The following is a 54548-nucleotide window of genomic DNA, read 5'->3' as shown; positions in this document are numbered from 1 at the left end:
AGGTGGCCGAGGAGTCGCTGGCGGGTGCGCAGCGGTTCGCCGGGGGAGCGGGCCGGCACGGCGCTCAGGCGTGAAGGCGATGCGCTAGCCCTTGGTGACAGTGTTGCCGGTACCGGTGTTGGTGACCTTCGGCGACCCGTCCTTGTAGGTGACGGTGGCGTGCATGCCGACGACGTCGAGCTCGTCGACCTTTTCGAACGTCACCTTGTTGTCGGTGCCGCCGATGTTCGCCTTCGCGCAGGTGCCCTTGACGGTGAGCGTGTTGTTGGCGCCGCCCACGGTCAGCGATTTGCCGGTGCCGCAATCGAGGTCCCGGGTGGTGCCCACCGCGCTGTAGTTGATGGTGTTGCCGACCTCGACCTGCGCGGTGGTCGGTGCCCCAGAGACACCGCTGGTGCCTCCCGCAGCCGAACTGCCGCCACCGGTCTTGCTGTCCTGCGATCCGCAGCCGGTCAGTACCAGAGCGGCAGCGGCGACGGCGGCGGCCGCAATCGCGATTCGGTTGGGGTTCATACGGTGTCCCTCCCTGTCGGCGTTACCGGCACCCGATGCCTTACCCGGTCAGGGGATCTTGTTGAGCCGGTTGCCCAATCCCAGTTGGTGACCGATGTCGATGAGTGCCGGATCCCCATTGTGGAATATGACCGTCTGATTGAAGCCGTAGGCGGTGACGTCATTGACGATCGTGTCGGCGATGACGGTGTTGGACGAGCCCTGCACGGTCACCGCCCAGCAGGTCCCGAACGCGGTGACGGTGTTGCCGCTCCCGTTGACGAACAGGGTGCCGCCGTGGCAGTCGATGGTCTGCGAGAGGCCCGTGCCGATGATGTGCGTGTCGTCGTTGACCGCAGCGGCGTCAGGCGCGCTGACCGTGAACGGGACCGTCAGCAGTCCGGCAACCAATGCGGTTCCCCACGCTTTGCGAATCACGATGGTCCCCTTCGTTCTGCTCTGGCGGTGATGTGCACCGTGGTGCGGTATCTGGGAGCCTACGTTGCGGGGTAGGTGCCGCGGAGGAGGTTGGTCCGTTCTGTGGGACTTGCCATGAGACGCGGTTACAAGATTCGCCCAAATGGCCATGAATCTGCAGCGTCTAGAGGTTAGAGTCATTAGTTAACTCGCCGCGCCGCGGCCGGTTGAACTCAAAGATAGAGCACCGGAGGATCGCGCAGATGGCACCTCGCCCAGAGTCGCAAGCCGTTGGGGATGCCCGACCGGCTGCGCCGGCGCGGTCGCGGGCGACTGCGCGCGCCACGAAGCTCAGCCGGGACTCTATCGTCAGCGCGGCCTTGACGTTCTTGGACCGCGAGGGCTGGGATGCGCTGACCATCAACGCGCTGGCCAATCAGCTGGGCACCAAGGGGCCGTCGCTGTACAACCACGTGCAGAGCCTGGATGACCTGCGGCGCACGGTCCGGATGCGTGTCATCGACGACATCATCGGCATGCTCAACACAGTGGGCGGGGGTCGGAGCCGGGACGACGCCGTGATGGCGATGGCCAGCGCCTATCGCAGCTACGCGCATCACCATCCGGGCCGGTACTCGGCGTTCACCCGGATGCCCCTGGGCGGCGACGACCCCGAATACACTGCGGCGACACACGCGGCAGCCGGACCCGTGATCGCGGTCCTGGCGTCCTACGGACTCGACGGCGAGAACGCCTTCTACGCAGCGCTGGAGTTCTGGTCCGCCCTGCACGGCTTCGTGTTGCTCGAGATGACCGGTGTGATGGACGGTGTCGACACCGACGCGGTGTTCACCGACATGGTGGTGCGACTGGCGCGGGGGATGAACGAGCGCGACTCGGCTTGATCGGGGAACCGCGCGATGCCTGAAGACCAAAGCGGGTGGCAGCCGCCCCAGCCGCCGCCCTCCCCGGAGACGCCGCCCGGCTTCGTGCCGCCGGGATTCCCGCCGGGACCGCCGCCCGCCTGGCGGCCGCCACCGCTCGCCCCCGCCCACTCCGGAGTGCCCCGGTGGCTGGTGGCCCTGGTCCTGGCAGTGCTGGTCCTGAGCTATGGGGTCACGGTGTTCGTGACCAGGGACATCTGGCGCCCCGGCGCACCCCGACCGGTCGTGCAGGCGTCGTTCGAGATTCAGCCGCTGCCCGGCACGGCGCCGACCCCCGACGCGCTGGCGCAGACGCGGAAGATCGTCGAATCGCGGATCGGCCACCTCGGCGGACACGACGTGGCCGTCGGGCTGGACGGAAACACCCTCAAGGTCACGGCCACCGACGTGACCGAAGCTCAACTGCGGGGCGTCACCGCCATCGGCCGCCTCTATATAAGGCCGGTGATCCATGCGATTGCGGCGAACTCGGACACGGCGCCCGCACCGCGGACCCCGCCGGTGGCCGACAGCCGGCGCATCGCTGATGAAAAGGCGCTGCGGCAGAGCACGCAGCCGCAGATCCAGCTGCTGGCGCTGCAGTTCCAGGCGACCCGCTGCGCGCAGTCGGACCTGCTGGCCGACCAAGACGACCCGAATCTGCCGCTGGTCACGTGCTCGGACGACCACAAGCAGGTGTATCTGCTGGACAAGTCCATCATCAGCGGCGATCAGATCAAGGAGGCCTCGGCCCGGCAGGGTGGGCAGCGCGGCGACTACGTCGTCTTCGTCACGTTCGACGACAAGGCTGCCGGCATCTGGTCGACGTTCACCGGTGTCAACCTCGGCGCCCGGACCGCCTTCACCGTCGACACCCAGGTGGTCAGCGCGCCGGCGCTGCTCGAGCCCATCACGACCGGGCGCACGCAAATCCATGGCCAGTTCACCGCCGATTCGGCGAAGTCGTTCGCCGCGGTGTTGGCCGGCGGGGCGCTGCCATTGCCGGTATCGGTGCAGGCGATGCAGTCGAAACAGATCGCTCCGACGTTCTGGACGCTGCCACGGATCGCGGTTCTCGGCGGCGGTGTGGTGGTGATCTTCGCGGTCATCCTCGGGGTGGTTCTGATGGCCCGACAGGCGTACCGTCAGCCATAAGGTGTTGATCACGGTCCGGGCCGAACCCCTCTGACCTGCGGCTTGAGTGCTCTGGGCGGGTTTGGATCGTGGCGGTCCGTACTGGTATCGTGGTGGTTCGTGCCTGGCCGACTGGGCGCTTGCATTCATTGTGTTTGCGGGCAAGCCTGCACGCCGGGCCAATTCGCATGTCCGTGGTGCACCGCAAGGTTTGTGCCTGGCCGCGTGCGACACGCCCGGACGCGGGGTATGCGATTGGGCGAAAACCGCAGTACAGAGACTTAAACCGCAGTACGACACGCAATAGAGAAAGCCGATAGATGCCAACCATCAACCAGCTGGTCCGCAAGGGTCGCCACGATAAGACCACCAAGGTCAAGACCGCGGCACTCAAGGGCAGCCCGCAGCGCCGTGGTGTGTGCACCCGCGTGTACACCACCACCCCCAAGAAGCCGAACTCGGCTCTGCGCAAGGTCGCCCGCGTGAAGCTGACGAGCCAGGTTGAGGTCACGGCCTACATCCCGGGTGAAGGCCACAACCTGCAGGAGCACTCGATGGTGCTCGTGCGTGGCGGTCGTGTGAAGGACCTCCCCGGTGTGCGCTACAAGATCATCCGCGGCTCGCTGGACACCCAGGGTGTCAAGAACCGCAAGCAGGCACGCAGCCGCTACGGCGCCAAGAAGGAGAAGAGCTAATGCCACGCAAGGGCCCCGCGCCGAAGCGGCCGCTGGTCAACGACCCGGTCTACGGTTCGCAGCTGGTCACCCAGCTCGTCAACAAGGTGCTGCTGGACGGCAAGAAGTCGCTGGCCGAGCGCATCGTCTATGGCGCCCTGGAGCAGGCCCGTGAGAAGACCGGCACCGACCCCGTCGTGACGCTGAAGCGCGCCATGGACAACGTCAAGCCGTCCCTCGAGGTCCGCAGCCGCCGTGTCGGTGGCGCGACCTACCAGGTGCCGGTTGAGGTTCGTCCGGACCGCTCGACCACGCTGGCGCTGCGCTGGCTGGTCAGCTTCTCGAAGGCTCGCCGCGAGAAGACCATGGTCGAGCGCCTGGCCAACGAAATCCTGGACGCCAGCAACGGTCTGGGTGCCGCCGTCAAGCGACGCGAGGACACCCACAAGATGGCCGAGGCGAACCGGGCCTTCGCGCACTACCGCTGGTGACTCAATCGCCGGCCGCCAATGTCGGCGGCCGGCGCATCTGATTCACAACTGACCGCCCTTCCGGGCGACGCGGATTCACCAAAGCAACTGAAAGAGTGGGAACCAAGCCGTGGCACAGGACGTGCTGACCGACCTGAACAAGGTCCGCAACATCGGCATCATGGCGCACATCGACGCCGGCAAGACGACGACGACGGAGCGCATCCTCTTCTACACCGGTATCTCGTACAAGATCGGTGAGGTCCATGACGGCGCGGCCACCATGGACTGGATGGAGCAGGAGCAGGAGCGTGGTATCACCATCACCTCCGCTGCCACCACCTGTTTCTGGAACGACAACCAGATCAACATCATCGACACCCCGGGCCACGTCGACTTCACCGTCGAGGTGGAGCGTTCGCTGCGCGTGCTCGACGGTGCCGTTGCCGTGTTCGACGGCAAAGAAGGCGTGGAGCCGCAGTCCGAGCAGGTGTGGCGCCAGGCCGACAAGTACGACGTGCCGCGTATCTGCTTCGTCAACAAGATGGACAAGCTGGGCGCCGACTTCTACTTCTCGGTCCAGACCATGAAGGACCGCCTCGGCGCGAACGTCATTCCGATCCAGCTGCCGATCGGCTCCGAAGGTGACTTCGAGGGCGTCGTCGACCTGGTCGAGATGAAGGCCAAGGTCTGGCGCGGCGAGACCAAGCTCGGTGAGAAGTACGAGACCATCGACATCCCGGCCGACCTTCAGGAGAAGGCCGCCGAGTACCGCACCGCGATGATCGAGGCCGTCGCCGAGACCGACGACGAGCTCATGGAGAAGTACCTGGGCGGCGAAGAGCTGACCATCGAGGAGATCAAGGGCGGCCTGCGCAAGCTGACCGTCACCAGCGCCGCCTACCCGGTGCTGTGTGGTTCCGCGTTCAAGAACAAGGGTGTGCAGCCCATGCTCGACGCGGTCATCGACTACCTGCCGACCCCGCTGGACGTGCCGGCCGCCGAGGGCCACGTCCCGGGCAAGGAAGACGAGATCATCTCGCGCAAGCCGTCGGCCGACGAGCCGTTCTCGGGCCTGGCGTTCAAGGTTGCCACGCACCCGTTCTTCGGCAAGCTGACCTACGTGCGCGTCTACTCGGGCAAGGTCGACTCCGGTGCCCAGGTCATCAACTCGACCAAGGGCAAGAAGGAGCGTCTGGGCAAGCTGTTCCAGATGCACTCCAACAAGGAGAACCCTGTGGACTCGGCCGCGGCCGGTCACATCTACGCGGTCATCGGCCTCAAGGACACCACCACCGGTGACACCTTGTGCGACCCGAGCAACCAGATCGTCCTGGAGTCCATGACCTTCCCGGACCCGGTCATCGAGGTGGCCATCGAGCCCAAGACCAAGAGTGACCAGGAGAAGCTGGGCACGGCGATCCAGAAGCTCGCCGAAGAAGACCCGACCTTCAAGGTGCACCTGGACCAGGAGACCGGCCAGACCGTCATCGGCGGTATGGGCGAGCTCCACCTGGACATCCTGGTGGACCGCATGCGTCGCGAGTTCAAGGTCGAGGCCAACGTCGGCAAGCCGCAGGTTGCTTACCGCGAGACCATCCGCAAGGCCGTGCAGAACGTGGAGTACACCCACAAGAAGCAGACCGGTGGTTCGGGCCAGTTCGCGAAGGTCATCATCAGCATCGAGCCGTTCGTCGGCGAAGATGGCGCGACCTACGAGTTCGAGAACAAGGTCACCGGTGGCCGCGTTCCGCGTGAGTACATCCCGTCGGTGGATGCCGGTGCGCAGGACGCCATGCAGTACGGCATCTTGGCCGGCTACCCGCTGGTGAACCTGAAGCTGACGCTGCTCGACGGCGCGTACCACGACGTCGACTCGTCGGAAATGGCCTTCAAGGTCGCCGGTTCGCAGGCGCTGAAGAAGGCTGCACAGAGTGCGCAGCCGGTCATCCTCGAACCGATCATGGCCGTCGAGGTCACCACGCCCGAGGATTACATGGGTGAAGTGATCGGCGACCTGAACTCCCGCCGTGGCCAGATCCAGGCCATGGAGGAGCGCAGCGGTGCGCGTGTCGTCAAGGCACAGGTTCCGCTGTCCGAAATGTTCGGCTACGTCGGCGACCTCCGGTCGAAGACCCAGGGTCGAGCGAACTACTCCATGGTGTTCGACTCGTACGCCGAAGTTCCGGCGAACGTGTCGAAGGAGATCATCGCCAAGGCGACGGGCCAGTAGTCTCTGACCGGCGTCCCTGGCGGACCACACAACTGAACACTGTTAACACACCTGCTTAACCAAGCACCAACAAGTCCAGGAGGACACAGAAGTGGCGAAGGCGAAGTTCGAGCGGACGAAGCCGCACGTCAACATCGGGACCATCGGTCACGTTGACCACGGCAAGACCACGCTGACTGCAGCAATCACCAAGGTTCTGCACGACAAGTACCCCGATTTGAACGAATCGCGTGCATTCGACCAGATCGACAACGCGCCCGAGGAGCGTCAGCGCGGTATCACGATCAACATCTCCCACGTGGAGTACCAGACCGAGAAGCGTCACTACGCGCACGTCGACGCCCCCGGTCACGCTGACTACATCAAGAACATGATCACCGGTGCCGCCCAGATGGACGGCGCAATCCTCGTGGTCGCCGCCACCGACGGCCCGATGCCGCAGACCCGTGAGCACGTGCTGCTCGCCCGCCAGGTCGGCGTGCCCTACATCCTCGTCGCGCTGAACAAGTCCGACATGGTTGAGGACGAGGAGCTCCTGGAGCTCGTCGAGATGGAGGTCCGCGAACTGCTGGCCGCTCAGGACTTCGACGAGGACGCCCCCGTGGTCCGCGTCTCGGCGCTGAAGGCGCTCGAGGGTGACGCCACCTGGGTGAAGTCGGTCGAGGAGCTCATGGAGGCCGTCGACGAGTCCATCCCGGACCCGGTTCGCGAGACCGACAAGCCGTTCCTGATGCCCGTCGAGGACGTCTTCACCATCACCGGTCGTGGCACCGTGGTGACCGGCCGTGTCGAGCGTGGCGTGATCAACGTCAACGAAGAGGTCGAGATCGTCGGCATCCGCCCGACCACGACCAAGACCACCGTCACCGGTGTCGAGATGTTCCGCAAGCTGCTCGACCAGGGCCAGGCCGGCGACAACGTCGGTCTGCTGGTTCGTGGTATCAAGCGCGAAGAGGTCGAGCGTGGCCAGGTCGTCGTGAAGCCCGGCACCACCACCCCGCACACCGAGTTCGAGGGCAGCGTCTACATCCTGTCCAAGGACGAGGGTGGCCGCCACACGCCGTTCTTCAACAACTACCGTCCGCAGTTCTACTTCCGTACCACGGACGTGACGGGCGTTGTGACCCTGCCCGAGGGCACCGAGATGGTGATGCCCGGTGACAACACCGACATCTCCGTCGTGCTGATCCAGCCGGTCGCCATGGACGAGGGTCTGCGTTTCGCCATCCGTGAGGGCGGTCGTACCGTCGGCGCGGGTCGCGTTACCAAGATCATTAAGTAGGCTTCGCCTACTGCGATCCTCTAAGTGATCTAGTTTTTCCAAGCGGAGCGCCGCTCACCTTCGGGTGGGCGGCGCTTTGTTTTGCGACGAGAAAGAGGTGTCGACGCGTGGTACTTGTGGGCAAGATGGCAGGATCGTTCGCGATGGAGGGGAACGCGATGAGGGGTGGCCTGTCGTGCGAGTGAACGTGCGGGCATTCACCGACACCGGACTACGGCGCAAGCGCAATGAAGATGCCGTGATGGTCGGCGGCTGGGTCAGCCAGACACACAACGGTGTCCTGGTGGACATGCGGATGCAGCCCGGGTTTCCGTTCGTCTGCGCGGTGTGCGACGGCATGGGCGGGCACGTCGGCGGCGATGTCGCCAGCCGGACGGCGCTCAGCATGATCGCGACCATGTCGCCCGGCTGGACCGGTGGAGACGACATCGCGTCGTCGCTGTCGTACGTCAGCGACTGGCTCTACGACATGGGCCGTGACACCGAGCTGGCCGGCATGGGGACGACCATCGCGGGCGTGTGCCTGACGGCGGACGAGGTGATCGTCTTCAACGTCGGAGACAGTCGCGTGTATTCGATCGACGGGGAGACGCTGACCCAGGTGTCGGTCGACGACGCCGTGCTCGACGCGTCGGGACGGCCCACCAACATCATCACGCAGTCGCTGGGCCAGGGCGTGCCCATCGCCGCCCACCTGACCGCGACGCCGCTGCAGCCGGGTAGCTACCTGATGTGCTCGGACGGTGTGCACGGCCAGATGGAGCATCACGACCTGCAGGCGGCCACGTCGTGCAATGACCGGGCCGATGGCGCGGCGATCATCATCGGGACGGCCCGGACCAACGGTGCCGCCGATAATTTCTCCTTCATCTTGTTGGACGTCCTCGCGGACTGACGCGACACTAGAGTTCCTCGCAGCGGTTCGGCTGATCCAAGGAGCGTGGCTGAAATGTTGGTGCGTTACCTCAAGGCTCAGGCCATGGTGCTGCTGTGCGGCGGGCTCGTGGGGCCGATCTTCCTGGCGGTGTACTTCTTCTCCGGCCAGGACGAGCTGCTGAAGTGGATGTTCTGGACCGGTCTGCTGGTCACGGGCATCGACGTACTGGTCGCGCTGGCACTGGCGAACTTCGGCGCCAAGCAGTCGGCGGAGCTGCAGGCGCTGGAAGCCGGTGGGGCGCTGGGGCTGGCCGAGGTCACCGGGATGGGCGAGACGGGCACGCGGATCAACGAGCAACCTCTGGTGAGGCTCAATCTGCACATATCGGGACCGGGCCTGGCTCCGTTCGATGCCCAGGACAAGGTGCTCGCGTCGGTGAGCCGGTTACCGATGCTCACGGGACGCAAGCTGGTCGTGCTGGTCGACCCGGCCACCAACAAGTTCCACATCGACTGGCAGAGAAGCGCCTTGGTGTCGGGCATGATGCCGGTGCGGTTGACGTCGGAGCAGGACGGCCGCACCTACGATCTGACCGGGCGTGCGGGCCCGATCATGGATATCCTGCAGATCTTGAAGGCCAATGGGGTGCCGCTCGACGGCATGGCCGATCTCCGGTCGAATCCGGCAGTGCGGCAACAGGTCATGGACGTGGTGCGGCGGGCCACGGCGGCCGAGCGCGAACCCGCGGCGGCACCTGCCGCCGCGGCGCCACCCGTCGTGCCGCAACCGACGCCGTCCGCCTCGCAGCGGCTGCAGGAGATCGAGACACTGCGCGCGATGGGCACCATCAGCGAGGCCGAGTACACCGCGAAGCGCGCCCAGATCATCGCCGAGCTCTAGCTGTCCCGCTGTCCGGACATTACTAGAACACGTTTCAGTTTTGCTGCTAGCCTGGCTAAGAACTCGCGCGAACTGTGATGGAAGGACTGGCAATGGCGGCAGGCGGAGCACTCGAAGGCAAGGTGGCGTTTGTTACCGGGGCGGCCCGGGGCCAGGGCCGGGCGCACGCCATCCGGTTCGCGCGCGAAGGCGCCGACGTCGTGGCCATCGACATCTGTGGTCCCGTGTCGGACACCATCACCTACCCCATGCCGACGTCGGACGACCTCGCCGAGACCGCGCGCCTGGTCGAGGCCGAAGGCCGCAAGGTCCTCGCCCGTGCGGTCGACATCCGCGACCTGGCCGCCCAGAAGCAGGTCGTCGCCGACGCCGTCGAGCAGTTCGGTCGGCTCGACATCCTGGTCGCTAATGCGGGCGTCCTGAGCTGGGGGCGGCTGTTCGAGATGGACGAAGACCAGTGGGACAGCGTCGTCAACGTCAACCTGTCCGGCACCTGGCGCACCATCCGGGCCGTGGTGCCCGCGATGATCGAGGCCGGCAACGGTGGCTCGATCATCATCGTCAGCTCCTCGGCGGGCCTCAAGGCGACGCCGGGCAACGGCCACTACGCGGCCTCCAAGTTCGGCCTCGTCGGTCTGACCAACGCACTGGCACTCGAGGTGGGCGAGTTCGGCATCCGGGTCAACTCGATCCACCCCTACTCGATCATGACGCCGATGATCGAGCCGGAGGCCATGGGCGCGATCTTCGCCAAGTACCCGAACTACCTGCACAGCTTCGCGCCGATGCCGTACAAGCCCGTCTCACACGACGGCAAGGCCGGCCTGCAGGAATTCATGACGCCGGAAGAGGTCACCGACGTGGTGACCTGGTTGGCCGGTCCGGGCGCGGGGACCATCTCCGGTTCCCAGATCGCCGTCGACCGCGGCGTCATGAAGTACTGAGCTACCCGCACCGTCCGGCCGTCGTCGGTGAATGTGGCGTCGATCCCGCCGACGCGGCTCCAGGCGTTGAAGTTCGTCGGCTCCGGTGGGTGCGTCGGCACGATGGTCAGGCCGTTGAACGGTGTTGTCGTCGTTCCGTCCTGGGGCGTGCCGTTGCTGCGGGATAGCTTTGTGACGACGACGGTGCCGCTCGCCACGAGGATCACCACGGCCAGTACCACGCCGCCGACAATCAACCATTTGCGTCCATCGGGCCGGTGTGGTGGGCCTGGTTCTGTTGGGGCGTAACGGTATTGGTCGTCCACCCAGAGTGCCCATCCAGGCGGTGGCAGCGGCCACGACGGATCCGGCTGCCAGTCCGGCCCGGGTTGCCAGTCGGGTGGAAACGGCGGCCAGTTGGGTGGCGGGTTGAAGCGCTTCCTATGGGTCTACCACCGCGCTGTCGGCGGTTCGGCCAGCACCTCGGCGAATCGGTCCATCGCCCAATCGATTTCGGTCGGGGTGATCACGAGCGGCGGGGCGAACCGCAGCGTCGGGCCGTGCGTGTCCTTGGTCAGCACACCGCGCTCGGCGAGCCGCAGACTGACCTCTCGTCCCGTGCCGACGGCGGGGTCGAGGTCGACGCCGGCCCACAGGCCCAGCCCGCGCACGGCGGTGATGCCCTGCCCGATCATCGCGGTCAGACGCGCGTGCAGGTGCCGGCCGAGTTCGGTTGACCTGGACTGGAATTCGCCGTGCTGCAACATGCCGACCACGGTGGTGCCGATGGCCGCGGCCAGCGGATTGCCGCCGAATGTCGACCCGTGCTCGCCGGGGTGCAGCACACCGAGCACGTCGCGGTCGGCCACCACCGCCGAGAGCGGCACGACGCCCCCGCCCAGAGCCTTGCCCAGCAGGTAGACGTCGGGTACGACACCCCAGTGGTCGCAGGCGAACGTGCGGCCGGTGCGGGCCAGGCCGGACTGAATCTCGTCGGCGATCATCAGCACGTTGCGTTCGGTGCACAGGCCGCGTACCCGGGGCAGGTAGCTGTCCGGCGGCACGATGATGCCGGCCTCGCCCTGGATCGGTTCGATCAGCACCGCGGCGGTGTTGTCATCGATGGCCTTGGCCAGGGCATCGGCGTCCCCGAACGGCACCGAGCGGAAGCCGGGCGTGTACGGGCCGAAGCCCTGCCGCGCGGTCTCGTCGTCGGAGAAGCTGATGATCGTCGTGGTGCGGCCGTGAAAATTGCCCTGCGCCACAACGATGTTCGGTTCTGTCACGCCTTTGACGTCCCGGCCCCATTTGCGCGCGACCTTGATCGCGCTCTCGACGGCTTCCGCGCCGCTGTTCATGGGCAGCACCAGATCTTTGCCGCACAGCTGGGCGAGTGCCGCGCAGAACGGACCGAGGCGGTCGGAATGGAATGCGCGGCTGACCAGCGTCACGGTGTCCAGCTGAGCGTGGGCGGTCGCGAGGATCTCAGGGTTGCGGTGACCGAAATTGACCGCCGAATACGCCGCGAGGCAGTCCAGATAACTGCGGCCCTCGGGGTCGGTGATCCACACCCTGTCAGCTGATGCCGCGACAACCGGCAGCGGGGCGTAATTGTGTGCGGCGTAGCGGTTCTCGAGGTCGATCAGCGCAGCCGTGCTGCCGGATGACCCCGGCGTTCCCGCAACGGCTGTCAGCATGACGTCGAGTACACCTCCAGCGTGCAGCACTTCACCGAACCGCCGCCCTTGAGCAATTCGGACAAGTCGACACCGACTGGCCGGAAACCAGCGGCGGCGAGTTGGGCGGCGAAGCCCGTGGCCGCGGCCGGATGCACCACGTTCAGTCCGTCCGATACCGCGTTGAGGCCGAGCACGTCGGCGTCGGCGTCGGCGACCTCGATGGCGCCCGGAAACATCTTGCGCAGCAACGCCACCGACGTGGCGCCGAAGGCCGGGGGATAGAACGCGATGGTGTCGTCGTCGAGGACGGCCAGGGCGGTATCGAGGTGGTAGAAGCGGGGGTTGACCAGCTGCAGGCTGACCACCGGCAGCCCGGACAACTTGGCGACCTCGTCGTGCGACTGGCGGTCCGTCCGGAATCCATAGCCGGCCAATATCTTCGAGCCGATGATCAGCAGGTCACCCTGGCCCTCGTTGGTGTGCTCGGTGTACAGCGGGCAGTACCCGTGGTCGAGCAGCCAGCCGGCGTAGGCCACCGATTCGCCGGTCCGCTGGGGGTAGGTGAATCTGGCGATGATGGCGACCTTCTCGAACCCGTCGTCGAGCACCAGTCCGCCGTTGGCCGCGTACACCATGTCGGGCAGTCCGGGGATCGGGTCGACTAGTTGGACGGTATGGCCCAGGCTCCGATATGTCTGAACCAGACGCTCCCACTGCCGCACCGCCAGCGCGGTATCGACGCTCTCAGCAGTGTCCATCCAGGGATTGATCGCGTACTCGACGGCGAAATGCGTCGGCCGGGTCATCACGTAGTGCCGAGGGCGGGCTACCCGGTCTGGTCGCCAACCCGCGTTTGGTGTCGCCATCTTGACGACATCAGTAATCGTCATATTTCGATGGTAGGAGCACTATTGCGTGCAAGCAATCGATGCTTGTTGCGCGTGTGTAACAGATCTATTGTTTGATGACTCGCGATTCGACAATCTATTGCGTGACGGAGGTGCGCGGCCGGTGGAAACTGTCGACGAGACCGATGAGCGCATCCTGGCCGAATTGGCGGACAACGCACGCGCCACGTTCGCCGAGATCGGCGAACGGGTAGGCCTCTCCGCGCCCGCGGTCAAGAGGCGCGTCGACCGGCTGCTCGCCACCGGCGTCATCCGCGGCTTCACCACCGTCGTCGACCGTAATGTAATCGGTTGGGGGACAGAGGCATACGTCCAAGTGTACTGTCAGGGCACCATCACACCGGCCCAGCTGCGGGAAGCCTGGGAGGGCATTCCCGAGGTGGTCTCGGCCGCGACGGTGACCGGCACGTCCGACGCGATCCTGCATCTGGTGACCCGGGACATGAGGCATCTGGAGGCGGTGCTGGAGCGCATCCGGGGTAGTGCGGCCATCGAACGCAGCGAGAGCATCGTGGTGCTGTCGAACATCGTGGAGCGCAGGGTGCGCGGGGGTTGGGGGCACGGCTAGCCCCGAGACCTGGTGCTCTGCTGAGCAGCGAAGGACAGGGTGGCCGACCTCCGGTCGGCTGCATCGTGTAAGAAAGCCCACGTGACTACAAACGGAGGCATCGTCATCGTCGGTGGCGGTCTGGCCGCCGCGCGTACCGCCGAGCAACTGCGCAAGGCCGAGTACGCCGGGCCGATCACCCTGATCAGTGATGAGGTCCATCTGCCTTACGACCGGCCGCCGCTGTCGAAGGACGTGCTGCGCGCCGAGACCGACGACACGACGCTCAAGCCGGCCGAGTTCTACGACGAGAACAACATCACGCTGCTGCTGGGCTCGGGCGCGGTCAAGCTGGACACCGACGCCCAGACCGTGACCCTCGCGAGCGGTGACGTCGTCGCCTACGAGGAACTGGTCATCGCGACGGGTCTGGTGCCCCGGACCATCCCGTCGCTGCCGGCCCTCGACGGCATCAGGGTGCTGCGCACCTACGACGAGTCGGTGGCGTTGCGTGAGCACGCCGGTTCGGCCAAGCGCGCGGTGGTGATCGGCGCCGGGTTCATCGGTTGTGAGGTGGCGGCCAGCCTGCGCACGCTGGGTATCGACGTGACCATCGTCGAGCCGCAGCCCACGCCGCTGGCGTCGGTGCTGGGCACCGAGATCGGCGAGCTGGTGGCACGCCTGCACCGCGCCGAGGGCGTCGACGTGCGGTGCGGCGTCGGGGTCACCGGCGTGACCGGCACAGATCATGTCGAGAAGGTGCAGCTGGCAGACGGCACCGAACTGGATGCCGACGTCGTCGTCGTCGGTATCGGTTCGCGCCCGTCCACGGACTGGCTGGAGGGCAGCGGCATCGCGGTCGACAACGGCGTCGTGTGCGACGCCGCCGGCCGCGCCAGTGCGCCGAATGTCTGGGCCATCGGTGACGTGGCCTCGTGGCGCGATGCCGCCGGACACCAAGTGCGGGTGGAACATTGGAGCAACGTGGCCGAGCAGGCGCGGGCGATCGTACCGGCGATACTGGGCCAGGAGTCCAACCCGGCCGTGGTGGTGCCGTACTTCTGGAGCGATCAGTACGACGTCAAGATCCAGTGCCTCGGTGAGCCCAAGGCCGGCGACACCGTGCACATCGTCGAAGACGACGGCCGCAAGTTCCTGGCGTTCTACGAGCGCGACGGGGCGGTCGCCGGCGTGGTCGGCGGCGGCATGCCGGGCAAGGTGATGAAGAACCGGGCCAAGGTCGCGGCCGCCGTCCCGATCGCCGACGCGTTGTAGCGATTTCTAGCGATTTGTGCACGAAAAGGTGCGGTGAACGCACCTTTTCGTGCACAAATCGCGAGAATGCTGGGCATGCGCGCGGCGGTACGCACTTTCGAACCGGGCTACTTCGCGGTGGTGATGGCGACGGGCATCGTGTCGACGGCGACGCGCCTGCTGAAGCTGCACACGCTTTCGGCTGTACTGCTGTGGATCGCCGGAATCACCTACGCGGCGCTGGTGGTCGGCAATCTCGCGCGAATCGTCCTGTTCGGTAGAGACTTTCGGGATGGCCTGACCGATCCGGAACGCGGTTTCACGCTGTTCACGTTCGTCGCAGGCACCGATGTCCTGGGCGCCCGGTTGCTGCTCGACGGCCACGTCGCACCGGCGGTCTGGCTGACGATCGTCGGAAGCGCGGCCTGGCTGGTGCTGGGATACCTGATTCCGTGGACGGCGGTGCTCAGCCATCCGGGGCAGCCGACGCTTTCCTGCGTCAACGGCACGTGGTTCCTGGCCGTGGTCGCCGCCCAGTCGGTCGCGGTCATGGCTGCCGGACTGCAGCCGCTGCTCGGCGAGACGAACCGGCCAGTGGCGCTCCTTGCAGTGCTCTGCTGGTCGGTCGGCGTCTTCTTGTACGCGGCCGCCGGCATCCTGGTCGTGCTCCGCATGCTGTTGTATCCGGTCGCAGCGCAAGAACTCACGCCGCCCTACTGGATCGCCATGGGCGCCACCGCGATCACGGTGTTCGCCGGCGCCCGCATCGTGCAGATGGCCGATACTCCGGTGGTCGTGGCCACGCGCGGACTGATCGCCGGGGTGGCCGTCTTGTTCTTCGCCTTCGGTACCTGGCTGATCCCGGTGCTGATCGCGGCCGGCTTCTGGCGGCACCTGGTTCGACGGGTACCGCTGCGATATACCGCGGCGTTCTGGAGCATGGTGTTCCCGCTGGGGATGTACGCGGTGGCGGGCCACTACCTGGGATTGGCTGACGGATTGCCCGCGCTGACCGACATCGGTGACCTCGCAGGCTGGGTCGCGTTGGGCGCGTGGACGCTGACGTTCCTCGCGATGTGTGGCTCGGTGGGCGCGAAAACCCGCGTAGCACGCGGGCTTTCGCGCACCGATCAAAAAGCTCCGAGGTAGAAGCGCGCGCCCTGGTCGTCGGTGCACAGTGCTGACATCCCGTACGGCTGCCGAGACGGTTCGTCGATGACGGTGCCGCCGGCCTCGCGGACCCGCGCTACCGTGGCGTCGACGTCCGTCACGGTCCACATCGGGACGGCGACGGTCTGCGCCGCGCCGCCCGCCATTCCGGACATCGGGTGGCACTCCTGCACCGCCCACCCGTCCTCGATCCGGCCGGGTTCGAACCTCCAGCCCAGCACCGCGCCGTAGAACTCCTGGAAGGCGGCCGAGTCCGGCACTTCGTAGGTCAGATACGAAAGTTCGCCCGGGCCGGCACCGTTCAGCTCGGGACGGGGGATGCCCGGCGTCGCTTGGAACACCGCGAAGTCGGTGCCCTGCGCGTCGGTGGCATCGAGCGTCGCACCCCACTCGTGCTCCTCGGGCGTGCTCACCTGACCGCCGGCGGCCAGGATCGCCTGCCGCGCGGCGTCGAGATCGCGCACGGCATAGCAGCAGAACACGGTCTGAGGACCGGTGGTCTCGAAGATGCCGGTACGCATCCGGGTGTTCGTCACCTGCCGTGTGATGGGGTCGTAGACCCAGCCGAGGACATGCCCATAGAAGGTGGCGGCCCGCTGGGCGTCCGGCGTCTGCACCGAGATGTAGCCGATGTCGCCGTGCCGGATGGGTACGACGGCGCCGGGTATAGGCCCCGCGAGCATCCAGCGGTGGCCGAACGGGTCGATCACCACGGCAGTCCGCGAGCCGTGGGCTTCGTAGGGCTCTCGCTGCACCTGTGCGCCGTGCCGCCGGGCCTGCGTCAGGGCAGCGTCGGTATCCGGCACCGCGAGCATCAGGCTGACCGAAACCGACTGGGGAGCAGGTGCTTTCAGCCCGATCTCGGGAAATTCGTCGGCCAGGTACAGCACGCCTCCGGCCAGCGCCAGCTCGGCATGCCCGATGCGGCCGTCGTCCATGACGATCGGTTCCCCGACCATGACGGCACCCAGCGCGTCGACGTACCAGGTGATCGCAGCCCGGGCGTCCGTGACGGCAAGGTAGGGCAGGGCCGCCGGTCGAGGCACGTCGATGGTGGCGGCAGCAGGTGCATTCAGTTCGGCGATGGCGGTGTCGGTTCCACTCATGACAACTCCTTTCGGGAGGGTGACGGCGGCTGCCAACCGTTCGCGCAGCCGGACCGCGAAAGCCGGGTCGGGCTGCACGGGAAGTTCGCCGCCGGCCAGGACCGTCAGCGGGTCGTGACTGTTGTGCATGGTCATGACGCACCTCCGTCCTGGTATTCGGTTCGGAATGCCCGCCGGGCCCGCACCAGTAGTGCCTCGGTGGCGTGCACAGTACGTCCGATCAATGCGGCGCATTCGGGCACCGGGCGGTCATCCAGATATCGCAGTGTCAGCACCACGCGGTGCTGTTCGGGCAACCGGGCCAGCGCAGCCTCGGCGACCAGCCGGTCCAGTTCGGCATCCCAGTCATCGAAAGGCTCTGCGGGCTCGGGTGTTTCGGGAACGGGGACGGTGAAGCGGTCGTGTCTGCGGCGGTAGTGATCGGCGAGCTTGTGCCGGGCCACGCCGATCAGCCACGGCACCGAGATCACCGGCGGGGAGTCGCGACGGGCGGCATCCATCGCCGCCAGAAACGTCTCCGACGTCAGGTCCTCCGCGGTGCCCCGATCGCCGCAACGCCGCACGAAATACCCGTAGACCACGGGCAGCGCCGAGTCGTACAGCGCCAGCAGCGTCTGCGGAGCATCACCGTCTGATTCGCCCCTCACACCCTTATCGTCGCGGCAAGCGACGACTTTCCGACGCCCCTGCCGCAATTTCCTGCGATGTGTGCACAAAACGGTTCGCTCAGCGCGCCGAACCGTGCACATATCACACGGCGCGCAGGCCGCCGCGGACGACGTCGAAGGCCTCGCCGAGGGCATGGGGCAAGGAGACGGTCTCGTCGGCCAGCCACTGTTCGTACGCGGTCAGCGCCACGCCGAGCACTGTCCACGCCACGGTCTGGGGAACGAGGTCCGTCGGTTTGGCGTCCAGCCGGCGCGCGACGAACGCCGCGATCACGCCCCGCCAGCCCGCGTACATCGTCATCGAGTACGCCTGCAGCGCATCGGTCTGCAGGATCACCTGCATCCGGCGTCGGTGCCGGGGCGTCTCGGCCTCGTCAAAGCTGTTGAACTCCAACAGAGCTGACCGCAGCGCAGCGTCCAGCGGCATGTCGTGGGGGACGGCATTCAGCAGGTTCCGCAGCTCCGTCAGGCTGGCGTCGAAGTCGGCCCAGGGAATGGCGTTCTTCGACGAGAAGTACCGGAACAGCGTGCGTCGGGATATTCCGGCGGCGTGGGCGACGTCGTCGACGCTGACGTCGTCGAAGCCGCGGGTCGCGAACAGTTCGAGCGCCACATGGGTGATGTGGTCGCGCGTGGTGGAACGGCGACGGCCCACCCGGCCGTGCTGTGGGACGGTCCCGGCGCCCGGCCCGGGACGCTCCGATTCGGTCCGCATCCGACCCGCCCTTCCTTTTCGGCACTCGATGCCATATTCTTGCGACTTGGATCACAGTTGTCGAGTACCGGCAACTGACACGGTAGCGAAAGGGGCGATCCATGGACTCGAATCAGCACGCCGAGGTTGACACTGCAACCGGCTCCGATCTTGTCACCGAGACTCTGGTCGAAGAGGTCTCGATCGACGGTATGTGCGGGGTCTACTGACCGTGTCTGCACCAGCCGCGGCCCGGACCGGGTCAGAGGTGGCCTTCGATCCTGACCGCGGCTGGCGGCTGCACCACCAGGTCGCAGTCCGTCCCGAACCATTCGGCGCCTTGCTGTATCACTTTGGTACGCGCAAACTTTCGTTCCTGAAGAACCGGACCATCGTTGAGGTGGTCAACTCGTTGGCCGGCCATCCGGACGTCCGCAGCGCCCTTCGCGCCGCAGGCATCGACGACGCCCAGCAGGGGCCGTATCTGCACGCGTTCGGCGTGCTGGTGCAGTCCAAGATGCTGGTTCCCGCCGAACAAGACAGCGCAAACAGCCCAGAAGGATCCATCACTTCATGACCGCAACGGCACCCGTGCCCCGGCTGATCGAGCAGTTCGAGCACGGCCTCGACGCGCCCATCTGCCTCACCTGGGAACTGACCTACGCCTGCAACCTGTCTTGCGTGCACTGCCTGTCATCGTCGGGCAAGCGCGACCCGCGCGAGCTGAGCACCCAGCAGTGCAAGGACATCATCGACGAGCTGGAACGCATGCAGGTGTTCTACGTCAACATCGGCGGCGGCGAGCCGACGGTGCGGTCGGACTTCTGGGAGCTCGTCGACTACGCCACCGAGCACCATGTCGGCGTCAAGTTCTCCACCAACGGCGTGCGCATCGACGAGGCCGTCGCTGCCAAGCTCGCCGCGAGTGACTATGTGGACGTTCAGATTTCGCTCGACGGCGCCACCGCGGAGATCAACGACGCGGTGCGTGGACCGGGCTCGTTCGCCATGGCGATCCGCGCGCTCGAGAACCTGTCCGCTGCCGGTTTCAAGGATGCCAAGATCTCGGTCGTGGTGACCCGCCACAACGTCGACCAGCTCGACGATTTCAAGGCTCTCGCCGACAACTACGGTGCCACCCTGCGCATCACCCGCCTTCGCCCCTCCGGCCGTGGCGCGGATGTGTGGGACGACCTGCACCCCACCGCCGAGCAGCAGGTGCAGCTGTACAACTGGCTGGTCGCCAAAGGGGAGCGGGTGCTCACCGGAGACTCGTTCTTCCACCTCTCGGGCCTCGGCGAGCCGGGTGCGCTGGCCGGTCTGAACCTGTGCGGCGCCGGTCGCGTGGTGTGCCTGATCGACCCGGTGGGCGATGTCTATGCCTGCCCGTTCGCCATCCATGAGCGCTTCCTGGCCGGAAACATCTTGAGCGACACAGGTTTTGGGGCTGGTTTCCAAAACGTCTGGCAGAACGCCCCACTGTTCCGCGAGCTTCGGGAACCGCAGTCGGCGGGTGCCTGCAGCAGCTGCGGGCATTACGACAGCTGCCGTGGTGGCTGCATGGCGGCCAAGTTCTTCACCGGTCTGCCGATGGACGGCCCGGACCCCGAGTGCGTCCAGGGCTTCGGTGAGCCTGCGCTGGCGCAGGATCGTGACAAGCCGAAGTCCCACCTCGACCACTCCCGTAGCGGGGGCCGCAAGGGACCCGTCCCGCTCAAACTCCTGGCCATGCCGGCCAAGGCCCCGCAAAAATTCTGTAACGAAAGTCCTGTTTAGATCATGGCTCGTGATACCTGGTTCGAAACCGTCGCCATCGCGCAGGAGCGCGCGAAGAAGCGGCTTCCCAAGTCCGCCTACTCCTCGCTGATCTCGGCGAGCGAGAAGGGACTGACCGTCGCCGACAACGTCGCCGCGTTCGGCGAGCTCGGCTTCGCGCCGCACGTCATCGGTGCGCTGGACAAGCGCGAAATGGCCACAACTGTTATGGGGCAAGAGATTTCACTGCCCGTGATTATTTCTCCCACCGGTGTGCAGGCCATCAACCCCGACGGCGAGGTCGCCGTCGCACGCGCGGCCGCGGCCCGCGGTACCGCCATGGGGTTGTCGTCGTTCGCCAGTAAGCCGATGGAAGAGGTCATTGCGGCCAACCCCAAGACGTTCTTCCAGATCTACTGGCTCGGTAGCCGCGACGACATCGCGGCCCGGGCCGAGCGCGCCCGCGCGGCCGGCGCCAAGGGCCTCATCGTCACCACCGACTGGAGCTTCTCGAACGGCCGCGACTGGGGCAGCCCCAAGATCCCGGAAAAGATGGATCTCAAGACCATCGTCAAGATGAGCCCCGAGGTCATGACCAAGCCGCGCTGGCTGCTGCAGTGGGCCAAGACCATGCGGCCGCCGGCCCTGTCGGTCCCGAACCAGGCGACGGGTGGGCAGGCCGCGCCGCCGTTCTTCCAGGCCTACGGCGAATGGATGGGCACCCCGGCGCCGACCTGGGAGGACATCGCCTGGCTGCGCGAGCTGTGGGGCGGGCCCTTCATGCTCAAGGGTGTCATGCGCATCGACGATGCCAAACGTGCTGTGGACGCCGGTGTTTCGGCCATCTCGGTGTCCAACCACGGCGGTAACAACCTGGACAGCACCCCGGCGTCAATCCGGGCGCTGCCGGCCATCGCCGAGGCCGTCGGCGACCAGATCGAGGTTTTGCTGGACGGTGGTATTCGCCGCGGCAGCGACGTGGTCAAGGCACTGGCGTTGGGCGCCCGCGCGGTGATGCTCGGCCGGGCCTACCTGTGGGGGCTGGCGGCCGAGGGGCAGACCGGCGTCGAGAACGTGCTCGACATCATGCACGGCGGTATCGACTCGGCACTGCGGGGTCTGGGCAAGGCCTCGATCCACGACCTGGGGCCGGACGACATCCTGGTACCGGAGGGCTTCACCCGGCGCCTGGGCGGCTGAGGCGGTCCCGCGGATCCCGGGATTCGACGGGTCCGCTGATACGCGCGATACTGACGTGGCTGACGTGGTGGTCAATGGGGTCTTGACAACCACGTTGATTTGACCATTCGCTACGAATCGTTGCGCATACGGCAACAATTGGCGCACAGCAGGCAAATTCGGCTTACCATCGGCGAGTGCCTTTTCCCAGCGAGCTCGGGAACTCGACGTCGAGGCAGTTGCAATCCATGCAGCCTTCGTTGATCGTCCCGCTTGGTTCCACCGAGCAGCATGGGCCGCACCTGCCGCTGGACACCGACACCCGGATCGCGGAGGCGGTGTCGCGGTCCGTGGCCGTGCAGCTGCGTGAGACGACGACGCCCGGCGTCGACCGGCCCACGTGGCTGGTCTCGTCAGCCATCAGTTACGGCGCGAGCGGTGAGCACGAGAGCTTCCCCGGCACCATCTCGATCGGCCTGGCCGCGTTGGAGCATTTGCTGGTCGAGTTCGGGCGGTCGGCCTGCAACTGGGCCGGCCGGATCGTGTTCGTCAACGGTCACGGCGGCAATGTGGCAGCGCTGACAGCGGCGACGGCCTTGTTGCGGGCCGAGGGGCGCGACGTGGCCTGGTGCCCGTGTACGGCCGCGGGCGCGGACGCCCACGCCGGCCATACCGAAACGTCTGTACTGCTGCACCTTTCACCGGCCGATGTCTGGCTGGAGGAAAGCGTCGTCGGCAACACCGCGCCGTTGCCAGAGCTGCTGCCGGCACTGCGCAGCGGCGGAGTGGCCGCGGTCAGCCCCGTCGGCGTGCTGGGCGATCCGACGACTGCCACCGCGGACGAGGGGTCCCGTATCTTTGCAGAAATGGTCGGCGGCTGCGTGCGCAGGATCAGCACGTGGCGGCCGGGCCCGGGGGGAATGCTCGCATGATGGGGGTGGGACAGTGACGGGGCCGAGGCTGCCCGACGGCTTTGCCGTCCAAGTCGATCGACGGGTCAAGGTGCTGGGTGAGGGCGCCGCGCTGCTCGGTGGCTCGCCGACGCGGTTGTTGCGGCTGGCTCCGGCGGCGCAGACCATGCTCGACGGCGGCCGGCTGGAGGTTCACGACGCCCAGAGTGCGCAGCTGGCGCGCACCCTGCTCGACGCCACGGTGGCCCACCCGCGGCCGGCCACCGGTCCGTCGCATCTCGACGTCACCGTCGTTGTTCCGGTACGCGACAACGCAGTTGGCGTCACGCGGCTGGTGCGATCGTTGCGCGGCATGCGCGTGGTGGTGGTCGACGACGGGTCGGTGGTGCCGCTGCAGGCCGCCGATTTCTGCGATCTCGCCGGTCACTGTGACGTCCGGGTGCTCCGGCACGATGTCAGCCGCGGTCCGGCTGCGGCCCGCAACACCGGGCTGGCCGCCTGCGAGACGGATTTCGTGGCTTTCCTGGACTCGGACGTGGTGCCTCGTCGCGGGTGGCTGGAAGCGCTGCTGGGGCACTTTTGCGATCCGGCTGTCGCGCTGGTCGCACCTCGCATCGTCGGCCTCCACGAGCCCGACAATCTGATCGCGCGCTACGAGGCCGTGCGCTCGTCGCTGGACCTCGGCATGCGGGAAGCGCCCGTGGTGCCCTATGGCATGGTCGCCTACGTACCGAGCGCGGCCATCATCTGCCGCCGCGCGGCGCTGGACCAGGTGGGCGGGTTCGACGAGTCGCTGCAGTCCGGCGAGGACGTGGACCTGTGCTGGCGGTTCATCGAGGCCGGAGCCCGGCTGCGGTACGAACCCATCGCACTGGTCGGCCACGATCATCGCACCGCACTGGGAGAATGGTTCGCCCGCAAGGCCTTTTACGGTTCCTCGGCAGCGCCGTTGTCGGTCCGGCACCCCGGCAAGACCGCGCCGCTGGTGATCTCCGGCTGGACTCTGGTGGTCTGGGTACTGCTGGCCATGGGCTCCGGCGTCGGGTACCTGGCCTCGACCATCGCCGCCGCGATCACCGGCCGCCGCATCGCCAACTCGTTGCGCTCCGTCGACACCGAACCACGCGAAGTCGCCGCGGTGGCCGCGCAGGGCCTGTGGGCCGCGGCGCTGCAGCTCGCCGCGGCGCTGTGCCGGCACTACTGGCCGGTGGCGCTGGTACTGGCAGTGTGTTTCCGGCGCTGGCGGCAAGTGGTGCTGATTGCGGCAATTGTGGATGGCGTCGTCGACTGGGCCCGCCGCCACCACACGGTGGACGACAACACCCAACGCGTGGGCCTGCTGGCCTACCTGCTGCTCAAGCGTCTCGACGACATCGCCTACGGCCTGGGGCTGTGGGGTGGCGTCGTGCGTGAGCGGCACCTGGGTGCGCTCAAGCCACAGATCCGGACTTGAGCTCGCCGCACGATGACGTCCTGATCGTCGGGGCGGGCAGTGCCGGCTGCGTTCTGGCCGAGCGCCTTTCGGCCGATCCCGCATGTCAGGTGACGCTGCTGGAGACCGGCGGTACGGTCCGTCCGGAACCGGGCTGGGTGCTGCCCATCGGCGTCGGCAGTACCGTGGCGCGACAGCACCGCACGACGTTGACACAGAATCCGGTGCGGTCCGTCGACATCGTGAGAGGACGCGTCCTGGGCGGGTCCGGGGCCATCAACGGCGGCTATTTCTGCCGGGCGTGGCCGGCGGATTTCGAGGCCTGGGCGGTGCCGGGCTGGGCTTGGTCCGACGTCCTGCCGCACTACCGCGCCATCGAGACCGACCATGACTTCGGCGGAGCCGAACATGGATCGAGTGGCGGAGCCGAACATGGATCGAGTGGCGGAGCCGAACATGGATCGAGTGGCGGAGCCGAACATGGATCGAGTGGCGGAGCCGAACATGGTTCCGCCGGTCCGGTCCCGGTGCGCCGAATCAGCGATTTCGCGGCATCCTCACAGGCTTTCCGGGACGCGGCCGGTCTCCGGTACCCATGGATCGACGACCTCAACGCGGTCGCCGGGGTGCGGCCGGGCCTCGGCGCGGTGCCGCTGAACATCGACGACACCGGGCACCGGCACGGCCCCGGCGAGGTCTACCTGACGGCCGCGCGCGGCCGCGACAACCTCACGGTGCTCGCCGGCACGCGCGCGCTGCGGGTGCTGTTCACCGGTGACCGCGCGGTGGGGGTGCGGTGCCTGGGGCCGGACGGCGTGGTGGATCGGTACGCCGATCGGATCGTGTTGTGCGCCGGGGCAATTGAGTCGGCACACCTGTTGATGCTGTCCGGGGTCGGGCCCGCCGCACAACTGCGAAGCGTCGGTGTGCCCGTGGTGGCCGATCTTCCGGTGGGCGCCGCGTGCGCCGATCACCCGGAATGGGTCGTGCCCACCACGTGGCCCGCCGAGCCCGGCCGTCCGCCGCTCGAACTGCTGCTCACCACCGAGCACCTGGAAATCCGGCCGTACACGTCGGGTTTCGCCGCCATGACCGGTGGGGCCCCCGGCGACGCTGACCCGGTGCACCTCGGGATCTCCCTGATGCGGCCCCGCGCGCAAGGGCGGGTTCTGCTGGTGTCGGACGATCCCGACGTGCGGCCGGCCATCGAGCATCGCTACGACGCCGACCCGGCCGATGCCGCCGCGCTGCAGGCCGGCTACGAACTGTGCCGCGACCTGTTCGGTGCCGCCGTCACCGAGGTCGAACCCGCGTGGTCCACCGCGCAGCATCTGTCGGCCACCGCGCCCATGGGCACTGACGGTGCGGAACGCGCCGTGCTCGATCCGCACTGCCGGGTGCGCGGTATCGACGCACTCTGGGTCGCCGACGGCGCCGCACTGCCCGGCATCACCGGCCGGGGCCCGCACGCGACCATCGTCATGCTGGCGCACCGAGCGGCCCGATTCATCCTGTCCTAGCGGTCATTCGGTGGTGTGCGCTCGCGGCCGGGCGCCCAGAATGCGGTCAGTACACCGGCCACCGCGGTGATCGAGGCCAACACCACCAGCGATGTCTGCATGGCATGCAGAAACGCCACCCTGGACGCTTCGACGAGCTGGTTGCCGATCGGTCCCAGATGCGGTGCGGCGGCCACCGCACCGGCCAGTGAGCCGCGCGCGGCGTCCTGCACCGGACCTGGAAAACCGGCCACCGCGGGCCCGATGTGCGTGGTGTAACCCGTTGCCAGCAGCGAGCCGGTCAGCGCGATACCGAGGGCGGCGCCCACTTCCCGCGTGGTGTCGTTGACCGCTGACGCGACGCCTTGCTTGTCATCGGACACCGACGTCATGATCGCCGAAGTTGTTGGTGCGGTGAATAATCCGACTCCTGTACTGATCACGAGCAGGGGCAACGCCAAGTCCCAGTACGACGAGCCGACCCGCACCTGACACATGAGCAACAGACCGGCCGACAGCAGCCACAAACCGGTGAACACCACCAGGCGTAGCCCCACCTTGGGCAGATACCAGGACGACAGCGGGGACAGGATCAGCACCGGGACGGCGAGCGGGGACAGAGCCAGTGCGGTGCCGATCGGGCTGTAGCCCATGACCAGCTGCATGAATTGCATGGACAGGTAGAAGAAGCCGAACAACACCATGAAAAGCACGGTGATGGCGGCGGCCCCGGTACCGAACTGGCGGTCGAAGAACAACCGGACATCCAGCAGCGGATATCTCGTGCGCAGCTCGAGGACAGCGAACACCGCGGCCAGGATGAGCCCGACGGTGATGCCACTCAACACCACCGGATGGGTCCAGCCCCGGTCGGGTGCGGCCAGGATGCCGTAGACCAGGGACGCCACCGCCACCGCGATGACGACGGCGCCGGTGACGTCCAACGGCTTGGCTTCCGGGTCACGGGAGCTCGTGATGGTCGTGGCCAGGACGACGAGGGTAAGGCCCGAGGCGGCGAAGGCCCAGAAGATCGACTGCCAGGGCCAGAAGTGCAGCAGCACACCGGATCCGAGCATGCCGACCACCGCGCCGCAGCCGGAGATTCCGGCCCAGATGCCTACCGCCTTGGTGCGCTGGTCCGTCGGGTACGACGCGGTGATCAAGGACAGGGTCGCGGGCATCATGAACGCGGCCCCCGCGCCGGCCCCCGCGCGGGCGGCGATGATGTGCGTGGGCGCGGTGCTCAGGGCCGGAACGATCGAGGCCAGCGCGAAGATGACGAGGCCGAACAGCAGTGCACCGCGGCGGCCGTAGCGGTCGCCGATGGCTCCGGCAGGCAGCAACAGGCAGGCCAGGACCAGTGTGTAGCTGTCGATTATCCAGGTGAGTTGGGTCTGGTTGGCCGATGTCGCCACGGCGATGTTACCGAGCGCGGTGTTGAGCGCCACCATCGACGAAATCACCATCAGCACACTGCAACACGCCACGCAGAGGGTCCAGGTGCGGCGACGCGAGGTGGGTGCGGGGTCCGTCGTCGGAGCGATCTCGGGGCTGGTGTCCGCGCTCACTAGACTCGCCGCACTCACCTTGTCGACCATGCACCCACCTTCCGGTAGTTTTCAGACTGATGGTCTCTCAACGAGACTAACAGTCTCGTTTGTCATCCGGAGGTGATTCGGTGGTGTCCAGCGAACACGGTGATCCTCGGCCGGTGCGCTCGCGGGCCCGCTTGTTGGAAGCTGCGACCGCGTTGCTGCGCTCCGGTGGCCCGAGCGCCGTCACGGTCGACGCGGTGATCCGCGCGTCCAATGTTGCCCGGGCGACCCTCTATCGCCACTATCCCAGCGGAAATGACTTGCTGGCGGCAGCGTTTCACGCGCTCATCCCGCCGGCCCCGGTACCGCTCGCCGAGGGCGACCTGCGCGAGCGGTTGATCGCGCTCGTGCACGCGCAGGCGGAACTCATCGCCGAGGCGCCGGTCAGCCTGGCGGCCATGTCGTGGCTGGCGCTCGGCGGCAACCTCGAACACCTGCCATGGGGCACGACTGGGACCGAGAGTGTCGAGGTCCGCAACCTGAGGGAACGAGTAGCCGAGCAGTACGCCGTCCCGTTCGAGGCGGTGCTGTCCAGCCCTGAGGCCGTCGCCGAGCTTGGCGACGTCGACCGGGTCCACGCTGCGGCGTTGCTACTCGGCCCGATCGTGCTCGGTAAGCTCAGTACGCTGCCCGATTTCGACTACCGCGAGATCACCGTCGCCGCCGTCGACGGATTCCTCGCGACTCACCGAATCAGCGCAGCGAGTACCGGATCGGCAGGTGCTTGAAGCCGCCGACGAATGTGGTCGCGGAAAGCTTCGGGGTACCGGCCAGCTCGATCGAATCGAGCCGGGACAGCAATTCGCTGAACAGGCTGTTCATCTCCATCCGGGCCAGCGCGGCACCGAGGCAGAAGTGCACGCCGTAGCCGAAGGCCAAGTGCTTGTTCGGCTCGCGCCCGACGTCGAACCGGAACGGATCTTCGAACACTTCTTCGTCGCGGTTGCCGGAAACGTAAGCCAGATAGACGGATTCGCCCGCTGCGATCGGCACGCCGCGCACGACGGTGTCGGCGGTCGCGGTGCGCATGAACTCCTTCACCGGCGTGCTCCACCGGATCATCTCCTCGACCGCGGTCGGCATCAGGTCGGGGTTCGCCTTCAGCCGAGCCAGCTCGCCGGGGTTCTGGATCAGCGCGTGCAATCCGCCGGAGATGGCGTCCTTGGTGGTGTCGTGCCCCGCGCTGGCGACGATGACGTAGTAAGACGCGGTGTCCATGTCGCTGAGGGGTTCGCCGTCAATGCGGCCGTTGGCGATCGCTGACGCCAGGTCCTCGGTGGGGTTGGCTCGCCGCGACGCGGTCAGCGCGGCGAAGTACCCGAAGAAGTCGAGCAGCACACTGAACAGTTCCTCGGGGGACTGGCCGCGGCTGTACTCGTCGTCGTCGCCGCCGAACAGTTCCTGGGTGAGGGTGTGCATGCGGTCGTAGTCCTCCTCGGGCAACCCGAGTAGCGACATGATGACGTAGAGCGGGAACTGGATCGCGATCTCCTCGACGAAGTCGCATTCCGGGCCCGCATCGCGCATCCGGTCGACGTATCGCTTGGCCAGTTCGTCGACGCGGACCTTGAGGTCGCGCATGGCTTTGGGGCGGAACCAGTCGGCGCCGATGGCGCGGATTTTGCGGTGGTGCGGATCGTCCATGTGAATCAAGGTCCGTAACCCCATGCCGGCGTCGGCCTGTGCCTTCAGCAGATCTTCGGCGTCGGCCTTCATGAGCAGCGGGCGGGGCTCGCTGATGAAGAGGTTGTTGTCCCGCTCGATGGCCATGATGTCGGCATGCTTGGTGATTGCCCAGAACGGCCGGTACGGCGGACTGTCCACCCAGGCAACGGGATTGGTGGCGCGGAGGTGAGCCAGTGCTGTGTGCAGCCGCTCGTCGTCGGCGTAGGCGGTGGGGTCGGCGAGGACCTTGGCGGCCTCGTCGGTGGTGGGTGCAGTCATTGAACTCCTCACGCGGGCGCGAAACTTGACAGCTGTCAAGTGGAGTGTAGGTCGTTCTGTGCCCGGTGGGGAGGGGGTCGCCGGAAATATTTCCGGGCTGTGGGCGGCAGGGGTTCAGTAGGCTGGGTGCTCGTGTCGTCTGTCCGCCCGCGTCGGCTGCTGCAGCGTGCTGCAGCAGCGGCCGCTGCGGTGCTGCTGGTGGCCGGCTGCGGCCTGGATCCGCACAGTGACGGTGCCACGGCCGTCGCGCCTGATGCGGTGACGGCGGATCCGGCGTTGGTGCATATCGCATCGGGAACGGTCCGCGGGACGGTCAATCCGGACCTCCGCTTCTTCGGCGGAATCCCTTATGCCGCACCGCCGGTGGGTCCTCTTCGCTTCCGTCCGCCGGCCCCGGCGCTCCCGTGGGACGGGGCGCGTGACGCCGCCAAGCCGGGGGCGCGCTGCATCCAGGACCCCAAGGGCGACCTCGAGATGGGCCGGAACACCAGCGAGGACTGCCTGACCCTCAATGTCTGGACGCCGCCGGTGCAGGCATCGGGGGCGCGCCGGCCGGTGCTGGTGTGGCTCCACGGCGGCGGGTTCATCAACGGCTCCAGCAGCATCTACAACTCGACGCGGCTGACCACTCGTGGCGACATCGTGGTCGTGACGGTCAACTACCGACTCGGCGCCCTCGGGTTCCTGGCCCATCCCGCACTGGGCGTCGGTCCCGACGTCGGCAACTACGGACTGGCCGACCAGCAGACCGCGCTGCGCTGGGTGCGCGACAACATCGCCGCGTTCGGAGGCGACCCCGACAAGGTGACGATCGCCGGCGAATCCGCCGGCGGGATGTCGGTGTGTGACCACCTCGTGGCTCCCGCGTCGGCCGGTCTGTTCCGGGGCGCCATCATCGCCAGTGGGCCGTGTCAGGCGCAGGTCGCGCTGCCCGAAGCCACCCGGTCCAGCCTGGCGTATGCGAAGGCCGCGGGGTGCGGCGATCCCGCGGACGCGGCAGACTGCCTGCGCCGGCTGCCGGTCGACAAGCTGCGAAAACCAGTGTGGTACTACGGAATCGGCGAGAATATGCTCAGCGGTCCGGTCGCCGGGACGACGCTGCTGCCGGTCGACCCGATGCAGGCCATCGGCACTGGCGCTGCCGCCCGGGTGCCGGTGATGATCGGCACCACGCGTGACGAATTCACCCTTTTCGTCGCACTGCAATATCTGCGCGCGGGCAAACGGTTCCACGCCGACGGTTACCCGCGCCTGCTGGAATCCACGTTCGGCGCCGGCGCCCCCGCCGTGTCGGAGCACTACCCGCTGGACCGCTACGGCGGCAGCGCTGCGGTCGCGTACTCGGCCGCGGTCACCGACGGGGCGTTCGCCTGCGTCGCCGACCGCATCGGCGACGCGCTGGTCGCCGACGGTCCGGTGTACGGCTACGAGTTCGCCGATCCTGCGCCCCCGACGCCGGATCCACTGCGCCAGTTGCCTTTCCCTGTCGGCGCCAGCCATTCGCTGGATCTGCGCTACATCTTCAACATGGGCGGGGCGCCGCCGCCCACACCGGAACAGATCGCCTTGTCTGATCAGATGATCGACTACTGGAGCTCTTTCGTCCGTGACGGCCGGCCCAGTGCCGAGGGAGCGCCGGAATGGCCGGCGCTGGCCGGGGACGAGCACGACAGCCGGATGTCTCTGCGCCCCGACGGAAGTCGCGTGGTCACCGACTACGACCAGGTGCACCAGTGCGCGTTCTGGGCGAGTCTGCAGCACTGACCGCTACGTCGAGTGTGGGGGATTCTGGTGCCGTCATCGGCGTGTCATCTCGTGACGTCGCACGCTCGACGTGTGCGGAAATCACTTGCCGACGCAGCGCAGCGTCGACTTCGATAGGGCGGCATGACGATTCCCACTCCCGAGGAATTCGCCCGCGACTGGTGCGCGGCCTGGAACGCTCACGACGTCGAGGCGGTCCTCGCACACTTCCACGACGACGTCGTCTTCACCTCACCGGTCGCGGCGCGCGTGGTGCCGGAGTCCGGGGGAGTGGTGCGAGGTAAGGACGCGCTGCGCCGGTATTGGGTCGCCGCGCTCGCCGCGCTGCCCGACCTGCATTTCGAGGTCGTGGCCACCTATATAGGGACGAACTCTCTCGTCATCAATTACCGGAACCATCGCGGCCAGCTGGTCAACGAGGTGCTGATCTTCGACGGCGAGCTGGTGCACGAAGGTCACGGCACCTACCTCGATTGAGCACCGGCCCGATCAGGCGGGTGTCACCCACGTCGTGATGTCGGCGTGCACGACCTCTTCGCCCGAGGCGTCGACCACCGAGACCGACACCACGACGTCGGTGCCCTTGGTCAGGGTGTCGAAGTCGGGGACATCGACCCGCGCGTGCGCTCGCAGCGACGTGGTGGCCTTGGCCAGGTACCGCACGTTCATGGCTTTGGGGATCCAGCGGTGAGTCGTCGGCACCGTTGCTTCCATGGCCATCCCCATGGCGGCTTCGGCCGCGTTGCACGACGCGATCGCATGCACGGTGTGCAGATGGTTGTAGACGAAGAACCACTTCGGGACCGCCACCTCGGCGTAGCCCGGCTCCATCGTCACCACCCGGGGCAGGACCGAGGCGAAGTACGGCACCCGCACCATCGCGGCGGCGGAGAACATCAGGCTGCCGCCGGGCCGTCCCGAGAGCTGCCTCCAGGCGCGGTACGTGGGGCTCAGTGTCGACATATGGCTATCTTACTCAGAAGTAAGTTGGGTGCCGACGCTGATTCTGCGGTCCGGGCCCGAGCCACTCGTACGTTCCCGCCGCCAGCACAGGGTCAGCGCGAAGGGTGCCCTGGCCGCGCGTTGATCCTGTGGCCAGGGTGCTGGCCACTCGAACTCTTGCGCCGTGGATGCAGGATCAACTGGGCGCCTCGGTTCACTCCGTAACGGCGGTGCAATCCGGTCGAACATCACCGCCCTCGCCGCAGAATCACCGCAGGACCGGCCGCGAAACCCGGGCGCGGCGGAAGGCTCCGCAGCGGATTTGGAGCGAGCCCCGATCTGGGGCATACTGTTCGGGTTGCCTTGCGCCGGGTTCGCCCGCTGCGGGCAGACGACCGGCGCCCATCACGGGCGCATCCGGTCCCAGCATCGCCCACGATGGATTTCCAGCGCGGACGACTGTGCGCAAAGGCGACACGCCCGAGCGCGGGGGTCGGTGAACCACAGAAACGTAAAGAGCGGCGGCATAGCCAGCGCGCGCCATCGGGTGTCCCGGGGCGTGCGTATTGAAGACCAGGCCCGAGCGCGGGCCCGTGACAGTTAGGTAGGAGAAGCGTGGCGGGACAGAAGATCCGCATCAGGCTCAAGGCCTACGACCACGAGGCGATTGACGCCTCGGCGCGCAAGATCGTTGAGACGGTCACCCGTACGGGAGCAAGCGTGGTCGGCCCGGTGCCGCTGCCGACCGAGAAGAACGTGTACTGCGTTATCCGGTCTCCCCATAAGTACAAGGACTCGCGGGAGCATTTCGAAATGCGTACCCACAAGCGCCTTATCGACATCCTCGACCCCACGCCGAAGACCGTTGACGCCTTGATGCGCATCGATCTGCCGGCGAGCGTCGACGTCAACATCCAGTAGGAGACCCAGAAAAATGGCACGTAAAGGCATTTTGGGCACCAAGCTGGGCATGACGCAGGTGTTCGACGAGAACAACAAAGTCGTCCCGGTCACGGTCGTGAAGGCCGGCCCCAACGTGGTGACCCGTATCCGCACCACCGAGCGCGACGGCTACAGCGCCGTGCAGCTCGCGTACGGCGAGATCAGCCCGCGCAAGGTGAACAAGCCGGTCACCGGCCAGTTCGCCGCTGCCGGCGTCAACCCGCGCCGTCACCTGGCTGAGCTTCGTCTCGACGACGAGGCCGGGGCCGCCGAGTACGAGGTCGGCCAGGAGCTGACCGCCGACATCTTCGCCGACGGCGGGTATGTCGACGTGACCGGCACCAGCAAGGGCAAGGGCTTCGCTGGCACCATGAAGCGCCACGGCTTCAAGGGCCAGGGCGCCGCGCACGGTGCGCAGGCTGTGCACCGTCGTCCCGGTTCGATCGGTGGCTGCGCCACCCCGGGCCGTGTCTTCAAGGGCACCCGCATGTCCGGCCGTATGGGTAGCGACCGCGTGACGACCCAGAACCTGAAGGTTCACAAGGTTGACGCCGAGAACGGTGTGCTGCTCATCAAGGGCGCCATCCCGGGCCGCAACGGTGGACTGGTGGTTGTCCGCACCGCAATTAAGCGAGGCGAGAAGTAATGACTCTCAAGATTGACGTCAAGACCCCGGACGGCAAGAAGGACGGCTCTGTCGAGCTGCCCGCCGCGCTGTTCGACGTCGAGCCCAACATCGCGCTGATGCACCAGGTGGTGACGGCCCAGCTGGCCGCAGCTCGCCAGGGCACGCACGCCACCAAGACCCGGGCCATGGTGTCCGGTGGTGGCAAGAAGCCGTACCGCCAGAAGGGCACCGGCCGCGCCCGTCAGGGTTCGACCCGCGCCCCGCAGTTCACCGGTGGTGGCGTTGTCCACGGCCCGCAGCCGCGTGACTACAGCCAGCGGACCCCGAAGAAGATGATCGCTGCTGCCCTGCGCAGCGCGCTGTCGGACCGGGCCCGCAACGAGCGCATCCACGCGATCACCGAACTGGTGGCCGGTCAGAACCCGTCGACCAAGAGCGCCAAGTCGTTCCTGTCGTCGCTGACCGAGAACAAGAAGGTGCTCGTCGTGATCGGCCGCAGCGATGTGGTCGGCGCCAAGAGCGTCCGCAACCTGCCTGGCGTGCACGTGATTTCGCCGGATCAGCTGAACACCTACGACGTGCTGCACGCCGATGACCTGGTGTTCAGCGTCGAGGCCCTCAACGCGTACATCGAGGCCAACACGAAAGAGGAGGTGTCGGCCTGATGGCAACCGTGACTGATCCTCGCGACATCATCCTGGCCCCGGTCATCTCGGAGAAGTCCTACGGACTCATCGAGGACAACACGTACACGTTCATCGTGGCACCGGAGTCCAACAAGACGCAGATCAAGATCGCCATCGAGAAGATCTTCGACGTGAAGGTCGACTCGGTGAACACCGCGAACCGGAAGGGCAAGCGCAAGCGCACCCGCACCGGTTTCGGCCAGCGCAAGAGCACCAAGCGCGCGATCGTGACCCTGTCCGCCGGCAGCAAGCCGATCGAACTGTTCGGAGCTCCGGCCTGATCGGCCGGGAGTTAAGGGATTAACTGATAATGGGAATTCGCAAGTACAAGCCGACGACCCCGGGTCGTCGCGGTTCGAGCGTCTCCGACTTCGCCGAGATCACTCGTTCGACTCCGGAGAAGTCGCTGGTCCGTCCGCTGCACAGCACCGGTGGCCGTAACGCGCACGGCCGCATCACGACTCGTCACAAGGGTGGCGGCCACAAGCGTGCCTACCGCGTCATCGACTTCCGTCGCCATGACAAGGACGGCATCAACGCCAAGGTCGCGCACATCGAGTACGACCCCAACCGCACCGCGAACATCGCGCTGCTGCACTTCGTGGACGGCGAGAAGCGCTACATCCTCGCCCCCAAGGACCTGAAGCAGGGCGACGTCATCGAGCAGGGGCCGAACGCCGACATCAAGCCGGGTAACAACCTGCCGATGCGCAACATCCCGGCCGGTACCGTCATCCACGCTGTGGAGCTGCGTCCGGGCGGCGGCGCCAAGCTGGCCCGCTCGGCCGGCGTCAGCGTCCAGCTGCTCGGTAAGGAAGGCGCCTACGCCACGCTGCGTATGCCGTCCGGTGAAATCCGTCGCGTCGACGTGCGCTGCCGCGCCACCGTCGGCGAGGTCGGCAACGCCGAGCAGGCGAACATCAACTGGGGTAAGGCCGGCCGTATGCGGTGGAAGGGCAAGCGCCCGACCGTCCGTGGTGTCGTGATGAACCCGGTCGACCACCCGCACGGTGGTGGTGAGGGTAAGACCTCCGGTGGTCGCCACCCGGTCAGCCCGTGGGGCAAGCCTGAGGGCCGTACCCGCAAGCCCAACAAGCCGAGCGACAAGCTCATCGTCCGCCGCCGGCGCACCGGCAAGAACAAGCGCTAGGCCGGAAAGGAATAGACGATGCCTCGTAGCCTCAAAAAGGGTCCGTTCGTCGACGACCATCTGTTGAAGAAGGTCGACGTTCAGAACGAGAAGAACACCAAGCAGGTCATCAAGACCTGGTCCCGTCGGTCGACCATCATCCCCGACTTCATCGGTCACACCTTCGCCGTCCACGACGGTCGCAAGCACGTGCCGGTGTTCGTCAGCGAAGCGATGGTTGGGCACAAGCTCGGCGAGTTCGCCCCGACGCGGACCTTCAAGGGTCACATCAAGGACGACCGGAAGAGCAAGCGCCGCTAATGACTACCGTTACTGAATACCCGTCCGCGAGCGCCAAAGCGCGCTTCGTGCGTGTGTCGGCGAGCAAGGCCCGCCGGGTCATCGACCTGGTCCGTGGCAAGAGCGTCGAAGAGGCGCTCGACATCCTGCGGTGGGCACCGCAGGCTGCCAGCGAGCCGGTCGCCAAGGTGATCGCCAGCGCTGCCGCCAACGCGCAGAACAACGAGGGCCTGGACCCGACGACCCTCGTGGTCGCCACGGTCTTCGCCGACGAGGGCCCGACCGCCAAGCGCATCCGGCCGCGCGCCCAGGGGCGTGCGTACCGAATCCGCAAGCGCACCAGCCACATCACCGTGGTCGTAGAAAGTCGGCCGAGCCGTTCCGAGGGCGGTTCGAAGGCTGCTTCGGCCGGTGCTGCGCGCTCTCGTCGTGCGCAGGGCAGCAAGGCCGCTGCGGCTAAGACCGAGACGAAGGGAGGCTCGGAGTAGTGGGCCAGAAAATCAACCCCCACGGCTTCCGCCTCGGTATCACCACCGAATGGAAGTCCCGTTGGTACGCCGACAAGCAGTACGCGGACTACGTCAAGGAAGACGTTGCCATCCGTAAGCTGCTGGCCACCGGCCTGGAGCGCGCCGGCATCGCCGACGTGCAGATCGAGCGCACGCGTGACCGCGTCCGGGTGGACATCCACACCGCACGTCCGGGCATCGTCATCGGTCGCCGTGGCACCGAGGCCGACCGCATCCGCGCCGACCTGGAGAAGCTGACCGGCAAGCAGGTTCAGCTGAACATCCTCGAGGTCAAGAACCCCGAGGGCGTCGCGCAGCTGGTGGCGCAGGGCGTCGCCGAGCAGCTGAGCAACCGTGTCGCGTTCCGTCGTGCCATGCGCAAGGCCATCCAGTCGGCCATGCGTCAGCCCAACGTCAAGGGCATCCGGGTGCAGTGCTCGGGCCGCCTCGGCGGTGCTGAGATGAGCCGCTCGGAGTTCTACCGCGAAGGTCGCGTGCCGCTGCACACGCTGCGCGCCGACATCGATTACGGCCTGTACGAGGCCAAGACCACATTCGGCCGTATCGGCGTGAAGGTGTGGATCTACAAGGGCGACATCGTCGGTGGCAAGCGTGAGCTCGCCGCTGCCGCTCCCGCCGCCGACCGTCCCCGTCGGGATCGTCCGTCCGGTACCCGTCCGCGTCGCAGCGGTGCGTCGGGTACCACGGCGACCAGCACCGAGGCCGGCCGCGCTGTGGACGTCGCTGTTGAGACCCCCGCCGGCGATGCGCCGACGGAAGCAACGGAGAGCTAGTCATGCTGATTCCCCGCAAGGTCAAGCACCGCAAGCAGCACCACCCCGAGCAGCGCGGTATCGCCAGCGGCGGCACCTCGGTCAGCTTCGGTGACTATGGCATCCAGGCCCTGGGCCACGCCTACATCACCAACCGGCAGATCGAGTCCGCTCGTATCGCCATCAACCGGCACATCAAGCGTGGCGGCAAGGTCTGGATCAACATCTTCCCGGACCGCCCGCTGACCAAGAAGCCTGCCGAAACCCGCATGGGTTCCGGTAAGGGTTCGCCGGAGTGGTGGGTCGCCAACGTCAAGCCGGGTCGTGTGCTCTTCGAGCTCAGCTACCCCGACGAGAAGATCGCCCGGGAGGCGCTCACCCGCGCCATCCACAAGTTGCCGATCAAGGCGCGCATCGTGACTCGAGAGGAGCAGTTCTGATGGCAGTTGGAGTTACGCCTGGTGAACTGCGTGAGCTCACCGAGGAAGAGCTGACGACGCGTCTGCGCGAGTCGAAGGAAGAGCTGTTCAACCTTCGCTTCCAGATGGCGACCGGTCAGCTGTCGAACAACCGCCGGCTGCGTACCGTGCGGCAGGAGATCGCGCGGGTCTACACCGTCCTGCGCGAACGTGAGTTGGGCCTGGCGTCCGGGCCGGTTGGTAAGGATTAGTCATGGCAGAAACTAAAGGCCCCAAGCACACGCCGGCCACCGAGACCGAGCGCGGCAGCCGCAAGACCGCCATCGGCTACGTGGTGTCGGACAAGATGGAAAAGACCATCGTGGTCGAGCTGGAATCTCGTAAGAGCCACCCGCTCTACGGGAAGATCATCCGGACCACCACCAAGGTCAAGGCGCACGACGAGAACGGCGATGCCGGTATCGGCGACCGCGTCTCGCTGATGGAGACCCGTCCGCTGTCGGCCACCAAGCGCTGGCGTCTGGTCGAGGTGTTGGAGAAGGCGAAGTAGGCTTTCGACAGACATAGAACTGCCCCTCTTCTTCGGAAGAGGGGCAGTTTTGTATTCGGCTGGAAATGCCGTCGGCACAACCAGTCTGGACCATCATCGGTGCTGAACAGTGGGCAGGTGCGCGCTCGTGCGGATCGGACTGTTGCCGGCCGCCGGCTCGTCGCGAACGTCAATATCGCGGGCGCGGCACAGGCCGCGGGTGTAGTCTCCGGGCGATCGCCGAGATCGGCGAGCGCTGAACGGGACGAGGCGTCATGGCAATTGAATTCCAGGGCAAGATCAAGCTCGACATCCGCGACTCGGAGCCCGACTGGGCGCCGTATGCCGCGCCGACGGCTCCGACAGGTGCGCCCAATGTGCTGTACCTGGTGTGGGACGACACCGGCATCGCCACCTGGGACTGCTTCGGCGGTCTGGTCGACATGCCGGCCATGCGCCGCATCGCGGACAAGGGCGTGCGCCTGTCACAGTTCCACACCACCGCCCTGTGTTCGCCGACCCGGGCTTCTCTGCTGACCGGGCGCAACGCCACCTCGGTCGGCATGGCCACCATCGAGGAATTCACCGATGGTTTCCCGAACTGCCACGGCCGCATTCCTTTTGAGACGGCACTGCTGTCCGAGGTGCTGGCCGAGAAGGGGTGGAACACCTACTGCGTCGGCAAGTGGCACCTGACGCCGTTGGAGGAGTCGAACCTCGCGTCGACGAAACGACACTGGCCGCTGGCGCGCGGCTTCGAACGTTTCTACGGGTTCATGGGCGGCGAGACCGACCAGTGGTACCCGGAACTGGTGTACGACAACCACCCCGTCGCCCCGCCGGCCACTCCCGAAGAGGGCTACCACCTGTCAAAAGACCTGGCGGACAAGACCATCGAGTTCATCCGCGATGCCAAGGTCATCGCCCCGGACAAGCCGTGGTTCTCCTACGTCTGCCCGGGCGCCGGACATGCGCCCCACCATGTCTTCAAAGAATGGGCCGACAAGTACGCCGGCAAGTTCGACATGGGCTATGAGGCCTACCGCGACCTGGTTCTGGAAAATCAGAAGCGCCTGGGCATCGTGCCGCCCGACACAGAGCTCTCGCCGATGAATCCGTATCTGGACGTCAAAGGACCCAATGGCGAGCCGTGGCCGCTGCAGGACACCGTGCGTCCCTGGGGCGGGCTGAGTGACGATGAGAAGCGGCTGTTCGCCCGCATGGCCGAGGTGTTCGCCGGATTCTTGTCGTACACCGACGCGCAGATCGGCCGGATCCTCGACTATCTCGAGGAATCGGGCCAGCTGGACAACACCCTCATCGTCGTCATCTCCGACAACGGGGCCAGCGGCGAAGGCGGCCCGAACGGCTCGGTCAACGAGAACAAATTCTTCAACGGCTACATCGATACCGTCGAAGAGAGCATGCGGTACTTCGACAGCCTGGGTTCGCCGGACACATACAATCACTATCCGATCGGCTGGGCGATGGCCTTCAACACGCCCTACAAGCTGTTCAAGCGGTATGCCTCCCACGAGGGCGGCATCGCCGATACCGCAATCATCAGCTGGCCCAACGGAATCGCCGCACACGGCGAGGTGCGGGACAACTATGTCAACGTCGCGGACATCACTCCCACGGTCTACGACCTGCTGGACATCGAGCCGCCCACCGAGGTCCGGGGAGTTCCGCAGCGCCCGCTGGAAGGGGTGAGTTTCAAAGCGGCCCTGAAAGACTCGGATGCCGCCACCGGCAAGACGACGCAGTTCTACTCGATGCTCGGCACCCGCGGAATATGGCACAACGGCTGGTTCGCCAACACCGTGCACGCCGCCACACCGTCGGGCTGGGCGCATTTCGACAAGGACCGCTGGGAGCTGTTCCACATCGAGTCCGACCGCAGCCAGTGCCGTGATCTGGCCGCCGAGGACCCGGCCAAACTTGCTGAAATGCAAGAGCTCTGGTTCTCCGAGGCCGCCAAGTACAACGGCCTGCCGCTGGCCGATCTGAACGTCTTCGAGATGCTGCTGCGAGAACGTCCTTACCTCATGGGAGACCGGCGGACCTTCACGTACTACCCGGACGCCGCCGAGGTGGGCATAGGTGCTTGCGTCGAGTTGCGGGGACAGTCGTTCTCCGTCCTGGCCGAAGTCGACGTCGAATCGGCGGGTGCCGAAGGCGTGCTGTTCAAGCAGGGCGCCGGCCACGGCGGCCACGTGCTTTTCGTCCAGGACGACCGGCTGCAATATGTCTACAACTTCATGGGTGAAGACGAGCAGTGGCTCTCCGCGCCCGATCCGTTGCCGCTCGGACGCCATGTGTTCGGGGTCCGGTACGAGCGGACCGGCACGGTGGAGGGTAGCCACACCCCGCTCGGCACCGTCGAGTTGCGCATCGACGACGCTGTGGTGGCGACCCGGCCGGACGTTCGCGCCCACCCCGGTTCCTTCGGCCTCGCCGGTGGCGGAGTGGCGGTCGGACGCAACGACGGTCAGCCGGTGTCGAACCGTTACCGGGCACCGTATCCCTTTGCCGGCGGAGTTATCGCCAAGGTTGTCGTCGACATCTCCGGTACGCCGTACCTCGACGTCGAACGAGAATTGGCGCAGGCATTCTGCAAGGACTAGGGCCGAAGATGGGCGGAACGATCTTCCGGTTTGTCGCCGTGGCCTCAGCGGCCGCCGTGCTGGCCGCATGCAGCGGCAAAGGTGGCGAGAAGCCTTCCGGCACAACGCCACCCGGCGGGACTGTCTCCGCGGCGACGAGTTCGTCCGCCACGTCCTCGGCGTCGGCGTCGGTGTCGACCATGCCCGATCTGCCGGCGTACGGGGTGGTCGAGACCACCAAACGTCCTGTCGCGGCGGGGGAGCAGACCTGCGATCCGCCCAGCCCGCCCGCGCAGACCATGACGGCGACGACGGGAGCGTCCGGTGCGCCGAGCGTCGTCGTCGCGGTGCCCGACGGCTTCAGCCAGGGGGCGCCGCCGTCCGGCGACGTCGCCCTGAACCTGACTGGACCTGACGGCCTGACCGGCACCGTGACGATCACCCGGACCACGCAGGATGCTGCGTCGGCGTTCCGGCAATACGCCGATACCCGCACCGCGGGACACGAATACAACAGCGTCAGCATCCTGCCCGACGAATTGTGTGGCTACAGCGGCCAGAAGCTGATGGGTGTGCTGGGGGACAGGCCCGGCTCCGGTAATGACTATGCCGATCGCATCGTGCATGTGTGGACCAACAACGGGGACTACCTCATCGCACTGCGGCTGCAGGGACCTACTGGCTCGAAAGGCATCGATGCGGCCAAGCCTGTCCTGCTGGGGGACTTCGGCATTCGGATGGGCTGAGCGGCCTGCGTCATCGCCGCTACGCCGAGACTCGTGCTGACCGACCTGATCGAACTGCCCGGCCGTCGCTAGATTCACGCCGATTTCATCGGTGGTCCCGCGTGTTCCGCTGCCGCACCATGAGCGGAAATCGGTGACGGGAGAGTGCAGTGACAGAGTCGAAAGGGGCGACGAGCTGGGTATCCCGGCTCGGGACCGATTGGTGGGCAACGATTCTCGGCCTTGCGGTGACAGCGCTGGCAGTGGCCGGCGTGTTGCCGAAGATCGTGTGGTGACGCGGTGAGCGTGGAGACTGCCGGCCTGGCCGACCAGTTGGAACCGGCGCCCGAGGACGATACCGAAGAGCGCACCGGTGCCCGGCGGTTCCTCGATTACCTGCCCGGCCTGCTGCTGCTGACAGCGGTGGGCCTGGCCGGCAAGTACGCCGAAGTCGGCTGGCTGGCCCTGGCCAAGCACGAGCACTGGCGCGTGCCCGATATCGAATATGTGCTGTGGGCCATCGCTTTCGGGTTGGTGATCACCAATACCGTTGGTCTGCACCGGATCTTCCGACCCGGTGTCGGCACGTACGAGTTCTGGCTCAAGATCGGCATCGTCCTGCTGGGCGCGCGGTTCGTCCTCGGTGACGTCCTCAAGCTCGGCGCCACCAGCCTGCTGCAGATCCTGATCGACATGACCGTCGCGGGCGCCATCATCATCGCCGCGGCCCGGTGGTTCAGCCTGTCGGGCAAGCTCGGCTCACTGTTGGCCATCGGAACATCGATCTGCGGGGTGTCGGCCATCATCGCGGCCAAGGGCGCCATCCGGGCGCGCAACTCCGACGTCAGCTATGCGATCGCGTCGATCCTGGCGCTCGGTGCCGTCGCGCTGTTCGTGCTGCCGCCGCTCGGCCACGCCATCGGCCTCACCGACCACGAATTCGGGCTGTGGGCCGGCCTCGCGGTGGACAACACCGCCGAGACCACGGCCACCGGCTACCTCTTCTCCGACGAGGCCGGCAAGACCGCAGTCCTGGTGAAGTCGGTGCGCAACGCGCTCATCGGCTTCGTCGTCCTCGGCTTCGCGATCTACTGGGCCGCCAGGGGAGAGGCCGACGCCGTTGCCTCCGGCGTGCGTGCCAAGTCCGCGTTCGTCTGGCAGAAGTTCCCGAAGTTCGTGCTCGGCTTCCTGGCGGTCTCGGCCGTCGTCACCGCCGGGCTGCTGAGCAAGGGACAGGTGGCCAACCTCGGTGCCGTCTCCAAATGGGCGTTCCTGCTGACCTTCGCCGGCGTGGGGCTGTCCACCGACTTCCGGCAGATCGCGCGCACAGGCTGGCGGCCACTCGTCGTCGCGGTGATCGGTCTGGTCGTGGTGGCTACGGTGTCGTTGGCTTTGGTGCTGCTGACGTCGCGGGTGCTGGGCTGGGGTGTCGTCGGCTGACCGACCCCACGAGATCGACGAAATGGTCGCTGCCAACGAATGGCAGCGACCATTTCGTCTGTTTCGGGGGTGGATTGAGCAGCGATTTGGAGCGTTATGGCTGCTCGCCTAGTATGTAGGGGTTGCCCAGGGCAGACCCCGGTCATCACGTGGCTTTGCGTGCCCTTGGACAACAAGACCGCGCACGTCCAGGTCGGTATCTGGCGTGCATACAAAACCCAGGTCAGGAGATCGAGTGATTCAGCAGGAATCGCGACTCAAGGTCGCCGACAACACGGGCGCAAAGGAAATCCTTTGCATCCGCGTGCTCGGTGGCTCGTCGCGGCGCTACGCCGGCATCGGCGACATCATCGTGGCGACCGTCAAGGACGCCATCCCGGGCGGCAACGTCAAGCGTGGTGACGTGGTCAAGGCCGTCGTCGTGCGCACCGTGAAGGAGCGCCGCCGGCCGGACGGCAGCTACATCAAGTTCGACGAGAACGCCGCCGTCATCATCAAGAACGACAATGACCCCCGCGGTACCCGCATCTTCGGGCCGGTCGGTCGCGAACTGCGCGAGAAGAAGTTCATGAAGATCGTCTCGCTGGCCCCGGAGGTTTTGTGATGAAGGTGCACAAGGGCGACACCGTGCTGGTCATCGCCGGCAAGGACAAGGGTGCCAAGGGCAAGGTCATCGAGGCCTACCCGACCCGCAACAAGGTGCTCGTTGAGGGCGTCAACCGGATCAAGAAGCACACTGCGCAGTCTCAGAACGAGCGCGGTGCATCGTCGGGTGGCATCGTCACCCAGGAGGCGCCGATCCACGTTTCGAACGTGATGGTGGTCGACTCCGACGGCAACGCGACCCGCATCGGCTACCGCGTCGATGAGGAGAGCGGCAAGAAGGTCCGTATCTCGAAGCGCAACGGCAAGGACATCTGAGATGACCACAGTGGAAAAGACTCAGCCCCGGCTGAAGACGCGCTACCGCGAAGAGATCCGCGACGCGCTCAACAACGAATTCAACTACGCCAACGTCATGCAGATCCCCGGCGTGGTCAAGGTTGTCGTCAACATGGGTGTCGGTGACGCCGCTCGCGACGCCAAGCTGATCAACGGCGCGGTCAACGACCTGACGCTGATCACCGGTCAGAAGCCGGAAATCCGCAAGGCCCGCAAGTCCATCGCGCAGTTCAAGCTGCGTGAGGGCATGCCGATCGGCTGCCGCGTCACCCTCCGTGGCGACCGCATGTGGGAGTTCCTGGACCGCCTGATCTCCATCGCACTGCCCCGTATTCGCGACTTCCGCGGTCTGTCGGCCAAGCAGTTCGACGGCAGCGGCAACTACACCTTCGGCCTCAACGAGCAGTCGATGTTCCACGAGATCGACGTCGACTCGATCGACCGCCCCCGCGGCATGGACATCACGGTCGTCACCTCGGCCACCACTGACGACGAAGGCCGTGCGTTGCTGCGGGCCCTGGGCTTCCCGTTCAAGGAGAACTGACAATGGCAAAGAAGGCTCTGGTCAACAAGGCCAACAAGAAGCCGAAGTTCGCAGTGCGTGGCTACACCCGCTGCAACCGGTGCGGCCGCCCGCACTCGGTGTTCCGCAAGTTCGGCCTGTGCCGAATCTGCCTGCGGGAGATGGCCCACGCCGGCGAGCTGCCCGGCGTGCAGAAGTCCAGCTGGTGACTCTGCCCGTCTCATGACGCTGTAGAAAGCCGCCCCGGTCCTCGTGACCGGGGCGGCTTTTGCGTTCTGCTCGTCGCATGTGCCCCCACATCGCGTCGCGAGTCGGTCTTGCGACGGACGTTGCGCGCCCGTGCAGACAGCGGCCCGGCTCGAGAAAATACGTAGCTTCAATTCCGAGGCACTGGCAGCCATGGTGATTGAAGCGAGGGACGTTTTCGGGCCGTCGGACGTCCCTGAGTGCAAAAACCGCAAGCACGTTGCCCCACGATTGAACTCACGTACTTGCTAAGCGGATCTGTGATTCGTGTGCAGGCCAGGCACACCCGCAAATGCCGTGAATGAGAATGTGCGGGGAAATCGCCAGAGTCTGCGCGGCAATCCACCGGTCCGGTCGCATATTTGTCACTGCAAGCCCTGCCTTGGACGATTTGGCCCTGAGCTGCGCATTGTCTACACTGGGCAGGTTGCCATGGGCGTTTTCGTCCAATGGCCGATCGGTATGTGCCTTCTGAAGCTGGATTGCACTACCGATGCACGGCCCCTGACCGCACTCGGTCAGATAAGGGAAAACACTTCGTAGCAGGCCCACGACGTGACGTGCCGAGCCACCGAGAGGTGGGACCAGCACGGGCGTGATGTATGGGAAACCGCAGCGAGAAAGGTTGATCAACGCTGTCATGACAATGACGGATCCGATCGCAGACTTCTTGACACGTCTGCGCAACGCCAACTCGGCGTACCACGACCAGGTGACCCTGCCCCATTCGAAGATCAAGGCGAACATCGCCGAGATCCTCAAGAAGGAGGGTTACATCACTGACTACCGCACCGAGGACGCCCGCGTGGGCAAGAACCTCGTTGTGTCCCTCAAGTACGGCCCGAGCCGCGAGCGCAGCATCGCCGGCCTCCGCCGGGTGTCCAAGCCCGGTCTGCGGGTGTACGCGAAATCCACCAACCTGCCGCGGGTTCTCGGTGGCCTTGGCGTGGCGATCATCTCCACGTCCACTGGCCTGCTCACCGACCGCCAGGCAGCTCGACAAGGCGTGGGCGGCGAAGTCCTCGCTTACGTCTGGTAGGGGGCAGAAAACATGTCGCGTATTGGAAAGCAGCCGGTTCTCATTCCGGCCGGCGTCGATGTGACCATCGACGGCCAGAACGTCGCGGTCAAGGGCCCCAAGGGCACCCTGACGCTGGATGTCGCTGAGCCCATCGAGGTGGCGCGCAACGACGAGGGCGCCGTTGTGGTGACCCGTCCGAACGACGAGCGTCGTAACCGCTCGCTGCACGGGCTGTCCCGCACCCTGATCGCCAACCTGGTGACCGGTGTGACCCAGGGTTACACCACCAAGATGGAGATCTTCGGCGTCGGTTACCGCGTGCAGGCCAAGGGCTCGAACCTGGAATTCGCGCTCGGCTACAGCCACCCGGTGCTGATCGAAGCCCCTGAGGGCATCACGTTCGCTGTCGAGACCCCGACGAAGTTCTCGGTGTCCGGCATCGACAAGCAGAAAGTCGGCCAGATCTCGGCAGTCATCCGCCGCCTGCGTCGCCCCGACCCGTACAAGGGCAAGGGCATTCGCTACGAGGGTGAGCAGATCCGCCGCAAGGTCGGAAAGACAGGTAAGTAGCAATGGCCAACACTGAGACCGACAAGCGTAAGCCGTTGGGCCAGAACATTTCTGAGACCCGTCGGGTGGCGCGTCTGCGTCGTCACGCCCGTCTGCGCAAGAAGGTCGCCGGCACGTCCGAGCGTCCGCGCCTGATGGTCAACCGCTCCTCGCGGCACATCCACGTCCAGGTGATCGACGACCTGACCGGCACCACGCTGGCCGCCGCGTCCTCGATCGAGGCTGACGTGCGGGCCGTCGACGGCGACAAGAAGGCCGTCAGCGCCCGGGTGGGTCAGCTGATCGCCGAGCGCGCCAAGGCTGCCGGCATCGCCGAGGTGGTGTTCGACCGCGGTGGGTACACCTACGGTGGCCGGATCGCCGCTCTCGCCGACGCCGCGCGCGAAAGCGGGTTGACGTTCTGATGACTTACTTGAAAATCACCGGAAGGACTGCATGATGGCCGACCAGGCTGGCGCCGGTTCGGCGCAGGACAATCGCGGTGGCCGCGGAGATCGTGGCGGCCGCGGCCGTGACGACCGTGGTGGCCGTGGCCGCGGCGACGACCGTGGTGAGAAGAGCAACTACATCGAGCGCGTTGTCACCATCAACCGCGTTTCGAAGGTGGTCAAGGGTGGACGGCGCTTCAGCTTCACCGCCCTGGTCATCGTCGGCGACGGCCACGGCATGGTGGGCGTCGGCTACGGCAAGGCCAAGGAAGTTCCGGCCGCCATTGCCAAGGGTGTCGAGGAAGCTCGCAAGAGCTTCTTCCGGGTCCCTCTGATCGGCGCCACCATCGTCCACCCGGTTCAGGGTGAGGCCGCTGCCGGTGTCGTGATGCTGCGTCCGGCCAGCCCGGGTACCGGTGTCATCGCTGGTGGCGCGTGCCGCGCGGTGCTGGAATGCGCCGGTGTGCACGATGTCCTCGCCAAGTCGCTGGGCAGCGACAACGCGATCAACGTGGTGCACGCCACCGTTGCCGCGTTGAAGATGATTCAGCGCCCCGAGGAAGTGGCAGCCCGTCGTGGCCTGCCCATCGAAGATGTTGCGCCGGCCGGCATGCTGCGGGCCCGACGTGAGGCAGAAGCGCTGGCCGCATCGGCAGCGCGTGAAGGATCGGCATAAACATGGCTGAACTGAAGATCACCCAGGTGCGTGGCACCGTGGGTGCCCGGTGGAAGCAGCGCGAAAGCCTGCGGACACTGGGACTGCGCAAGATCCGCCAGTCCGTCGTTCGCGAGGACAACGCGCAGACCCGTGGTCTGCTCGCGGTGGTCAACCATCTCGTCACCGTTGAGGAGGCGTAATGAGTGTCATCAAGCTGCACGACCTGAAGCCTGCCGCGGGGTCCAAGAAGGCCAAGACCCGTGTCGGTCGTGGTGAGGGCTCCAAGGGTAAGACCGCTGGTCGCGGTACCAAGGGCACCAAGGCCCGCAAGAACGTCCCCGTGACGTTCGAGGGTGGCCAGATGCCGATCCACATGCGTCTGCCGAAGCTCAAGGGCTTCCGCAACCGCTTCCGCACGGAGTACGCGGTGGTGAACGTCGGCGACCTCGCCAAGGCGTTCCCGCAGGGCGGCACCGTCGGTGTGGACGAGCTGGTGGCCGCGGGCCTGGTTCGCAAGAACACCCTGGTCAAGGTGCTCGGCGACGGCAAGCTGGCCGTCAAGGTCGACGTCACTGCCAACAAGTTCAGCGGTAGCGCCCGTGAGGCGATCACCGCTGCCGGTGGTAGCACGACCGAGCTCTGATTGCTCTACAGAGAAGGGCCTCCGCTTCGGCGGGGGCCCTTCTTTTTGCGTTGATCCTGTGCTGAGGGTGGGCGCCACTCGAAATTCTGCGCAATGAGTTCAGGGTCAACGCAGACTACGTCTGCATCCGGGCGCCGAGGACGTCGTGGAAGAGCGCCTGGCGTAAGGCCAGTTCGCGGGGATCGCTGACTAGATGGAAGCCCAGCCGGTTCATCACGTAGCCGAAACCGATGCCGGTGTCGGGGTCCGCGAAACCGAACGAGCCACCGAACCCGGGCGTGCCGAACGCTTTTCCCGAAGTACCGAAGGCGAACGTCGGGACGGGTTTGCACAAGCCGAGTGCGTAGGCGATCTCCGCGCGCATCACCTTGTCGCGGGTACCACCTGACGGGTTGCGTGGCGGCGCGGTCAACGCATCGAAAGCTTCTGGGGTGAAACCTATTTCGGTCCCACCCACCGCTGCGGCTCCGTAGAGGTGGGCCAGGGCGCGGGCCGTCCCGGTGCCGTTGGCGGACGGAATCTCGACGCGGCGCACCCGGTCGGTGTTGTAGTCGCCGGCGTAGGGATCGATGTCGGCGGGGATGGCTGCGGTCCTGGCCAACAGTCCCCGTGGATTGAGGCTGCCGATCAGGAAACCGGCGGGCATGACATCGAGATGCTTCAGCGACTCGTACCGCTGCCAGTGGTGCAGCGTCGCAAGCCGGCCGCGGTCGATGGAGTCCGGCAGGCCGATGTACAGGTCGGCGCCCAACGGCCCGGTGATCTCGTCGGCCAGATACCGCCCGAGCGTGCGGCCGTCGGTACGGCGGATCAGCTCGGACTCGTACCAGCCGATGGTGATGGCGTGATACCCGTGCCGGGTGCCGGGCGTCCACGCGGGTTTCTGCGCCGCGAGGATCGCGGAGAGCCGCACCGGGTCGGCGATATCGGACAGCAGGGGATTGGGGGTCAGGACGCACAGTCCGGCCTGGTGCGCCAGCAGTTGACGGACGGTGATCTCGCCCTTGTCCTGCGCGGCGAATTCGGGCCAGTATTCGGCGACCCGCTCGTCGTAGTCGAACAGCCCCTTCGACACCGCGTGCGCAACGGCAAGGGCCGCAACGCCTTTCGTTGAAGAGAACATATTGACCATGGTGTCGGCCTGCCACGGCGCCTTGCTGATGCCGTCGCGGTAGCCGCCCCACATGTCGACGACCTTGCGGCCGTCGCGGTAGACGCACAGCGCCGCACCGACCTCGCTGCCGGCCGCGAAGTTGGCCCGGAACGCGTCGGCGACCTTGCCGTAGCCCTCGTCCGCATCGCCGTGGACCAGATCGGGGGAGACGGAGACTTTCAGCACCATGGGCGTGATTCTGTAACGGTTCCGCTATCTGCAGGCCGAAACTCGTGGAATCGGGTCAGCCCGGCCCCGCGGAGATTCCAGGCAGGGCGTCGTCGCCGTACAAGCCGCCCAAGAAGCCACCGTAACCGTAGCCGTATCCCCGGCGGGGCCCGTAGTACGGGACGAGGTCGGTGAAGTCGTCCTGCGGTGCCGACCCACACGCGCTATTGGGCCCGAGTCCGCCGCCGAATTGGCAGTCGGACTGCGCGCCGGCGGGCGCCGCGCCGACCACCGACGCCGCGGCGGTCAGTATCAACAGGGCGGCAATGCGTTTGAGCGCTACCATGCTTGGCTCCTGGCCGGCGGGAAATGCTCTACACCTAATGCTGACACGTCAACGGCGAATTGGTGCCGGTTCCGCGACCCATTCGACCGGCTCGGCGAGTGGGTACGCTCGGAACATGTTTGCTTTCCGGCCCAGCCTGCCCGGTCTACCCGGCCCCGATGAGTTGCGTGCCCTTGTCCGCAAGGTCGACACCGTGCGTCACCACGGCGTACCGAACGGCTGCGTGCTGGAACTCGACCTGCAGGCCGTGCCGCCAGAGACCGCCGGCTTTGACCCGGTCGCGTTCGTCATGGGCAATTCCCGGCCGCTGGTGCTGCGCGATGCCGTCGCCGCCATCCACCGCGCGGCCGACGACAAGCGCGTGGCCGGGCTGATTGCCCGCGTCCAATTGCCCGCTGCCGCAGCGGGTCCGGTGCAGGAGCTGCGCGACGCCATCGCCGCGTTCAGTGCCGTCAAGCCATCCATCGCGTGGGCCGAGACATACCCCGGCACCATGTCGTACTACCTGGCCTCGGCGTTCCGGGAAGTCTGGATGCAGCCCTCGGGCACGGTCGGGCTGGTGGGCTTCGCGACCAACGCGCTGTTCCTGCGGGACGCGTTCGACAAGGCCGGCATCGAGGCGCAGTTCGTCGCGCGCGGTGAGTACAAGTCGGCGGCCAACATGTTCACGCAGGACCGCTACACCGATCCACACCGCGAGGCCGACGCAAGGCTCATCGAGAGCCTGCATGCCCAGGTGCTCGCCGCCATCGCCGCGTCCCGCGGTGTCGACGCCGGCGAACTCGACACCCTGGTCGACCGGGCGCCGCTGCTTCGTGACGACGCGCTGGCCGCCAAGCTGGTGGACCGCATCGGTTTCCGCGATGAGGCCTATGCCCGGGTCAGCGAATTGCTCGGGGGCACAGCGGAAGCCGACGGCAAGGACGCCTCGCCGCGGCTGTTCCTGTCCCGGTACGCCAAGGCCACCGCGGGTCACAGCCTGCCCGAGGTACCGCCGCTGCCGGGGGTCAAGCACAAGCCGACCATTGCCGTCGTCACCATGGCCGGGCCAATCGTCAGCGGTCGCGGCGGCCCCAGCGCCTTCCCGCCTGGTCCGTCGAGCGTGGGCGGCGACACCATCGCCGCGGCTCTGCGCGAGGCAGCTGCCGATGACGACGTCGCGGCCGTCGTACTCCGGGTGGACAGCCCAGGCGGCGCGGTCACGGGTTCGGAGACCATCTGGCGCGAGGTGGCCCGGCTGCGCGAGGCGGGTAAACCTGTCGTCGCATCGATGGGTGCGGTCGCCGCGTCGGGCGGTTACTACGTGTCGATGGCGGCCGACCACATCGTCGCCAACGCTGGCACCATCACCGGATCCATCGGCGTGGTGACGGGCAAGCTGGTCACACGGGGGCTGAAGGAACGGCTCGGTGTCGGCTCAGATTCAGTGCGTACCAACGAGAATGCCGACGCGTGGTCGGCGAACCAGCCCTTCACCGAGGCTCAGCACGCACATGTGGTGGCCGAGGCCGACCTGTTCTACACCGATTTCGTGGCACGCGTCGCCGACGGCCGTAACCTGCCGGTCGAGGCCGTCGAGCAGGTGGCGCGCGGCCGCGTCTGGACCGGTGCCGACGCGCTGGAGCACGGCCTGGTCGACGAACTCGGCGGTCTGCGGACCGCCGTGCGCCGCGCCAAGGTGCTGGCCGGCATCGATGTTGAAGCTCCGGTCCGAACCGTCAACTACCCGGGCTCGTCGTTGCTCGATCACGTACGGCCCAAGGCCTCCTCGCAACCGGCCGCGGCGTCGTTGCCCGACGCGGTGGCCGCGGTGGCCGCGGTGCTCGGTCGCTCACTGGTCGGTGCGCTCGGCCAGGCGGAGCGATCGCTGACCGGGGTCAGCGCGCTCTGGCTGGGGGACTACCGCTTCTGACGGACGGCCTGCTCAGCCGAGAGTGCCGTTGATGTAGATGATCTCGCGCATGGGGTCGACGTCCCCGAGGTCTGCGGCGGTCAAACCGTACCGGGCGTAGAGATCAGCCCGACCGATGCCGGTCATCTGCCAGCCCTTGGCGGTCAGATAGTCTGCAGCGGAATGCCTTTCACCGTGGTAGACCAGTGACGGCATGTCCATGTTCAAGCCGAGTTGCTGGAACCCCGCGGCAGCTTCACGTGCGCGGTCAGGGTCCAAATCCTTGAGCCCGGGCACGAATTCGGTGGCCACTGCACTGCCGGGTGCACTGAGCTCGTGGATGTTGTCGAACAGCGTGTCCTGGGCTTCCGGTGGCAGGTAGATCAGCAGACCTTCGGCCAGCCAGGCCGTCGGCAGGCTGGGGTCGAAGCCGGCCGCCCGCAACGCTGCCGGCCAGTCCTCGCGCAGATCGATCGGCACGGTCCGGCGCCGCGCCGTCGGCTCCGCGCCGAGGCCGGCCAGGGTACGGGTCTTGAACTCGATGACCTCGGGCTGGTCGATCTCGTAGACCACCGTGCCGGCGGGCCACGGCAGCCGGTAGGCGCGTGAGTCCAGCCCGGAGGCCAGGATGACGGCCTGCCGGATGCCGCCGTCGGCCGCCGTCGCGAAGTAGTCGTCGAAAAACCTGGTCCGAACGGCCATTTCGTCGATGTTGGCGCGGGCCCGCAACGCCGCGTCCGGGGCGATGGCGTCGAGCACGGACAGATCCAGTTCACCGTCGACCATCCTGGTGAACGCCTCGATCCCGACGGCGCGCACCAGCGGCGCCGCGAACGGATCGTCGATCAAACCGTGCGGATGGGTGCTGGCGATCGCGCGCCCGGTCGCGACCAGCGTGGCCGTCGCGCCCACGCTCGACGCCAGATCCCAGCTGTCCCCGTGTGTCCGTGCCATTGTGGTTATGCCTTCTCGCCCAGGACTGCGCGGACGTACTTCAGCTGGGTCCAGGCCCGGGACAGGTCGTCGTCCGGGTACTGGAAACCGTTGTCGGCGTGCGCTTCTTCGACAGACCGCGCGGTGACGTCCCAGCCGAGGCGGGTCAGATAGTCGGTGACGTGGTTGCGGTCGCCCTGGTAGATAAGGTCGGCCATCTCGATGTTCGAACCGAGCGCCTTCATCCGCTCGCGCATCGCCTGCATGCGCTCGTCGTCGAAGGCGCTGCTCAGGTCGCCGATGTGCTCGGTAGCCACGAAGCTACCCGGTGCCGAGAGCGCGGTGATGTTGTCGAACAACCGATCCTGGGCCTCCGGCGGCAGGTAGATGAGCAGCCCTTCGGCGATCCAGGCGGTGGGCGCCGCGGGATCGAAACCGTTGTCGCGCAGTGCCTGCATCCAGTCGTCGCGCAGGTCGACGGCGACGGTGCGCCGGGTCGCCGTGGGGGCGGCGCCCAGCTCGGCCAGCGTCGTGGACTTGAACTCGATGACCTCGGGCTGATCCACCTCGAAAACGACGGTGCCATCGGGCCACGGCAGCCGGTAGGCGCGCGCGTCCAGGCCGGCGGCCAGGATCACCGCTTGCCGTACGCCTGCGGCGGCGGCGTCGAGGAACAACTGGTCGAACCAGCGGGTGCGCACCGTCATGCCCTCGGCCGCGCGGCGCGGGGTGAATGCCGGGTTCACGTCACCGAGGTCGATGTCACCGTCGAGCGCCTTGGTGAAGAAGTCCAGTCCGACGGCCCGGACCAGTGGCTCGGCGTACGGGTCGTCGATCAACCGCTCGCGGTGGGCGAGGGCGCGCTGGCCCGCAACCATGGTGGCGGTGGCCCCGACGCTGGAGGCCAGGTCCCAGGAATCTCCGTCAGTTCGTGTCATTGCGGTGTAGCTCCTAGTTCTTGATGGCCGTCACGGACAGTGAATTGCGCAGTGCCGCAGTGTCTTCGGTCTCGGCGAGGGGTCGGCCGTACTCCGCGAACACTTCGAGGCGTGGGCGGGCCGTGGTATTCCAGCCGCTCGCGTCGAGGTGCTCGACCACCGAGGTGCGGTCGCCTTGGTACCAGAGGTCGGTCAGGTTCAGGTCCAGGCCCGCGCCACGCCACCGCTCGCTCATGGCCGCGCCGCGCTGGGCCATGCCGGCGCCGTGGTCGGTGTGGAACTCGGTGGCCAGCCGACTGCCCGGCGCCGACAGGGCGGTGATGTTGTCGAACAGCTTGTCCTGCGCTTCGGGCGGCAGGTAGATCAGCAGCCCCTCGGCGATCCAGGCCGTCGGCGCCGACGGATCGAACCCGGCGGCGCGCAGCGCGGCGGGCCAGTCGTCACGCAGATCGATGGCGACGGTGCGGCGTTCGCAGGTCGGCGTGGCGCCGATCTGCGCCATGGTCCCAGTTTTGGCGGTGATCACCTCGGGCTGGTCGATCTCGTAGACCACCGTGCCGTCGGGCCACGGCAGCCGATAGGCGCGCGAGTCGAGGCCGGCGGCCAGGATGACGGCCTGCCGGATTTCAACGGAATCGGTAGCTCCGGCCGAATCACCACCTCCGGTGGCAGTGGTGAAGAAGTCGTCGAAGAACTTCGTCCGCACCGCCATCAGGTTGGTCATCATGGCGGCGGCGGTCCCGACCTCGCCGCTGAGGTCGATCTGCCCGTCGATCAGTTTGATGAAGAACTCGACGCCGACGGCCCGCACCAGCGGATCGGCGTACGGATCGCGGACGAGCGGCTCCGCTTCCTTCGTCGCCAGAGCACGGCCGGTGGCCACCATGGTTGCGGTGGCGCCGACGCTCGAGGCCAGGTCCCAGGTGTCGCTGTCGGTGCGGGTCATCGGTTCACTCCTGTCAGGGGGTCAGCGCAGCGCTGTGACGTAGTCGACCTCGCCCATCGAGGGCTGGCCGTCCGGGTCGGGCTCGACGGCGGCAAGGCCGTTGCGGACCAGCAGTTCATTGGAGGTGACGACGGTGGTCTGCCAGCCGTGGCCCTGCAGGTAGGTGTCCACGTCGGCCCTGTCGCCGAGATAGACCAGATCGGCGAAGTCGAGTTCGAAGCCTTGCTCGCGCCAGTGCTCCGATGCCGCCTTCATCCGCTCCCGCACCGCGTCCTCGTCGAGGTCCGGTGTGCCCGGTACGCCTTCGGCGCCCATCCGGCTGCCCGGTGCGGACAGTTCGGAGATCTGGTCGAGCAACCGGTCTTGAGCCTCGGGCGGCAGGTAGCCGAACAGTCCTTCGGCGATCCAGGCGGTGGGTTTGGTGGGGTCCAGGCCCGCGGCGCGCAGCGCGGCCGGCCAGTCGTCGCGCAGGTCGATCGCCACCGTGCGCCGCTGCGTGGTCGGCGCCGCGCCCTGGTCCGAGAGGGTCTTCGACTTGAACTCGATGACATCGGGCTGGTCGATCTCGTAGACGACGGTGCCCGCCGGCCAGGACAAGCGGTAGGCCCGGGCGTCGAGTCCGGCGGCGAGGATGACGGCCTGCCGGATGCCGGCCTTGCCGGCGTCGTGGAAGAAGTCGTCGAAGAATCGGGTGCGGGCAGCCATCCCGTTGGTCAGCTGCGACATGGTCGGGCCGTACCCGGCGCCGAACTGCGTGGGATCGGTGGCGCCGTCGACGAGCTTGGTGAAGAAGTCGACCCCGACCGCGCGGACCAGGGGAGCGGCGAAGGGGTCGTCGATGATGGGGTCGTCGGCCCCGGTGGCGAGGGCGCGGGCGGCGGCCACCAGGGTCGCGGTCGCTCCCACGCTCGAGGCCAGGTCCCAGGTGTCGTTGTCAGTGCGTGCCATCGCGTCGTTCCTGTCGTGAGTTATCCGCAGAGTGGGGCGGTAGTTAGCTTGTGTAATAACCCTGGCGGCGACTGTACGCGTCGTTCCTGAACGCGGCAGAAATGCCGGGTCGCGGTAGGTTTCGACCGGTCTGGGC

General features: G+C 66.7%; 65 protein-coding genes (1 of these 65 running past the window's edge). 49 read left to right on the top strand and 16 right to left on the bottom strand.

What is annotated here, in order from left to right; genetic code table 11:
* Positions 1-74 carry the 3' end of a crotonase/enoyl-CoA hydratase family protein gene (locus ACX12F_RS23400; RefSeq protein ID WP_459366685.1) on the top strand. 691 nt of this gene lie to the left of the window's left edge, so the window shows 74 of its 765 coding nt (coding positions 692-765); its start codon lies off the left edge, out of view; the stop codon is at positions 72-74.
* Positions 75-84: 10 nt separating this feature from the next.
* On the opposite strand, the gene ACX12F_RS23395 is transcribed toward ACX12F_RS23400, so the two are convergent.
* Positions 85-513, bottom strand: a complete 429-nt coding sequence (locus ACX12F_RS23395) for a DUF3060 domain-containing protein (protein ID WP_459366684.1) — start codon at positions 511-513, stop codon at positions 85-87.
* A 48-nt stretch (positions 514-561) separates the two neighbouring features.
* Positions 562-930 (bottom strand): DUF3060 domain-containing protein, encoded by a 369-nt coding sequence (locus tag ACX12F_RS23390; RefSeq protein ID WP_459366683.1) that lies wholly within the window; start codon positions 928-930, stop codon positions 562-564.
* A gap of 242 nt (positions 931-1172) precedes the next feature.
* Here ACX12F_RS23390 and ACX12F_RS23385 point away from each other — a divergent pair, with 242 nt between their 5' ends.
* The 9 genes from ACX12F_RS23385 (at position 1173) to ACX12F_RS23345 (ending at position 10346) form a co-directional block, all read left to right on the top strand.
* Positions 1173-1814 carry a TetR/AcrR family transcriptional regulator gene (locus ACX12F_RS23385; protein WP_459366682.1) on the top strand — a complete coding sequence of 214 codons (642 nt, stop codon included), beginning with the start codon at positions 1173-1175 and terminating at the stop codon, positions 1812-1814.
* A gap of 15 nt (positions 1815-1829) precedes the next feature.
* Positions 1830-2987 carry a SecDF P1 head subdomain-containing protein gene (locus ACX12F_RS23380; protein WP_459366681.1) on the top strand — a complete coding sequence of 386 codons (1158 nt, stop codon included), beginning with the start codon at positions 1830-1832 and terminating at the stop codon, positions 2985-2987.
* A 299-nt stretch (positions 2988-3286) separates the two neighbouring features.
* Entirely contained in the window at positions 3287-3661 is a 375-nt protein-coding gene (gene rpsL / locus ACX12F_RS23375; protein WP_133759556.1) for a 30S ribosomal protein S12, read from the top strand.
* Positions 3661-4131 carry a 30S ribosomal protein S7 gene (gene rpsG / locus ACX12F_RS23370; RefSeq protein WP_020101372.1) on the top strand — a complete coding sequence of 157 codons (471 nt, stop codon included), beginning with the start codon at positions 3661-3663 and terminating at the stop codon, positions 4129-4131. Before rpsL ends, rpsG begins: the two co-directional genes overlap by 1 nt.
* Before the next feature lie 160 nt (positions 4132-4291).
* Positions 4292-6343: an elongation factor G gene (gene fusA, locus ACX12F_RS23365; protein ID WP_459370473.1), complete on the top strand. Its 2052-nt coding sequence runs from the start codon at positions 4292-4294 to the stop codon at positions 6341-6343.
* 91 nt (positions 6344-6434) lie between these two features.
* Complete coding sequence (gene tuf / locus ACX12F_RS23360) at positions 6435-7625, top strand: elongation factor Tu (RefSeq protein ID WP_138232222.1); 1191 nt, start codon at positions 6435-6437, stop codon at positions 7623-7625.
* A 175-nt stretch (positions 7626-7800) separates the two neighbouring features.
* A complete protein-coding gene (locus ACX12F_RS23355; protein WP_459366680.1) occupies positions 7801-8520 on the top strand; it encodes a PP2C family protein-serine/threonine phosphatase in 720 nt (239 codons plus the stop codon).
* Positions 8521-8574: 54 nt separating this feature from the next.
* Positions 8575-9402 (top strand): SHOCT domain-containing protein, encoded by an 828-nt coding sequence (locus ACX12F_RS23350; RefSeq protein WP_459366679.1) that lies wholly within the window; start codon positions 8575-8577, stop codon positions 9400-9402.
* A gap of 92 nt (positions 9403-9494) precedes the next feature.
* Positions 9495-10346, top strand: a complete 852-nt coding sequence (locus ACX12F_RS23345; protein ID WP_459366678.1) for a mycofactocin-coupled SDR family oxidoreductase — start codon at positions 9495-9497, stop codon at positions 10344-10346.
* A 428-nt stretch (positions 10347-10774) separates the two neighbouring features.
* Here ACX12F_RS23345 and rocD read toward each other — a convergent pair whose 3' ends face one another.
* Entirely contained in the window at positions 10775-12022 is a 1248-nt protein-coding gene (gene rocD, locus ACX12F_RS23340) for an ornithine--oxo-acid transaminase (RefSeq protein ID WP_459366677.1), read from the bottom strand.
* Positions 12016-12894 (bottom strand): dimethylargininase, encoded by an 879-nt coding sequence (gene ddaH, locus ACX12F_RS23335; RefSeq protein WP_459366676.1) that lies wholly within the window; start codon positions 12892-12894, stop codon positions 12016-12018. The genes rocD and ddaH overlap by 7 nt, the downstream gene beginning before the upstream one ends.
* Before the next feature lie 121 nt (positions 12895-13015).
* Between ddaH and ACX12F_RS23330 the strand changes: the two genes are divergently transcribed.
* The 3 genes from ACX12F_RS23330 to ACX12F_RS23320 all read left to right on the top strand — a co-directional run bounded on the left by ACX12F_RS23330 (position 13016) and on the right by ACX12F_RS23320 (position 15862).
* Positions 13016-13480: an Rv2324 family transcriptional regulator gene (locus ACX12F_RS23330; protein WP_459366675.1), complete on the top strand. Its 465-nt coding sequence runs from the start codon at positions 13016-13018 to the stop codon at positions 13478-13480.
* A gap of 81 nt (positions 13481-13561) precedes the next feature.
* On the top strand, positions 13562-14734 hold the full coding sequence (locus ACX12F_RS23325; RefSeq protein WP_459366674.1) for an NAD(P)/FAD-dependent oxidoreductase: 1173 nt from the start codon (positions 13562-13564) through the stop codon (positions 14732-14734).
* Positions 14735-14809: 75 nt separating this feature from the next.
* The gene (locus ACX12F_RS23320) at positions 14810-15862 is read left to right on the top strand and encodes a tellurite resistance/C4-dicarboxylate transporter family protein (protein WP_459366673.1); all 1053 of its coding nucleotides are present in this window, start codon (positions 14810-14812) and stop codon (positions 15860-15862) included.
* Here ACX12F_RS23320 and ACX12F_RS23315 read toward each other — a convergent pair.
* The 3 genes from ACX12F_RS23315 to mftR all read right to left on the bottom strand — a co-directional run bounded on the left by ACX12F_RS23315 (position 15844) and on the right by mftR (position 18372).
* Positions 15844-17118, bottom strand: a complete 1275-nt coding sequence (locus tag ACX12F_RS23315; RefSeq protein WP_459370472.1) for a VOC family protein — start codon at positions 17116-17118, stop codon at positions 15844-15846. The two genes, ACX12F_RS23320 and ACX12F_RS23315, sit on opposite strands and share 19 nt — an antisense overlap.
* 2 nt (positions 17119-17120) lie before the next feature.
* Positions 17121-17636, bottom strand: a complete 516-nt coding sequence (locus ACX12F_RS23310) for an RNA polymerase sigma factor (protein WP_459366672.1) — start codon at positions 17634-17636, stop codon at positions 17121-17123.
* 103 nt (positions 17637-17739) lie between these two features.
* Entirely contained in the window at positions 17740-18372 is a 633-nt protein-coding gene (gene mftR, locus ACX12F_RS23305; protein ID WP_459366671.1) for a mycofactocin system transcriptional regulator MftR, read from the bottom strand.
* Positions 18373-18473: 101 nt separating this feature from the next.
* Here mftR and mftA point away from each other — a divergent pair, with 101 nt between their 5' ends.
* The 7 genes from mftA (at position 18474) to mftG (ending at position 25148) form a co-directional block, all read left to right on the top strand.
* Positions 18474-18581: a mycofactocin precursor MftA gene (mftA, locus tag ACX12F_RS23300; protein WP_459366670.1), complete on the top strand. Its 108-nt coding sequence runs from the start codon at positions 18474-18476 to the stop codon at positions 18579-18581.
* 2 nt (positions 18582-18583) lie between these two features.
* Positions 18584-18928, top strand: a complete 345-nt coding sequence (mftB, locus tag ACX12F_RS23295) for a mycofactocin biosynthesis chaperone MftB (RefSeq protein WP_459366669.1) — start codon at positions 18584-18586, stop codon at positions 18926-18928.
* A complete protein-coding gene (gene mftC, locus ACX12F_RS23290; RefSeq protein ID WP_459366668.1) occupies positions 18925-20127 on the top strand; it encodes a mycofactocin radical SAM maturase in 1203 nt (400 codons plus the stop codon). Before mftB ends, mftC begins: the two co-directional genes overlap by 4 nt.
* A 3-nt stretch (positions 20128-20130) precedes the next feature.
* Complete coding sequence (gene mftD / locus ACX12F_RS23285; RefSeq protein ID WP_459366667.1) at positions 20131-21306, top strand: pre-mycofactocin synthase MftD; 1176 nt, start codon at positions 20131-20133, stop codon at positions 21304-21306.
* 137 nt (positions 21307-21443) lie between these two features.
* Positions 21444-22217 (top strand): mycofactocin biosynthesis peptidyl-dipeptidase MftE, encoded by a 774-nt coding sequence (mftE, locus tag ACX12F_RS23280; RefSeq protein WP_459370471.1) that lies wholly within the window; start codon positions 21444-21446, stop codon positions 22215-22217.
* A 13-nt stretch (positions 22218-22230) separates the two neighbouring features.
* The gene (mftF, locus tag ACX12F_RS23275) at positions 22231-23649 is read left to right on the top strand and encodes a mycofactocin biosynthesis glycosyltransferase MftF (protein WP_459366666.1); all 1419 of its coding nucleotides are present in this window, start codon (positions 22231-22233) and stop codon (positions 23647-23649) included.
* On the top strand, positions 23646-25148 hold the full coding sequence (gene mftG / locus ACX12F_RS23270; protein ID WP_459366665.1) for a mycofactocin dehydrogenase MftG: 1503 nt from the start codon (positions 23646-23648) through the stop codon (positions 25146-25148). The genes mftF and mftG overlap by 4 nt, the downstream gene beginning before the upstream one ends.
* On the opposite strand, the gene ACX12F_RS23265 is transcribed toward mftG, so the two are convergent.
* Complete coding sequence (locus ACX12F_RS23265) at positions 25145-26725, bottom strand: MFS transporter (RefSeq protein WP_459366664.1); 1581 nt, start codon at positions 26723-26725, stop codon at positions 25145-25147. The genes mftG and ACX12F_RS23265 overlap by 4 nt on opposite strands.
* 83 nt (positions 26726-26808) lie before the next feature.
* On the opposite strand from ACX12F_RS23265, the gene ACX12F_RS23260 reads away from it, so the two are divergent.
* Positions 26809-27450, top strand: a complete 642-nt coding sequence (locus tag ACX12F_RS23260; RefSeq protein ID WP_459366663.1) for a TetR/AcrR family transcriptional regulator — start codon at positions 26809-26811, stop codon at positions 27448-27450.
* Here ACX12F_RS23260 and ACX12F_RS23255 read toward each other — a convergent pair.
* On the bottom strand, positions 27416-28666 hold the full coding sequence (locus ACX12F_RS23255) for a cytochrome P450 (protein ID WP_459366662.1): 1251 nt from the start codon (positions 28664-28666) through the stop codon (positions 27416-27418). The genes ACX12F_RS23260 and ACX12F_RS23255 overlap by 35 nt on opposite strands.
* A 126-nt stretch (positions 28667-28792) precedes the next feature.
* Between ACX12F_RS23255 and ACX12F_RS23250 the strand changes: the two genes are divergently transcribed.
* Entirely contained in the window at positions 28793-30430 is a 1638-nt protein-coding gene (locus ACX12F_RS23250) for a carboxylesterase/lipase family protein (RefSeq protein ID WP_459366661.1), read from the top strand.
* Between the two features lie 123 nt (positions 30431-30553).
* Positions 30554-30907, top strand: a complete 354-nt coding sequence (locus ACX12F_RS23245; RefSeq protein ID WP_459366660.1) for a nuclear transport factor 2 family protein — start codon at positions 30554-30556, stop codon at positions 30905-30907.
* A 12-nt stretch (positions 30908-30919) separates the two neighbouring features.
* On the opposite strand, the gene ACX12F_RS23240 is transcribed toward ACX12F_RS23245, so the two are convergent.
* Positions 30920-31393: a hotdog fold domain-containing protein gene (locus ACX12F_RS23240; protein WP_459366659.1), complete on the bottom strand. Its 474-nt coding sequence runs from the start codon at positions 31391-31393 to the stop codon at positions 30920-30922.
* A gap of 594 nt (positions 31394-31987) precedes the next feature.
* Here ACX12F_RS23240 and rpsJ point away from each other — a divergent pair.
* The 25 genes from rpsJ to rplO all read left to right on the top strand — a co-directional run bounded on the left by rpsJ (position 31988) and on the right by rplO (position 47089).
* A complete protein-coding gene (rpsJ, locus tag ACX12F_RS23235; protein WP_003883485.1) occupies positions 31988-32293 on the top strand; it encodes a 30S ribosomal protein S10 in 306 nt (101 codons plus the stop codon).
* Between the two features lie 13 nt (positions 32294-32306).
* Positions 32307-32960 carry a 50S ribosomal protein L3 gene (gene rplC / locus ACX12F_RS23230; protein ID WP_459366658.1) on the top strand — a complete coding sequence of 218 codons (654 nt, stop codon included), beginning with the start codon at positions 32307-32309 and terminating at the stop codon, positions 32958-32960.
* Positions 32960-33607 carry a 50S ribosomal protein L4 gene (gene rplD, locus ACX12F_RS23225; RefSeq protein WP_455980501.1) on the top strand — a complete coding sequence of 216 codons (648 nt, stop codon included), beginning with the start codon at positions 32960-32962 and terminating at the stop codon, positions 33605-33607. Before rplC ends, rplD begins: the two co-directional genes overlap by 1 nt.
* A complete protein-coding gene (rplW, locus tag ACX12F_RS23220; protein ID WP_043401728.1) occupies positions 33607-33909 on the top strand; it encodes a 50S ribosomal protein L23 in 303 nt (100 codons plus the stop codon). The genes rplD and rplW overlap by 1 nt, the downstream gene beginning before the upstream one ends.
* A gap of 29 nt (positions 33910-33938) precedes the next feature.
* Positions 33939-34778 (top strand): 50S ribosomal protein L2, encoded by an 840-nt coding sequence (gene rplB / locus ACX12F_RS23215; RefSeq protein WP_459366657.1) that lies wholly within the window; start codon positions 33939-33941, stop codon positions 34776-34778.
* An 18-nt stretch (positions 34779-34796) separates the two neighbouring features.
* Positions 34797-35078, top strand: coding sequence for a 30S ribosomal protein S19 (rpsS, locus tag ACX12F_RS23210; RefSeq protein ID WP_043401734.1), 282 nt, complete (start codon positions 34797-34799; stop codon positions 35076-35078).
* Positions 35078-35545, top strand: coding sequence for a 50S ribosomal protein L22 (gene rplV, locus ACX12F_RS23205; RefSeq protein ID WP_459366656.1), 468 nt, complete (start codon positions 35078-35080; stop codon positions 35543-35545). Before rpsS ends, rplV begins: the two co-directional genes overlap by 1 nt.
* Positions 35545-36360: a 30S ribosomal protein S3 gene (gene rpsC / locus ACX12F_RS23200; RefSeq protein ID WP_459366655.1), complete on the top strand. Its 816-nt coding sequence runs from the start codon at positions 35545-35547 to the stop codon at positions 36358-36360. Before rplV ends, rpsC begins: the two co-directional genes overlap by 1 nt.
* A gap of 2 nt (positions 36361-36362) precedes the next feature.
* The gene (rplP, locus tag ACX12F_RS23195; RefSeq protein WP_020101406.1) at positions 36363-36779 is read left to right on the top strand and encodes a 50S ribosomal protein L16; all 417 of its coding nucleotides are present in this window, start codon (positions 36363-36365) and stop codon (positions 36777-36779) included.
* Entirely contained in the window at positions 36779-37009 is a 231-nt protein-coding gene (rpmC, locus tag ACX12F_RS23190; protein ID WP_020101407.1) for a 50S ribosomal protein L29, read from the top strand. Before rplP ends, rpmC begins: the two co-directional genes overlap by 1 nt.
* Before the next feature lie 2 nt (positions 37010-37011).
* Positions 37012-37308, top strand: coding sequence for a 30S ribosomal protein S17 (rpsQ, locus tag ACX12F_RS23185; RefSeq protein WP_020101408.1), 297 nt, complete (start codon positions 37012-37014; stop codon positions 37306-37308).
* A gap of 254 nt (positions 37309-37562) precedes the next feature.
* On the top strand, positions 37563-39914 hold the full coding sequence (locus ACX12F_RS23180; protein ID WP_459366654.1) for an arylsulfatase: 2352 nt from the start codon (positions 37563-37565) through the stop codon (positions 39912-39914).
* 8 nt (positions 39915-39922) lie between these two features.
* Entirely contained in the window at positions 39923-40639 is a 717-nt protein-coding gene (locus ACX12F_RS23175; RefSeq protein ID WP_459366653.1) for a hypothetical protein, read from the top strand.
* Positions 40640-40788: 149 nt separating this feature from the next.
* Complete coding sequence (locus ACX12F_RS23170; protein ID WP_459366652.1) at positions 40789-40914, top strand: hypothetical protein; 126 nt, start codon at positions 40789-40791, stop codon at positions 40912-40914.
* 25 nt (positions 40915-40939) lie between these two features.
* Positions 40940-42058: a YeiH family protein gene (locus tag ACX12F_RS23165; RefSeq protein ID WP_459370470.1), complete on the top strand. Its 1119-nt coding sequence runs from the start codon at positions 40940-40942 to the stop codon at positions 42056-42058.
* A gap of 235 nt (positions 42059-42293) precedes the next feature.
* Positions 42294-42662: a 50S ribosomal protein L14 gene (gene rplN / locus ACX12F_RS23160; RefSeq protein WP_020101420.1), complete on the top strand. Its 369-nt coding sequence runs from the start codon at positions 42294-42296 to the stop codon at positions 42660-42662.
* Positions 42662-42979 (top strand): 50S ribosomal protein L24, encoded by a 318-nt coding sequence (rplX, locus tag ACX12F_RS23155; RefSeq protein WP_020101421.1) that lies wholly within the window; start codon positions 42662-42664, stop codon positions 42977-42979. The genes rplN and rplX overlap by 1 nt, the downstream gene beginning before the upstream one ends.
* Before the next feature lies 1 nt (position 42980).
* On the top strand, positions 42981-43544 hold the full coding sequence (gene rplE / locus ACX12F_RS23150; protein ID WP_138232192.1) for a 50S ribosomal protein L5: 564 nt from the start codon (positions 42981-42983) through the stop codon (positions 43542-43544).
* 2 nt (positions 43545-43546) lie between these two features.
* A complete protein-coding gene (locus tag ACX12F_RS23145) occupies positions 43547-43732 on the top strand; it encodes a type Z 30S ribosomal protein S14 (RefSeq protein WP_023955966.1) in 186 nt (61 codons plus the stop codon).
* Positions 43733-44409: 677 nt separating this feature from the next.
* Positions 44410-44808: a 30S ribosomal protein S8 gene (gene rpsH / locus ACX12F_RS23140; RefSeq protein ID WP_138232191.1), complete on the top strand. Its 399-nt coding sequence runs from the start codon at positions 44410-44412 to the stop codon at positions 44806-44808.
* Between the two features lie 12 nt (positions 44809-44820).
* Positions 44821-45360 (top strand): 50S ribosomal protein L6, encoded by a 540-nt coding sequence (rplF, locus tag ACX12F_RS23135; protein ID WP_138232190.1) that lies wholly within the window; start codon positions 44821-44823, stop codon positions 45358-45360.
* A gap of 2 nt (positions 45361-45362) precedes the next feature.
* Positions 45363-45764 carry a 50S ribosomal protein L18 gene (gene rplR, locus ACX12F_RS23130; protein WP_459366651.1) on the top strand — a complete coding sequence of 134 codons (402 nt, stop codon included), beginning with the start codon at positions 45363-45365 and terminating at the stop codon, positions 45762-45764.
* Between the two features lie 34 nt (positions 45765-45798).
* Positions 45799-46464, top strand: a complete 666-nt coding sequence (gene rpsE / locus ACX12F_RS23125; protein WP_455980471.1) for a 30S ribosomal protein S5 — start codon at positions 45799-45801, stop codon at positions 46462-46464.
* 2 nt (positions 46465-46466) lie between these two features.
* On the top strand, positions 46467-46646 hold the full coding sequence (rpmD, locus tag ACX12F_RS23120) for a 50S ribosomal protein L30 (RefSeq protein WP_020101428.1): 180 nt from the start codon (positions 46467-46469) through the stop codon (positions 46644-46646).
* Entirely contained in the window at positions 46646-47089 is a 444-nt protein-coding gene (gene rplO / locus ACX12F_RS23115) for a 50S ribosomal protein L15 (protein WP_459366650.1), read from the top strand. Before rpmD ends, rplO begins: the two co-directional genes overlap by 1 nt.
* Before the next feature lie 115 nt (positions 47090-47204).
* On the opposite strand, the gene ACX12F_RS23110 is transcribed toward rplO, so the two are convergent.
* Entirely contained in the window at positions 47205-48431 is a 1227-nt protein-coding gene (locus ACX12F_RS23110; protein WP_459366649.1) for a serine hydrolase domain-containing protein, read from the bottom strand.
* Positions 48432-48486: 55 nt separating this feature from the next.
* Positions 48487-48756: a hypothetical protein gene (locus ACX12F_RS23105; RefSeq protein WP_459366648.1), complete on the bottom strand. Its 270-nt coding sequence runs from the start codon at positions 48754-48756 to the stop codon at positions 48487-48489.
* 115 nt (positions 48757-48871) lie between these two features.
* Between ACX12F_RS23105 and sppA the strand changes: the two genes are divergently transcribed.
* Positions 48872-50668: a signal peptide peptidase SppA gene (gene sppA, locus ACX12F_RS23100; RefSeq protein ID WP_459366647.1), complete on the top strand. Its 1797-nt coding sequence runs from the start codon at positions 48872-48874 to the stop codon at positions 50666-50668.
* Between the two features lie 12 nt (positions 50669-50680).
* On the opposite strand, the gene ACX12F_RS23095 is transcribed toward sppA, so the two are convergent.
* Genes ACX12F_RS23095 through ACX12F_RS23080 form a run of 4 tightly spaced genes read right to left on the bottom strand, consistent with a single transcriptional unit; the run spans position 50681 to position 54412 of the window.
* The gene (locus tag ACX12F_RS23095) at positions 50681-51601 is read right to left on the bottom strand and encodes a class I SAM-dependent methyltransferase (RefSeq protein ID WP_459366646.1); all 921 of its coding nucleotides are present in this window, start codon (positions 51599-51601) and stop codon (positions 50681-50683) included.
* A gap of 5 nt (positions 51602-51606) precedes the next feature.
* Positions 51607-52518, bottom strand: a complete 912-nt coding sequence (locus tag ACX12F_RS23090; protein WP_459366645.1) for a class I SAM-dependent methyltransferase — start codon at positions 52516-52518, stop codon at positions 51607-51609.
* 13 nt (positions 52519-52531) lie between these two features.
* Entirely contained in the window at positions 52532-53464 is a 933-nt protein-coding gene (locus tag ACX12F_RS23085) for a class I SAM-dependent methyltransferase (RefSeq protein WP_459366644.1), read from the bottom strand.
* Between the two features lie 21 nt (positions 53465-53485).
* Entirely contained in the window at positions 53486-54412 is a 927-nt protein-coding gene (locus ACX12F_RS23080) for a class I SAM-dependent methyltransferase (RefSeq protein ID WP_459366643.1), read from the bottom strand.
* Positions 54413-54548 lie beyond the last annotated feature (136 nt).

The organism is Mycolicibacterium sp. HS_4_1, assembly GCF_054515875.1.
Note: the sequence above shows the minus strand (reverse complement) of the source record. Positions and strands in the feature narration are given on the sequence as shown.

What these genes read in the sequence shown, in the direction of transcription:
- ACX12F_RS23240 (WP_459366659.1), bottom strand. Translation starts at nt 31,393, where the DNA reads ATGTCGACACTGAGCCCCACGTACCGCGCCTGGAGGCAGCTCTCGGGA.
- rplR (WP_459366651.1), top strand. Translation starts at nt 45,363, where the DNA reads ATGGCCAACACTGAGACCGACAAGCGTAAGCCGTTGGGCCAGAACATT.
- fusA (WP_459370473.1), top strand. Translation starts at nt 4,292, where the DNA reads ATGGCGCACATCGACGCCGGCAAGACGACGACGACGGAGCGCATCCTC.
- ACX12F_RS23395 (WP_459366684.1), bottom strand. Translation starts at nt 513, where the DNA reads ATGAACCCCAACCGAATCGCGATTGCGGCCGCCGCCGTCGCCGCTGCC.
- mftC (WP_459366668.1), top strand. Translation starts at nt 18,925, where the DNA reads ATGACCGCAACGGCACCCGTGCCCCGGCTGATCGAGCAGTTCGAGCAC.
- ACX12F_RS23320 (WP_459366673.1), top strand. Translation starts at nt 14,810, where the DNA reads ATGCGCGCGGCGGTACGCACTTTCGAACCGGGCTACTTCGCGGTGGTG.
- ACX12F_RS23350 (WP_459366679.1), top strand. Translation starts at nt 8,575, where the DNA reads ATGTTGGTGCGTTACCTCAAGGCTCAGGCCATGGTGCTGCTGTGCGGC.
- rpsH (WP_138232191.1), top strand. Translation starts at nt 44,410, where the DNA reads ATGACAATGACGGATCCGATCGCAGACTTCTTGACACGTCTGCGCAAC.
- rpmC (WP_020101407.1), top strand. Translation starts at nt 36,779, where the DNA reads ATGGCAGTTGGAGTTACGCCTGGTGAACTGCGTGAGCTCACCGAGGAA.
- ACX12F_RS23110 (WP_459366649.1), bottom strand. Translation starts at nt 48,431, where the DNA reads ATGGTGCTGAAAGTCTCCGTCTCCCCCGATCTGGTCCACGGCGATGCG.
- rplV (WP_459366656.1), top strand. Translation starts at nt 35,078, where the DNA reads ATGACTACCGTTACTGAATACCCGTCCGCGAGCGCCAAAGCGCGCTTC.
- rpsG (WP_020101372.1), top strand. Translation starts at nt 3,661, where the DNA reads ATGCCACGCAAGGGCCCCGCGCCGAAGCGGCCGCTGGTCAACGACCCG.
- ACX12F_RS23085 (WP_459366644.1), bottom strand. Translation starts at nt 53,464, where the DNA reads ATGACCCGCACCGACAGCGACACCTGGGACCTGGCCTCGAGCGTCGGC.
- mftR (WP_459366671.1), bottom strand. Translation starts at nt 18,372, where the DNA reads ATGCGGACCGAATCGGAGCGTCCCGGGCCGGGCGCCGGGACCGTCCCA.
- sppA (WP_459366647.1), top strand. Translation starts at nt 48,872, where the DNA reads ATGTTTGCTTTCCGGCCCAGCCTGCCCGGTCTACCCGGCCCCGATGAG.
- rpmD (WP_020101428.1), top strand. Translation starts at nt 46,467, where the DNA reads ATGGCTGAACTGAAGATCACCCAGGTGCGTGGCACCGTGGGTGCCCGG.
- ACX12F_RS23385 (WP_459366682.1), top strand. Translation starts at nt 1,173, where the DNA reads ATGGCACCTCGCCCAGAGTCGCAAGCCGTTGGGGATGCCCGACCGGCT.
- ACX12F_RS23345 (WP_459366678.1), top strand. Translation starts at nt 9,495, where the DNA reads ATGGCGGCAGGCGGAGCACTCGAAGGCAAGGTGGCGTTTGTTACCGGG.
- ACX12F_RS23080 (WP_459366643.1), bottom strand. Translation starts at nt 54,412, where the DNA reads ATGGCACGCACTGACAACGACACCTGGGACCTGGCCTCGAGCGTGGGA.
- mftA (WP_459366670.1), top strand. Translation starts at nt 18,474, where the DNA reads ATGGACTCGAATCAGCACGCCGAGGTTGACACTGCAACCGGCTCCGAT.
- ACX12F_RS23145 (WP_023955966.1), top strand. Translation starts at nt 43,547, where the DNA reads ATGGCAAAGAAGGCTCTGGTCAACAAGGCCAACAAGAAGCCGAAGTTC.
- rplX (WP_020101421.1), top strand. Translation starts at nt 42,662, where the DNA reads ATGAAGGTGCACAAGGGCGACACCGTGCTGGTCATCGCCGGCAAGGAC.
- rocD (WP_459366677.1), bottom strand. Translation starts at nt 12,022, where the DNA reads ATGCTGACAGCCGTTGCGGGAACGCCGGGGTCATCCGGCAGCACGGCT.
- rplE (WP_138232192.1), top strand. Translation starts at nt 42,981, where the DNA reads ATGACCACAGTGGAAAAGACTCAGCCCCGGCTGAAGACGCGCTACCGC.
- rplD (WP_455980501.1), top strand. Translation starts at nt 32,960, where the DNA reads ATGACTCTCAAGATTGACGTCAAGACCCCGGACGGCAAGAAGGACGGC.
- ACX12F_RS23090 (WP_459366645.1), bottom strand. Translation starts at nt 52,518, where the DNA reads ATGACACGAACTGACGGAGATTCCTGGGACCTGGCCTCCAGCGTCGGG.
- ACX12F_RS23105 (WP_459366648.1), bottom strand. Translation starts at nt 48,756, where the DNA reads ATGGTAGCGCTCAAACGCATTGCCGCCCTGTTGATACTGACCGCCGCG.
- rpsL (WP_133759556.1), top strand. Translation starts at nt 3,287, where the DNA reads ATGCCAACCATCAACCAGCTGGTCCGCAAGGGTCGCCACGATAAGACC.
- ACX12F_RS23095 (WP_459366646.1), bottom strand. Translation starts at nt 51,601, where the DNA reads ATGGCACGGACACACGGGGACAGCTGGGATCTGGCGTCGAGCGTGGGC.
- ACX12F_RS23245 (WP_459366660.1), top strand. Translation starts at nt 30,554, where the DNA reads ATGACGATTCCCACTCCCGAGGAATTCGCCCGCGACTGGTGCGCGGCC.
- mftD (WP_459366667.1), top strand. Translation starts at nt 20,131, where the DNA reads ATGGCTCGTGATACCTGGTTCGAAACCGTCGCCATCGCGCAGGAGCGC.
- rplW (WP_043401728.1), top strand. Translation starts at nt 33,607, where the DNA reads ATGGCAACCGTGACTGATCCTCGCGACATCATCCTGGCCCCGGTCATC.
- ACX12F_RS23265 (WP_459366664.1), bottom strand. Translation starts at nt 26,725, where the DNA reads ATGGTCGACAAGGTGAGTGCGGCGAGTCTAGTGAGCGCGGACACCAGC.
- rpsQ (WP_020101408.1), top strand. Translation starts at nt 37,012, where the DNA reads ATGGCAGAAACTAAAGGCCCCAAGCACACGCCGGCCACCGAGACCGAG.
- rplO (WP_459366650.1), top strand. Translation starts at nt 46,646, where the DNA reads ATGAGTGTCATCAAGCTGCACGACCTGAAGCCTGCCGCGGGGTCCAAG.
- ACX12F_RS23175 (WP_459366653.1), top strand. Translation starts at nt 39,923, where the DNA reads ATGGGCGGAACGATCTTCCGGTTTGTCGCCGTGGCCTCAGCGGCCGCC.
- ACX12F_RS23380 (WP_459366681.1), top strand. Translation starts at nt 1,830, where the DNA reads ATGCCTGAAGACCAAAGCGGGTGGCAGCCGCCCCAGCCGCCGCCCTCC.
- rplP (WP_020101406.1), top strand. Translation starts at nt 36,363, where the DNA reads ATGCTGATTCCCCGCAAGGTCAAGCACCGCAAGCAGCACCACCCCGAG.
- rpsS (WP_043401734.1), top strand. Translation starts at nt 34,797, where the DNA reads ATGCCTCGTAGCCTCAAAAAGGGTCCGTTCGTCGACGACCATCTGTTG.
- rplF (WP_138232190.1), top strand. Translation starts at nt 44,821, where the DNA reads ATGTCGCGTATTGGAAAGCAGCCGGTTCTCATTCCGGCCGGCGTCGAT.
- ddaH (WP_459366676.1), bottom strand. Translation starts at nt 12,894, where the DNA reads ATGACGATTACTGATGTCGTCAAGATGGCGACACCAAACGCGGGTTGG.
- ACX12F_RS23180 (WP_459366654.1), top strand. Translation starts at nt 37,563, where the DNA reads ATGGCAATTGAATTCCAGGGCAAGATCAAGCTCGACATCCGCGACTCG.
- ACX12F_RS23255 (WP_459366662.1), bottom strand. Translation starts at nt 28,666, where the DNA reads ATGACTGCACCCACCACCGACGAGGCCGCCAAGGTCCTCGCCGACCCC.
- rplC (WP_459366658.1), top strand. Translation starts at nt 32,307, where the DNA reads ATGGCACGTAAAGGCATTTTGGGCACCAAGCTGGGCATGACGCAGGTG.
- rplB (WP_459366657.1), top strand. Translation starts at nt 33,939, where the DNA reads ATGGGAATTCGCAAGTACAAGCCGACGACCCCGGGTCGTCGCGGTTCG.
- rpsE (WP_455980471.1), top strand. Translation starts at nt 45,799, where the DNA reads ATGGCCGACCAGGCTGGCGCCGGTTCGGCGCAGGACAATCGCGGTGGC.
- ACX12F_RS23315 (WP_459370472.1), bottom strand. Translation starts at nt 17,118, where the DNA reads ATGCACAACAGTCACGACCCGCTGACGGTCCTGGCCGGCGGCGAACTT.